We start from the raw sequence: 57,221 nt of genomic DNA, 5'->3' as shown, positions 1-57,221 counted from the left end.
CTGGGACGCAGCAGCCGGCCGGCGCGTACCTGCTCGGCCACCTCGGTGTCGGAGAGCGCCGCGTTCAGCGTCGCCTCGACCTCACCGAGCGGCAGCTTCCCGACCGGCGGGGCGCCCGGTTCGGCGGCGGCCAGCTTGCGTACCTCGGCGACCAGGGCGCCCACCACGGCCCGGCGCTGCGCGGAGAGCTCGCGGAGCCGGCCGCCGCGCAGCTCGCGCTGGGCGGAGCGGAGCGACTCGGCGAGCTGGGCCAGGTCGGCGACCAGCTCCGGGCGGCGGATGGCGAGCAGGTTGACCAGCCAGGCCGCCACGGTGGGCCGGCGCAGCTTGCCGATCTCCCGGGCGGCCTTCGGATCGCCGGCGCGGCGCGCCTCGGCAACCGCGGCGTCCCGGGCCGTGACGAAGCGGTCCGGCGGCGTCGCGTAGAGCCGCTGGACCAGGTCGGGGGGTGGTCCGGCCATGTCCGCTCAGGCGTCGATCCGGGTGCCCGGTTCCAGTCGCCGGTACTCGGTCTTCGACAGCGCGGAGTACTGCCGGTCGAGCACAGCGAAGCCGTTGTCGTTGAGCAGCGCGTCGTGCAGCGCGAACGCCCGCCGCGGCGCGACCGCCCGGATGAAGTCGACCACCTCGGAGAACTTCGACCAGGGCGCGTGGATCGGGGCGAAGAGGGTGTCCACCTGAACGTCGTCGGGGACGACGAGCGCGTCGCCCGGGTGGTAGACGACGTCGTTGAACAGGTAGCCGACGTTCGGGACCACGGGGATGTCCGGGTGGATGACGGCGTGCTGGCCGCCGTACGTGCGGACCGCCACCCCGGCCGGGGTGAACGACTCGCCCGGGGTGACCACGGTCAGCGCCTCGGCCGCGTCGCCGAGCACGCCGGCGAGCGAGGCCGGGCCGTACACCGGGACGGGCCGGCGGTCCAGCGCCCGGGTCAGCACCTCGACGTTGACGTGGTCCGGGTGCTCGTGGGTGATCAGCACCGCGTCCACCCCGTCCAGCGCCTCGGGTCCGCTGAAGACTCCGGGGTCCACGACCAGCACTCCCCCGTCGTGCTCCAGCCGGACGCAGGAGTGGGCGTACTTGGTGACCTGCATCGTGACTCCTCGATTATCGAATCGTGACGTCCTCAGCGCAGTCTGCCGGAACCGGCGCGGTGTCGCGTCGCGTCCGACGTATCGGTCCCGCAGCGGGGACCGCCGAAGGATCGGAGCGGGGACATGAGGATACGGGACAGCCGCCGCCGGGGCCGGGCACTCGCCGCGGCCGGGCTGCTGGTGCTGTTGGGCGCCGGGGCCTGCAGCGCGGGTGACGGCGGGAGCGACAACGCGGGTACGGCCGGACAGCCGCAGGCGGCGGCGGGCGGGGAGGCCGCCCGGGACCAGGCCGCACCGGAGCAGGCGAAGTCCGGCGCGGGCGGCGCGGACCTGAGGGTCGACCAGCGGGCGATCATCTACACCGGAACGCTCCAGGTGCGGGTGGACGACGTGGAGCGGGCGGCCCGCGAGGCGAGCACGGTGGTGACCGGGGCCGGCGGCTTCGTCGGCGGCGACCAGCGCCACAGCGACTCGGCGGACGCCCGGGCCGAGCTGATCCTGCGGGTGCCCGCGGATCGATTCACGAAGGTGCTGGAGGCACTGGTCGACCTCGGTGAGCAGGAGCGGCGCGAGGTGCGGACCGAGGACGTCACCGAGGAGACCGTGGACCTGGACGCCCGGATCGCCACCCAGCGCGCCCGGGTGGACAGCGCCCGGCGGCTGCTGGCCCGGGCCACCTCGATCAGCGACCTGGTCACGCTGGAGAACGAGGTGGGCCGCCGGGAGGCGGATCTCGCCTCGCTGGAGGCGAAGAAGCGCCGGCTCGCCGACCTCACCGCGCTCTCCACGATCACGGTGACCTTCGTCGGCCCGGAGGCCGTGGCCGCCGAGGAGGAGACGGATCTCGGCTTCCTGGCCGGTCTGCGCGGCGGCTGGTCGGCGTTCGTGGGCGCGGTGCGGGTGGCGCTCACGGTGCTGGGCGCGGTGCTGCCGTTCGCGGTGGCGATCGGGGTGCCGGTGGCGCTGCTGGTGGCCCTGGCCCGCCGGCGCGCACGCCGTACGCCGCCGGCCGGCCCGGCGCTGCCGGAACCGGCCGGTCCGGTGCCTAGCGGACCGCCGCCAGTGCCCGCAGCGCGGTCTGGACCATGAGGCGTACGCCGACCGGGATGGCGCGCTCGTCCACGTCGAACGAGGCCCGGTGCAGGTCCACGTTGGGCCCGTTGCGGCCGACGCCGAGGCGGGCGAGCGCGCCGGGCACGTGCTCCAGGTACCAGGAGAAGTCCTCGCCACCCATGCTCTGCGGGGTCTCCGCGATGCCCTCCGGCCCGAGCGCGGCCGCGGTGGCGGCGGTGAGCACGCCGATGGCCCGGGCGTCGTTGGTGACCGGCGGCCGGCCGCGCAGGTATTCCAGGTCGACGGTGGCGCCGGTGGGGGCGAGCACGTCCCGCACCACCTGAGCCACGATCTTCGGGGCCTGGTCCCAGGTCTCCCGGTCCATCACCCGCAGGGTGCCGGCGGCGCAGGCCTCGGAGGGGATGACGTTGTAGCGGGTGCCGGCCGAGGCGTGGCCGAACACCAGCAGCAGCCCGCTGTTGGCCGGCACCCGGCGGCTGACCAGGGTCGGCACCTCGGTGACCAGCCGGCCGAGGGCGTCGACCAGGTCGACCGTCAGGTGCGGGCGGGCGGTGTGTCCGCCGGGGCCGGTGAGCCGGACGGTGACGTTGTCGGCGGCGGCGGTGATCGGGCCGACCCGCAGGCCGACCTTGCCGACCGGCAGGTTCGGGTCGCAGTGCAGGGCGAAGATCTGCACGACGTCGTCCAGGCCGCCGGCCTCGATGACCTCCAGCGAGCCGCAGGGCAGGATCTCCTCGGCGGGCTGGAAGATGAGCCGCACCCGGCCGTCGAGCTGGCCGAGGTCGGCGAGCTGGGCGAGCAGCATGCCGACGCCGAGCATCACGGTGGTGTGCACGTCGTGGCCGCAGGCGTGGCAGACGCCGTCCACCGTGGACCGGTACGGCACGTCCTTCGGGTCGCTGAGCGGCAGCGCGTCGATGTCGGCGCGGAGCGCGATCACCGGGCCGTCCGGGCGCCCGTCGATGTCGCAGATGACGCCGTTGCCCTTGGGCAGCAGGCGCGGCTTCAGCCCGGCGAGGGAGAGTTCGCGGTGGACCAGTGCGGCCGTCTCGAACTCCTCGCCCGACAGCTCGGGGTGGGAGTGGATGTGACGGCGGGTCGCGATGAGGCCGGGTACCCGAAGGGCGAGCAGATGGTCGAGCTCGAGGGGCAGGGGCTGGGACCCGGTCGGCGCCTCCGGCCAGGACGACGCCAGCGGGCCGCCCGGGGGCAGCGTCAACGCACTCGTCACGTCGAATTCTCGATCACTAGAGATGGATGGATCATCGGGGAGAACAGCAGACAGCCTAGACCTCCGGCGGTGACGCTGCGCAACATCTTTCGCGTAGCGGTCGGACCGCGCAGCGTCACGAATGCCCTGGTGAGAGGGCTCGAATATCTGCGGGACAGCAGGTAGATCGCGGTCGAACGCCGTCATCTGCCCCACACCTCCTACAACGCGTAACCGATTCAACGGTCACCAAATCCCGGGCCGTCGTTCCGAATTGTCGCATTAGTCGCGGCAATTAACTGCCGCTCGGACAATTGCGCGACAACGGTCGGCTGTCGGACGACTCCCCACGGTGACATGCGGGCCCGAAGTGCGACCGCACAGGCTGTCCGTCCCGTTCACCCGAGCGGGTTACCCGCATTCCGGAACCGCACACGCGCGCCGGCCCCGGCCACGCTGCCGACCGACCCGGGGAGCGGCGCCCGGGCGGCGTCGCCCGGGGAGGATCCGCGCCGAGCCGTCACCGCCCCCGCCACCTGCGGGGAGACCATCGACTGTACGCCGCCGCGAGGCGTACGCCCAGGTCAGCGCGGGGGCCGGGAACGCGACGGCGGCCCGGGCCGGACACCGCGAGGTGCCGGCGGGGCCGCCGTCGGGTCGACTCAGAACCGGTCGCTCGGCCGGTGGATCCCCCACATGTCGCGCAGCGTCCCGCACACCTCGCCGACCGTGGCCCGGGCCCGCAGCGCCTCCTTCATCGGGTAGAGCACGTTGGCGTTGCCCTCGGCCGCGGCCCGCAGTTCGGCCAGGGCGCGCTCGACCGCACCGGAGTCCCGCTGGGCGCGCAGCTTGGCCAGCCGCTCCGCCTGGCCGACCTCGATCGACGGGTCCACCCGCAGCGGCTCGTACGGCTCCTCCTCGTCGATCTGGAACCGGTTGAGCCCGACCACCACCCGCTCACCCGAGTCGATCTCCTGGGCGATCCGGTACGCGGACTGCTCGATCTCCCGCTTCTGGAAGCCGGCCTCGATGGCGTCCACCGCCGAACCGTGGTCGAAGACCCGCTGCATCAGCTCGTCGGCGGCCGTCTCCAGCTCGGCGGTCATCGCCTCCACCACGTACGAGCCGGCGAACGGGTCGACGGTGGCGGTCAGGTCCGTCTCGTACGCCAGCACCTGCTGGGTACGCAGGGCCAACCGGGCCGCCTTCTCTGTGGGCAGCGCGATCGCCTCGTCGAAGCTGTTGGTGTGCAGCGACTGGGTGCCGCCGAGCACCGCGCCGAGGCCCTGCACCGCCACCCGGACCAGGTTGACCTCCGGCTGCTGGGCGGTGAGCTGCACGCCCGCGGTCTGGGTGTGGAACCGCAGCATCATCGACTTCGGGTCCTTCGCCCCGAACTCGTCGCGCATCAGCCGGGCCCAGATGCGCCGGGCCGCCCGGAACTTGGCGACCTCTTCCAGCAGCGTGGTGCGGGCCACGAAGAAGAACGACAGCCGGGGCGCGAAGTCGTCCACGGCCAGCCCGGCGGCGAGCGCCGCCCGGACGTACTCCACGCCGTTGGCCAGGGTGAACGCGATCTCCTGCGCGGGGGACGCGCCGGCCTCGGCCATGTGGTAGCCGGAGATGGAGATGGTGTTCCACTTCGGCACCTCGGCCCGGCAGTAGGCGAAGGTGTCGGCGACCAGGCGCAGCGAGGGCTTCGGCGGGAAGATGTACGTCCCCCGGGCGATGTACTCCTTGAGGATGTCGTTCTGGATGGTGCCGTTGAGCGCCGACCCCGGCACCCCGGACTCCTCCGCCACGAGCTGGTAGAGCAGGAGCAGCACCGAGCCGGGCGCGTTGATGGTCATCGAGGTGGAGACCTTGTCCAGCGGGATGCCGTCGAAGAGCGTCCGGATGTCCTCGATGGAGTCGATGGCGACCCCGACCTTGCCCACCTCGCCGTGCGCGATCGGGTCGTCGGAGTCGTACCCCATCTGGGTGGGCAGGTCGAAGGCGACGGAGAGGCCCATGGTGCCGGCGCGCAGCAGCTGGTGGTAGCGCGCGTTGCTCTCCGTGGCGGTGCCGAAGCCGGCGTACTGCCGCATGGTCCACGGGCGGGAGGTGTACATCGTGGGGTAGACCCCGCGGGTGTACGGGTATTCGCCCGGGCCGGCCAGCCGGGAGTCCAGGTGCTCCGGAAGGTCGGCCGCCGTGTAGACGCCCTTGATCGGGAAACCCGACTCGCTTGACCGCGCTTCGCTCATTACCGGATGGTAGGACGCGGTCGCCGTTCGTTGGGTGAGGGATACGGCACACCGCGCGGGCGGCCATCGACTGGAGGTGAGTACCTGGACACATACCGTCGAGTAGTTAAACGCCCGCCGCGTCGGGTTTCGCATCGGGCGTCGGAACCAGCAAGATAGGGGGGTTGTGTCCCAGCCCCCTCGATATCCCCCGGTGGCTTTTCTGTGACTCAGATCCCGACGTGGAGCGGCGGACCGGCCAGTCCCCCCACTGGACGCGCAGCACCCGGCACCACCATCGGTGACCGCTACTCGCTGCGCTCGCCGGTGGGCAACGGCGGCATGGGCACGGTCTGGCGTGCGACAGACACCCTGCTGCGCCGCGACGTGGCGGTGAAGGAGGTTGTCCTCCCGCCGGGGCTCGCCCCCAGCGACCGCGACGCGATGTACGAACGGACCCTCCGCGAGGCGCGCGCCGCCGCGGCGATCCAGCACCCCGCCGTGGTCCAGGTCTACGACGTGGTCACCGAGGGTGGCCGCCCGTGGATCGTGATGGAGCTGCTGGACGCCCGCAGCCTGGCCGACATGGTGATCGAGGACGGGCCGGTCGCGCCCCGCGCCGTCGCCAAGATCGGCATCGCCCTGCTCGGCGCGCTGGAGGTGGCGCACGCGATCGGCGTGCTGCACCGCGACGTGAAGCCGGCCAACGTGCTCATCTGCTCCGACGGCCGGTGCGTGCTGACCGACTTCGGCGTGGCCCGGATGCCCACCGACGTGCAGCTCACCACCCCCGGCATGGTGCTCGGCTCGCCGCACTTCATCTCCCCCGAGCGGGCCATGGGCCAGGAGTTCGGCCCGCCCAGCGACCTCTTCTCGCTCGGCGTGACGCTCTACACCGCGGTGGAGGGGCGTCCCCCGTTCGACAAGGGCGACCCGATCGAGACCATGCACGCGGTGGTCGAGGACCCGCCGGCCACCCCGCAGCGCAGCGGCCCGCTGACCCGGGTGCTGATGGGCCTGCTGGAGAAGGACCCGGCCCGCCGGCTGGACGTGCACACCGCCCGGGGCATGCTCCGCGAGCTGCTCGCCGGCCCGCTGACCAGCACCGCCACCGCGGTCAACTCGGTCACCGACCCGTACGCCGTGGTGCCCGTGCAGCGGCCGTCGACGCCGCCGCCCGCCATCGAGCCGAAGCCGAGCGGGCAGATCGGCGGCCCGGCGATGATCGCCCCCGGCGAGTCGCTGACCGACCGGCTCGCCGCCCTGCGCCGCGGCGAGCGTCCCGGCTCCTCGGCGGCTGCGGGCGGCGCCGCGCTCGACGAGACCAGCGCCGACGCGCTGGCCGGCCCGCTGCACACCCCCACCGGGGCGATGTCCGGACCGGGCGGGCCGCCGGAGGCCACGCAGCGCATCTCGCCGGACGCCACCCAGCGGCTCGGTCACACCGCCGGGCCGGACGCCACCCAGCGGGTGCCCGCCGGCCACCCCGACGCCACCCAGCCCGTCTACGGGCGAGGCGCCGAGGCCACCCAACCGGTCTACGGCGGCAACCAGTGGTCGGTGCCGGGCACCGGCCAGCCCTGGACGACCACCCCGGCCGCCCCGCCGGCCGGCGACGGCGCGCTCGGCCGGGCCAAGGGTGTCGGCGGCCAACTCGTCGACCGGGTGAAGGGCTGGCCGCGCAAGGTCCAGCTCGCCGCCGCCGGTGGCGTGGCCGTGCTGCTCCTGGTCGGCGTGATCGCGCTGACCAGCGGCGGCGACGACGCGCCCCCGCCGATCGTGGGCACGCTGCCCTCGTCGTCCGCCGAGGCTCCGCCGGTGGAGATGCAGGAGCAGTCCGTCAAGGGCGTCACCCTCCAGGTGCCGAAGGGCTGGGATCGCAAGACCGGCGGGGTCTTCGTCGACTTCGTCGACCCGCAGACCGAGGGCCGCAAGGTGCGCGTCCTCGCCGAGGAGTGGAACGGGACCTCGATCAGCTGGGCCGAGTTCGCCTCCCGCAACCTGCGCGACAAGAGCAAGTCCTGCGCCAAGCCCTATGAGCAGCTGGCGATGACCGAGCCGACGCTGGCCGGCAAGCCGGCCGCGGAGTTCGAATACACCTGCGGCGACAGCGATGCCAAGCGGCACGGTATGTGGCGCGGCGTGGTGCAGGACGGCAAGGTCTACTCGTTCTACCTGACCGCGAACGAGGCCGACTTCGCCGCGAGCAAGCCGATCTTCGAGGCGATGGCCCGCTCGTTCCAGCTCACCGGGGCCAACTGAAGTCGAGGCCGACGGGCAGTGGTGATCCGCCGCCGTGCTTTCATGAGGCAATGGCGGCGGAAACCACTGACCTTGACGACCTTCGCGCCCGGGCCGAGCGCTGGCTCGACGACGACCCCGACCCGGCCGACCGGGACGAGCTGCGCGCCGTCCTCGCCGCGCTGCCGGGCACCGCGCCGGAGCTGGCCGACCGGTTCGCCGGCCCGCTGGCCTTCGGCACCGCCGGGCTGCGCGGCCCGCTGCGGGCCGGCCCGAACGGGATGAACCTCGCGGTGGTGACCCAGGCCGCCGCCGGGCTGGTCGGCTGGCTCGCCGCTCAGGGCGGCGAGGGCCCGCTGGTGATCGGGTACGACGCCCGGCGCGGCTCGCTGGCCTTCGCCGAGCGCACCGCCCAGGTGGCCACCGGCGCGGGTCGCCAGGCGCTGCTGCTGCCCCGCCCGCTGCCCACTCCGGTGCTGGCCTTCGCGGTGCGCCACCTGGGCGCCGTGGCCGGGGTGATGGTCACGGCCAGCCACAACCCGCCGCAGGACAACGGCTACAAGGTCTACCTGGGTGCGCAGCTCGGCGGGGTGCTGGGCGCGGGCGCGCAGATCGTGCCGCCGGCCGACGCCGGCATCGAGGCGGCCATCCGGGCGGTCGGCCCGCTGGCCGAGGTGCCGCTCGGCCTGCCCGGCCAGGTGCTCGGCGACGACCTGATCACCGGGTACGTCGAGCGGGCCGCCGCGGTGGTCGACCCGGCCGGGCCGCGGGACCTGAAGGTGGCGTACACGCCGCTGCACGGGGTGGGCGCCGCGGTGCTGACCGCCGCGTTCGCCCGGGCCGGTTTCGCGACGCCCGGCGTGGTGCCCGAGCAGGCCGAGCCGGACCCGGCCTTCCCGACGGTCAGCTTTCCCAACCCGGAGGAGCCGGGCGTGGTCGACAAGCTGGTCGCGCTGGCCGGCAGCACCGGCGCGGACATCGCCATCGCCAACGACCCGGACGCGGACCGGTGCGCGGTGGCCGTGCCGGCGGACGGGGGCTGGCGGATGCTGCGCGGCGACGAGGTGGGCGCGCTGCTCGCCGACCACCTCATGCGGCGCGGGGTGACCGGCCTCTACGCCACCACGATCGTCTCCTCGACCCTGCTCCGGGCCATGGCCGCGGCCCGGGGGCTGCCCTACGACGAGACGCTGACCGGGTTCAAGTGGATCGTGCGGGCCGGTGGTGGCCGGGAGCCGCTGGTCTTCGGCTACGAGGAGGCGCTCGGCTACTGCGTCGCGCCGGAGCACGTCCGGGACAAGGACGGCATCACGGCCGCGCTGACCGTCGCCGAACTGGCCGCCGGCCTCAAGGCGGAGGGCCGGACGCTGAGCGACCGGCTGGACGAGCTGGCCGCCGAGTTCGGCGTGCACCACACCGACCAGCTCTCGGTCCGGGTGGAGGACCTACGGGTGATCGCGGATGCCATGGCCCAGATCCGGGCGGCCACCCCGACCGCCCTGCTCGGGCACCCGGTCACCGGGACGCTCGACCTGCTCCCCGAGGCGGACGTGGTGATCCTGCGGACCGACGCCGCCCGGGTGGTGATCCGCCCCTCCGGCACCGAGCCGAAGCTCAAGGCGTACCTGGAGGTGGTGGAGCCGGTGACGGACGGCGACGTCCCCGCGGCCCGCCGCCGCGCCCAGGCCGCAGTGACGGAACTCCGCAACGAGATCGCCAAAGCCCTCGGCCTCTGACCCGCGCCCGTCCCCGCGTTGATCATGAAGTTAGCGGCAGAGAAGCGGTTTCCGCCGCCGCTAACTTCATGATCACCGGGGCGTGGGCGGGTGGGACGGGGGACGGTCAGGGGCGTTTGCCCAGGGCGGCGTCCACCGCCTGGGCCAGGGCGGCGATGACCAGGCTCACCGAGGGGCGGACGACGCTGTCGTCGAGGCTCACCGTGCCGGAAAAGCCGGCGCCGCTGGCGATCTCCGCCAGGCGCTTGCCGGCGTCGTCGGCGGCGGTGCCGGTCAGGCGGAGCGCCGGCTCCATCCGCAGCACCGCGACCAGGGTGGCGAGCGCGGCGGTCCGCTCGTCGGGGATCTGCCCGACGGTCAGCGCGTCGGCCAGCCGCTGCCGGATGTCGGCCTCCACCGAGGCGTCCGCGACGGGGTAGCGGTGCACGTGGATGAAGCCCAGCTCGGTCTCGTCGACGTCCCGCACCACGCCCCGGCCGCAGAGGTCGCCGAGGATCCGGTCGCGCAGGCCGTGCCGCAGCCGCTGCACCCACGAGGACGGGGTGTGCGGGGTGTCGGCGGCGATCCGGCCGAGGACCTCGTCGGCGATGGGCTCGCCGGTCGGCGCCGGGTCGAGCACGGCCAGGTTCCCGTCGGCGTACGCGATCCGGCCGGCCAGGGCCAGCTCGACCAGCACGGCGGCGGCCATCCCCAGGTCCAGGCTGATCCGCGGCATGGTCGCCTTGCCGGTTTCGTCGTCATAGGCGAGCAGCAGCAGCTCTTCGGCGAGCGCAACACCAGTCATGGCCCGAGACGCTAGCGGCTGGACGCACCCCGCGCACGGACTCGCCGTGTCCGTAGCCCGGCGGCCCGCCGGCGCTGCCGACGGGCCGGTCCGGGGATCAGAAGCGGGGCATGCCGCCGAACTGGCGGTCCCCGGCGTCGCCGAGGCCCGGGACGATGAACATCCGGTCGTTGAGGCCCTCGTCGATCGCGGCGGTGACCAGGCGCAACGGCAGCCCGGAGCGCTCCAGTCGCTCGATGCCGACCGGCGCGGCGAGGACGCAGAGCACCGTGATGTCGGTGCAGCCGCGGTCGGCGAGCAGCCGGCAGCCGTGCTCCAGCGAGCCGCCGGTGGCCAGCATCGGGTCGAGCACCAGCACCGGCAGGCCGCTCAGGTCGCGGGGCAGCGACTCCATGTACGGCCGCGGCTCGTACGTCTCCTCGTCGCGGGCCAAGCCGACGAAGCCCATCGACGACTCGGGCAGCAGGCCGAGCGCGGCGTCGGCCATGCCGAGACCGGCCCGCAGCACCGGAACCAGCAGCGGCGGGTTCGCCAGCCGGGTGCCCTCGGTGGCGGTGACCGGGGTCTGCACCGGGTACCTCTCGACGGGGAACGAGCGCGCGGCCTCGTACACCAGCATGGTGGTGAGTTCGTGCAGCGCGGCCCGGAACGACGCGGAGTCGGTCCGGGCGTCCCGCATGGCGGTCAGCCGCGCCTGGGCGAGCGGGTGGTCAATGACGTGTACGTCCACGATCGCTCAACCTACCGGTCCGGGGGCGGGCGCATCGCGGGTGCGGGCGGACCAGCGACGCCGCTCACGTGTGGGCCGCCGGACGGGCCGGCGTGACCAAGATCACGGCACTCGCGAGTGCGTAGTATTCGGGGCATGACGGCGACAGCGACGTCGGCCCGGTCGGAGCTCTCCGAGCTGGGACGATCCGAGACCGCTCTGCGGACCTTCCTGCACGGCCTGCCCGGCGTGGACCAGGTCGGCGCGGAGCAGCGGGCGGCACAGCTCGGCACCCGCTCCATCAAGACCACCGCCAAGGCGCAGGCCATCGACCTGGCGATCCGGATGGTCGACCTGACCACCCTCGAAGGGGCCGACACCCCCGGCAAGGTGCGGGCGCTCGCCGCCAAGGCGCTGCGTCCCGACCCGGCCGACCCGTCCTGCCCGCACGTCGGCGCCGTCTGCGTCTATCCGGCGATGGTCCCGTACGTGGCCGAGGTGCTGCGCGGCTCGGGCGTGCACCTGGCCAGCGTGGCGACCGCCTTCCCGTCCGGCCAGGCCCCCCTGGAGGTCAAGCTCGCCGACACCCGGGCGGCCGTCGAGGCCGGCGCGGACGAGATCGACATGGTGATCAACCGGGGCGCTTTCCTGGCCGGCCGCTACAAGGAGGTCTACGACGAGATCGTGGCCACCAAGGAGGCCTGCGGCGACGCTCACCTCAAGGTGATCCTGGAGACCGGCGAGCTGGCGACCTACGACAACGTGCGCCGCGCCTCCTGGCTGGCCATGCTGGCCGGCGGCGACTTCATCAAGACCTCCACCGGCAAGGTCCCGGTCGCGGCCACCCTGCCGGTGACTTTGGTGATGCTGGAGGCGGTCCGCGACTTCCGCGCCGCCACCGGGCGGCAGGTCGGCGTGAAGCCGGCCGGCGGCATCAAGACCACCAAGGACGCGATCAAGTACCTGGTCATGGTCAACGAGACCGTCGGCCCCGACTGGCTGGACCCGGACTGGTTCCGGTTCGGCGCGTCCAGCCTGCTCAACGACCTGCTGATGCAGCGCACCAAGCTGACGACCGGCGTCTACGCCGGCCCCGACTACTTCACCCTGGACTGAGCGCGATGTTCGAATACGCACCCGCCCCCGAGTCGCGCTCGGTGGTGGACATCAAGCCCTCGTACGGGCTCTTCGTCGACGGCAAGTTCGTCGACCCGACCGACGGCGGCAGCTTCAAGTCGATCAACCCGGCCTCCGAGGAGGTGCTGGCCGAGATCGCCGAGGCCGGCAGCCAGGACGTGGACCGCGCCGTCCGCGCCGCCCGCGAGGCGTACCAGAAGGTCTGGGGTCCGATGCCGGGCCGGGACCGGGCCAAGTACCTGTTCCGGATCGCCCGGATCATCCAGGAGCGCTCCCGCGAGCTGGCCGTGCTGGAGTCGCTGGACAACGGCAAGCCGATCAAGGAGTCCCGGGACGTCGACCTGCCCCTGGTCGCCGCGCACTTCTTCTACTACGCCGGCTGGGCCGACAAGCTGGAGCACGCCGGCTTCGGCGCGAATCCGCGCCCCCTCGGCGTGGCCGCGCAGGTCATCCCGTGGAACTTCCCGCTGCTCATGCTGGCCTGGAAGATCGCCCCGGCGCTCGCGGCCGGCAACACCGTGGTGCTCAAGCCGGCCGAGACCACCCCGATGACCGCGCTGCTCTTCGCCGAGATCTGCCAGCAGGCCGACCTGCCGGCCGGCGTGGTCAACATCGTCACCGGGGCCGGCGAGACCGGCCGGGCGCTGGTCGAGCACCCGGGCGTGGACAAGGTCGCCTTCACCGGCTCCACCGAGGTCGGCAAGGCCATCGCCCGCGCGGTCGCCGGCACCCGCAAGAAGCTCACCCTGGAGCTGGGCGGCAAGGCCGCCAACATCGTCTTCGACGACGCCCCGGTCGACCAGGCCGTCGAGGGCATCGTCAACGGCATCTTCTTCAACCAGGGGCACGTCTGCTGCGCCGGCTCCCGGCTGCTGGTCCAGGAGTCGGTCGCCGACCGGGTGCTGGAGTCGCTGAAGCGGCGGATGGCCCAGCTCCGGGTGGGCGACCCGCTGGACAAGAACACCGACATCGGCGCGATCAACTCGGCCGCCCAGCTGGCCCGGATCCGGGAGCTGTCGGAGGCCGGCGCCGCCGAGGGCGCCGAGCGCTGGTCGCCGCCGTGCGAGCTGCCTGACCGCGGCTTCTGGTTCGCGCCGACCATCTTCACCGGGGTCACCCAGGCGCACCGGATCGCCCGCGAGGAGATCTTCGGCCCGGTGCTGTCCGTGCTGACCTTCCGCACCCCGGCCGAGGCCGTGGAGAAGGCCAACAACACGCCGTACGGGCTGTCGGCCGGGATCTGGACCGACAAGGGCTCCCGGATCCTGTGGACGGCCGACCGGCTGCGCGCCGGCGTGGTCTGGGCCAACACGTTCAACAAGTTCGACCCCACCTCGCCGTTCGGCGGCTACAAGGAGTCGGGCTACGGCCGCGAGGGCGGCCGGCACGGGCTGGAGGCGTACCTCAATGTCTGAGCGGGTCGCGGTACGCAAGACGTACAAGCTCTTCATCGGCGGGAAGTTCCCGCGCAGCGAGTCGGGACGGTCGTATCTCGTGCAGGACTCCAACGTGTCGCTGGCCTCCCGCAAGGACGCGCGGGACGCGGTGGTCGCCGCCCGGGCCGCCGTGAAGGGCTGGGCCGGGGCGACCGCGTACAACCGCGGTCAGATCCTCTACCGGGTCGCCGAGATGCTGGAGGGCCGGCGCGACCAGTTCGTCGCCCTCGGCGCGCCCGCCGACGAGGTCGACGCGGCCATCGACCGCTGGGTCTGGTACGCCGGCTGGTCCGACAAGCTCCCCCAGGTCTACGGCGGCGCGAACCCGGTGGCCGGGCCGTACTTCAACCTGTCCGCGCCGGAGCCGACCGGTGTGGTGGCCGTGGTGGCCCCGGAGTCCCCGGCGCTGCTCGGCCTGGTCAGCGTGATCGCCCCGGCGATCGTCACCGGCAACACCGTGGTGGTGGCCGCCTCCCCGTCGGCGCCGCTGGCCGCGGTGACCCTGGCCGAGGTGCTGGCCACCTCCGACCTGCCGGGCGGGGTGGTGAACATCCTCACCGGCCGGCTGTCGGAGACCGTGCCGACGCTGGCCGCGCACATGGACGTCAACGCCATCGACCTGACCGGGGTCGCCGACGCCGAACTGGCCGCCGAGCTGGAGGTCAAGGCCGCGGAGAACCTCAAGCGGGTGCTCCGGCCGGCTCCGGCCGACCACGACTGGTTCGCCGACCCGGGCATCGCCCGGATGACCACGCTTCTGGAGACCAAGACCGTCTGGCACCCCAAGGGCGTGTGAGTCCGTTCTACTACGCGAGGTAGGATTAGCGGGTGACTCGGCTCGGTGATCTGGAACGTGCGGTGATGGACGTGCTGTGGGACTCGGTCCCCGCCACGTCGGACGGCGTGACCGTACGCGAGGTCGCCGACGCCCTCGACGGGCGTGAGCTGGCCTACACGACGGTGATGACCGTGCTGGACCGGCTCACCGGCAAGGGCATGGTGCAGCGCGAGCGGGAGGGGCGGGCCTGGCGTTACCGGCCCGCCGCCACCCGCGAGGCGCACATCGCCCAGCTCATGCTCGACGCCCTCGACCTCGGCGGCAGCCGGGACGCCGCGCTGGTGCGCTTCGCCCGCTCGGTGACCGGCACCGAGGCCGAGGTGCTGCGCGCGGCGCTCAGCGCCGAGGCGGCCCTGGCCGGCTCCGGGCCGGCCGAGTCCGGGCTGACCGACCGGGTCGAGGACCCGCGGGCCGGCGGCCCGGCGCTCGACGAGGCGACGGACCGGTAGGGCGGCCGCCGTGGCGTACGCCGTGCACTTCGCCGCGACCACCCTGGCCTGCTGGCTGACCGCGCAGGTCCTGGCCGCCGCGCGGTGGACCTGGCAGGCCCCGCGGGTGGCGATCGTCTGCTGGCAGGCGGTCGGGCTGGCACTCGGCCTCTCCGCCATGGGTCTGCCCATGGCCCTCGGCCTGGCCGCGTACGAGCTGCCGACGGGGAGCGCGCTGCTCACCCTCGCCGACGACCTGGCCCACGGCACCCTGCCGGCCGGGCTCGGCGCGTTACACCTCGGTCTGGTCGGGGTCGGCTTCGGCATCGGCGCGGTGCTGCTCACCACGACCGTGCGCAGCATCCACGGCACGGTACGCGCCCAGCGCCGGCACCGGGAGCTGCTCAGCCTGGTCGCCCGGCGCGACCCGACGGTGCCCGGCGCGCTGGTGCTCGACCACCCGAGCGCGGCCGCGTACTGCCTGCCCGGGGTGAAGCCCCGGGTGGTGGTCAGCGCCGGCACGCTCAGCCTGCTCGACCGGGCCGAACTGGCGGCGGTGCTCACCCATGAGCGGGCGCACGCCCAGGAGCGGCACGACCTCGTGCTGCTGCCGTTCACCGCGCTCTGCCGGGCGCTGCCGTGGTTCCGCTGGGTGCGGGACGCCCACGAGCGGGTGGCCCTGCTGGTCGAGATGCGCGCCGACGACAAGGCCCGCGAGCTGCACGCGGAGGAGCCGCTGGCCGGCGCGCTGCGCCGGTTCGCCGCCGCCGGGCACCGGGTCACCCCGGCCGGCACCCTCGGCCTCGGCGACCGCGACCTCGACGTACGGGTGCAGCGGCTCCTGGTGGCCGACCGGCCGCCCCGGGTGCTCGGCGCCACCGCGCTGTCCGTCGCGGCCCTGCTGGTCGCCCTGCCGATCTCCCTCTTCCTGAGCTGACCGGTGCGCAGCCCGCCCGGAGCCGCCACCGATCCGCATAGGTAGCGATGCTACGTGTAGGCTCGCTATGACAAGTGAGTCAACTCGTGGGAGAACGGCCATGGATCCCCTGCTCCTCGCCCGCCTGCAGTTCGCCACGACCACCTCGATCCACTTCCTGTTCGTGGTGGTCACCCTCGGCCTGGTCACCCTGCTGGTCGGCCTGCAGACCGCCGGCTTCGTCACCGGCAAGCCGGTGTACGAGCGACTCACCCGCTTCTGGGGCCAGCTCTACGTGATCAACTACGTGCTCGGCATCGCCACCGGGATCGTGATGGAGTTCCAGTTCGGGCTGAACTGGAGCGGCCTGTCGCGCTACGTGGGCAACGTATTCGGCGCCCCGCTGGCCATCGAGACGCTGGTCGCCTTCTTCCTGGAGTCCACGTTCCTCGGTATGTGGATCTTCGGCTGGCACCGGCTGCGGCGCGGCGTCCACCTGGCGTTGCTCTGGGGCGTCGCGCTCACCGCGTACGCCTCGGCCTTCTGGATCATGGTGGCCAACGCCTGGCTCCAGCACCCGGTCGGCTACGAGGTCCGCGACGGCGTCGCCCACCTCACCGACTTCGGCGCGCTGCTCACCAACCCCACCCTCGGCTTCGCCTTCGGCCACGTGGTCTCGGCCGGCCTGGTCACCGGCGGGATGCTGATGGCCGCGGTCAGCGCCTGGCACCTGATCCGGCGTACCCCGGACTTCCTGCTCTTCCGCAAGTCACTGCGGCTCGGCCTGATCACCGCGGCGCTCGCGGTGACCACGCTCCAGGGCTTCGGCTTCGCGCAGTTCGGCCCGGTCGGTGAACTCCAGCCGACCAAGTTCGGCGGCGGGGCCGACCGCGACGCGCTGGTCGCCGAGTGGACGGCGAGGTTCGGCCCGGGCGACTACACGCCGCCGGTGCTGTCCAACGTCGGCCTGGGCTTCATGATCCTGATCGGCTTCACCCTGGGCTGCGCCTGGTTGCTGCTGCCGCTGCTCTGGCGGGACTGGATCATCCGGTTGAAGTTCCCGCTCTGGCTGGTGCTGCTCGCCGTGCCGCTGCCCTTCGTCGCCGTGATCCTCGGCTGGATCGCCCGCGAGGTCGGACGCCAGCCCTGGGTCGCGTACGGGCTGCTGCCGACCGGGCAGGCCGTCTCGCCGGTGAGCGCCGGGCTGATGCTCACCTCGCTGATCGGCTTCACCCTGCTGCTCGGCACCCTCGCCGTCACCAACTGGGTGCTGCTGGCCCGGCACGCCGCCCGGGGCGCCCATGATCCCGCGCTCGGCCGGCCACCCGCGCCGGACACCGACCACCACCCCCACCCCGTGTTCGCCTGAGGGAGGCCCGCCGTGGAACTCGCCTGGTACGCCCTGCTCGGCCTCTTCTTCGCCACCTACCTCGTGCTCGGCGGCTACGACTACGGCGTCGGGCTGCTGCTGGCCCGGGGCGCCACGCCGGAGGCCCGGCGCGCCGCGCTGAACGCGGTCGGGCCGTTCTTCCTCGGCAACGAGGTCTGGCTGGTGGCCGCGGTCGGCATCCTGTTCGGCGCCTTCCCCACCCTGGAGGGCGAGCTGCTCTCCGGCTGCTATCCGGCCGTGCTCGCCGCGCTCGCCGGAGTGGTGCTGGTGACGGCCGGGGTGCAGCTGCGCAGCCGGCCGCGGGGCCGGGCGGCCCGGGCCGGCTGGGACCGGGTGGTGGTGGCCGGCAGCGTGCTGGCGGCGCTCGGCTGGGGCGCGCTGCTCGGCGGGCTGCTCCAGGGCGTACCGCCGGGCGGCGACGGGCACGTGGCCGGCGTCGGCCACCTGCTCACCCCGTTCGTGGCCGCCGCCGCGCTGGCGCTGCTCGCGCTGGTCGCCGTGCAGGGTGCGACCTTCCTCACGCTGCGGCTGCCGGCCTCCGACGTGCCGTCGGCCGCCCGGCTGGCCCGCAGCCTGGTGCCGGCGGCGCTCACCGCGGTCGCCACCGCCGCCGTCCTGGGCCTGCTCTCCGACCGGGTACGCGCCGCCGTGGGACGCCCGGCGATCGCCGTACTCCTGCCGTTGGCGCTGGTGGCGGCGCTGCTGGTGGCCCGCGCGGCGCTGCGGCGGGGCCGGGCCGGGGTGGCCTTCGCGGCGACCAGCGCGGCACTGGCCCTGCCGGCGCCGCTGATCGGCGCCGCGCTCTGGCCCCGGGTACTGGTCTCCACCGCGGACCCGGCGACCGCACTGACCGTCGCGGACGCCGCCGCGAGCGGGCCGACCCTGGCGCTGCTGGGCTGGCTGGCGCTGCCGCTCGTGCCGGCCCTACTAGGCTTTCAGGCGATGTGCTGGTGGGTGTTCCGAGGACGGACCGACGGCAGGGCACCGGTGTACTGGTGAACCGCCGTCCGTTCGACCCGCGGCTGCTGCGCCGGGTCCCCGCGGCCCGGCGCGACCTCGCCGTGCTCGCGGTGCTGGGCGGGCTGACCGCGCTGCTGGTGGTCGCGCAGGCCACCGCGCTGGCCACCCTGCTGGCCACCGCGATCGACGGGCGGCTGCACCGGCCGGCACTGGCCGGTCTCGTGGCGGCGGTCGCCGCCCGGGCGCTGGTGAGCTGGGCGCAGGGCACGGTGGCGGCCCGCGCGGCCGCGACGGTCAAGGCGGCGCTCCGGGCCGACCTGCTGCGCGCGGTCGGCCGGCACGGTCCCACCTGGGTCGCGGGCCGGCGCGCCGGGCAGCTCGCCACCCTCGCCGGGCGCGGCCTGGACGCGCTCGACCCCTACTTCACCGGCTACCTGCCGCAGCTCGTGCTGAGCGTGACCGTTCCACTGGCCGTGCTGGCCCGCATCGTGCTCGCCGACTGGAGCTCGGCGCTGATCATCGCGCTGACCATCCCGCTCATCCCGGTCTTCGGGGCGCTGCTCGGCTGGCAGGCGCAGGCCGCCACCGAGCGGCAGTGGCGGCGCCTGTCGCTGCTCGGCGGGCACTTCCTCGACATGGTCGCCGGGCTGCCCACGCTGCGCGCCTTCGGCCGGGCCCGGGCCCAGGTGGACGTGGTACGCCGGATGGCCGACGGTCACCGCCAGGCCACCATGAAGACGCTGCGGATCGCCTTCCTGTCGGCGCTGGTCCTCGAACTGGTCGCCACCCTCTCGGTGGCGCTGGTCGCCGTGCCGGTCGGCATCCGGCTGCTCGGCGGCGGCATCACCCTCTCCACCGCGCTGCTGGTGCTGCTGCTCACCCCGGAGGCGTACCTGCCGCTGCGGGCGGCGGGCAGCCGGTTCCACGCCAGCATGGAGGGACTGACCGCGCTCGACGAGGCGCTCACCCTCTCCGCGCCGCCCGAGGCGGCCGTCCCCGGCGGCACCCGGCCCGCGCCGGGCGGCCGGGGCGAGATCCGTTTCGAGGGCGTGACCGTCGCGTACGAGCGGACCACCGCGCTGCGGGACGTCACGCTCACCATCCGCCCCGGCGAGCGGGTCGCCGTCATCGGGCCCAGCGGGGCGGGCAAGACCACCCTCCTCAACCTGCTGCTCGGCTTCGTCACCCCGACCGCCGGCCGGGTCACCGTCGACGGGGTCGACCTCGCGCACGTCGACCTCGACGCCTGGCGGCGCGAGCTGGCCTGGGTGCCGCAGCGGGCCCACCTCTTCGCCGGCTCACTGGCCGACAACATCCGCCTCGGCGCCCCTGCCACACCGGACGCCGCGCTGGCCGGCGCGGTCACCGACGCCGCGCTGGACGAGGTGGTCGCCGCCCTGCCCGACGGGCTCGGCACCACCCTCGGCGAGCGCGGGCACGGCCTGTCCAGCGGGCAGCGGCAGCGGGTCGCGCTGGCCCGGGCGTTCCTCCGGGACGCCCCCATGGTGCTCCTCGACGAACCGACCGCCCGGCTGGACAGCGCCAGCGAGGCGATCGTGCTGGCGGCCACCCGGCGGCTGGTCGCCGGGCGTACCGCGCTGCTGGTCGCGCACCGGCCCGCGCTGCTGGAGGACGCCGACCGGATCCTCCGCGTCGAGGACGGCCGGGTCACCGAGCTGAGCGCGGTACCGGCCGGGAAGGTGACGCCATGACCGACGGACCGGTCGTACCCGAGCGTCCCGACCCGCCGGACGACACCGGCCGACGCGACCGGGTGCCCGGCGCGGCCGCGGACGGCGTGCTGCCGGAGCGACCGGACCAGCCGGTCCGGGCCGTACCGGGCGGCGTCGCCCGGGACGGGGTCACCCCGGCCGGTCGCGACCCGGGCGTGCCGACCGCCGCCGAGACGAGCCCTCCCGAACTGCTGCCGGGCGGCCCGACGCCGACCGTCGCCGCCGCGGCGGCCTCCGGTGTCCCGAGCGGCGCGAGCGCCGAGCGCGCGGTGCTGCGGCTGGCCCGGCCCTACCTGGGCCGCCTGCTGGGCGCCGGCTTGCTCGCCGCGGCCACCGAGTTCGCCGGGCTGGCCCTGATGGCAACCGCCACCTGGTTGCTGATGAGCGCCGCCGGCCGGCCGCCGCTGGACCGGCTGACCGTGGCGATCGTCGCGGTGCGCGCGCTCGCGGTCAGCCGGGGCGTGCTCCGCTACACCGAACGGCTGGCCGGGCACGACGCGGTGCTTCGCATGATCACCGACGTCCGGGCCCGGGTCTTCGCCACCCTGACCGTCCGGCGAGAGACCGCCACCCAGCGCAGCGGTGACGCGCTGAGCCGGCTGGTGTCGGACGTGGAAGCGGTGCAGGACCTGCTGCTGCGGGTGCTGGTGCCGGGGGCGGCGGCGGCCCTGGTGAGCCTGCTCGCCGTCGGCAGCGCCGCGCTGATCTCGCCGCCGGCCGCGGGCGTGCTCGCCGTCGGGCTGCTCGTGGCCGGGGTGGCGCTGCCCGCGCTGGCCGCCGGGCTGACCCGGCGGGCCGCCGACGAGGTGGCCCCGCTGCGGGGCGCACTCGCGGTGGACGCGGTCGACCTGACCCACGGCGCCGCCGACCTGGCCGCCTTCGGAGCGACCGGCACGGCGCTCGCCGCGGCCGAGACCCGGGCCGGCCGCCTGGCCCGGCTGGAACGCCGGCTCGCCGCAACCGGCTTCGCGGTGGACGCGGCCGGGGTGCTGGTGGGCGGGCTCACCGCCGCCGCCGTGGTGGTCGTGGCGCTGCGCGCGGGCGTCGGCGGGGTGCTGGTCGGCGTCCTGGCGGTGGGCACGCTGGCCGCCGTCGAGGTCTCCCTCGCGCTGGTCGGGGCGGCCCGGCAGCGCACCCAGCTCCGCGCCGGCCTGGCCCGGGTGGCCGACCTGCTCACCGAGGCCGGGGAGCCGGCGCCCACCACCCCCGCCGCAGCGGCGGCGGGCGGGCACGACGTCCGGTTCGAGGGCGTGACCGTCCGCTACCGGGAGGGGGCGGCGGCCGCCCTGTCCGGGATCGACCTGGACCTGCCGGCCGGCCGCCGGGTGGCCGTGGTCGGGCCGAGCGGCGCCGGCAAGAGCACCCTGGCCGCCGTGCTCACCGGGGCGGTACGCCCCGACGCCGGCCAGGTCACCGTGGACGGCGTGGCCGTGTCGGCCCACCCGGCCGAGGAGCTGCCCCGGATGGTCGGCGGCCTGCTCGCCGAGGCATACGTCTTCCACGCCACGGTCCGCGAGAACCTGCTGCTCGGGCGGCCCCGCGCGGACGAGGCGGAGCTGACCGCCGCCACCCGGGCGGCCGGCCTGCTGGACTGGGTACGCGCCCAGCCGGAGGGCTGGGACACCGTGGTCGGCGAGCAGGGCGGGCAGCTCTCCGGCGGGCAGCGGCAGCGCCTCGCGCTGGCCCGGGCGCTGCTGGCCGCCCCGCCCGTGCTGGTCCTCGACGAGCCGACCGAGGGGCTCGACCCGGCGGCCGCGGACGCGGTGCTCGCCTCGGCGCTGGCCGCCACCCCGGCCGGGCACTCGGTGCTGCTGATCAGCCACCGGCTCAGCGGCCTCGCCGGGCTGGACGAGGTCGTGGTGCTCGACGCGGGCCGGGTGGTGCAGCGCGGCCGGCACGAGGAGCTGGTGGCCCGGCCGGGCTGGTACCGGGAACAGTGGCTGCTCCAGGAGGTGGCCGAGCGCGGCTACCTGGCACTGGCCCCCTGAGCGGCTTTCCGGGGTTTTCCCCGACGCGGACGGCGGCCCGCGGTGGCAGGGTGGTCCCATGCGGGGGTACGAGGAGATCCGCGTCGACGAGCGGCTGCGCGAGTTGGCCGGGCAGCTGCACGGGCCGGCCCGGCTCAAGGCCGACCTGCTGACCGAGGCGCGGCACGCGCTGGAGGACGCCGTCGAGGCGTACCGGGAGGTGGGCCTGCCGGTGGCGGAGGCCGAGCGGCGGGCGGTGGCCGAGTTCGGAACGCCGGCCCAGCTCGTGCCCGGCTACCAGGCCGAGCTGGCCGCGGGCGCGCTGCGCGGGCTGGCGCTGCGGGCGCTGGCGGTGGCCGCGGTGCTGATGGCCGCCGGCGACCTGACCTGGCGGGGGTCGAGCTGGAGCGCCGGGCCCCGACCACCGGCGGGTTACCTGCTCCTCTCCGCCTCGGTCAACGGCATCTGGGGCGTGATCGCCGGGCTGGCGGTGGCCGGGCTGCTGCTCGGCCTGCTGGCCGCCCGGTACGGCTCACCCCGGCTGCCACGGCTGGCCCGTGCGGTGGGGTTCGGGCTGACCGGTGGGCTGGCGGTCGGCGCGGCGGCCGGCGGGGCTCTGTTCGGCTGGTCGGTCCACCTCTGGGACGCGGCGCTGACCTGGCCTCCGATGATCATTGGTGCGGTGCTGGTGAGCGCCGGCTGGTTCGCCCTGGCCCGGGCCGCCCGATACTGGTTGATCACCACGCGGGGGCCGCGCGTCGCCGGCTGACCGCAGCTCAGGCGGGGGCGGCGGGCGGCTCGTCGGTGCCGAGGAAGCGGCCCACCGTGGCGCTGAACTCGCGCCACCCCGCGCGCTCCCCGGCGAGCGCCCGGCCGCCGGCCTCGGTGAGCTGGTAGGTGCGCCGTTCCCGGCCATTGACGGTGCTCCAGGCGCTGGCCACGTAGCCGGCCCGTTCCAGACGGCGCAGTGCCGGATAGATGGTGCCGGTGGGCAGGTCGAGCGTGCCGCCACTGCGGGCCCGGAGCGCCTCGATGATCGCGTAGCCGTGCAGGGCGCCCTGCTCCAGCACCGCGAGCAGCAACGCGTCCAGGTGTCCGTGCAGCGCCTGGGCCTTCATGTGTAGCGAGACTACTTGTCTGCGGGCCGGGACGCCACCGGGGTGCGGCTCCCCGCCGCGACGGGACGCCCACTAGGGTATGTGCGCAGAGTCACTCGGCGGTCGAGCGCCGCCGGGTGGGCAACCCGAAAGCACACGGAGGTCAGCGTGGCCCGCCAGTCGCCCCAACGGCCCGACGCCGACGAGCCCGAGCTCGACGACACCACCGCGTCGGCCGCAGAAGACGAGGCCGAGGTCGACCGCCCGGCGGCGGACCGCGCGCTCTGGGACGAGCTGCGGATCGACCCGGTGGAGATCGCCCTGCCCGCCGGCACCGGCTTCACCCTGCGGGCGTACCGGCCGGCGCGGGAGCTGACCCCGACCGACGTCGCCGAGCGCGACCAGGACGACCCCTTCCTGGCCCGTCGCCAGGTCGTCGAGACCGAGGACGACGAGGAGGTGGTGATCCTCGACGAGGAGTTCGCCGCCCTCTCCGCCGAGGAGGACGACGAGGAGCGGGCCGGGCGCCGCAAGCACGGCAAGGCCGAGGCGGCCGCCGACGAGGACACCGCCGACGAGGCCGAGGAAGCCGACGAGGCCGAGGACGAGGACGAGGCGGACGCCGCGGGTGACGAGGAGGTGCCCGCCTTCCTCACCCACCGCGGCAAGCTGCTGCTGTTCAAGACCCCGGAGTCGCTGGTCAGTTTCATCCGTTCCGGTGCGCCCAACGACCTGTCTCAACTGGACAGCTGGAATGAACTGTCCGAACGGGTGGAACCGGCCGACATCGCCCCGCTGGACGAGGACACCTACGAGCTCGACCTGGTGGTGGAAAATCTCCGCGGCGGCCACGACGCGTGGGACCCCACGCTGTTGATCGAAGCCGGCGAGATCGCCCGTGACCTGGCGTACGCGCTGCGGCTACCGGCCGTGCTCGACATGCTCTCCGCCGGCTCCAGCCTGGACGATCTGGACGAGGCGCTACGCGCTTCTGTCAATGGCGGAATCGGTGGATTCATGGGCCGGCGCCGACTGAAGAAAATCGGGGCACAAACCGCAAGTTTGGGTTGGCGCACCATTGTCGGCAAGATCTCTGCTGTTGTGGACTGGCGCGACTGACCCGGAGCGGGGAGCATCAGTCTCTGGCAGAGCAAGACCTGAGTCCCGGGAGGAGGACGACGCCGTGGCGCTCGTGCGCGTGTACTGCGGTCTGGCCTCGGCGGATTCGGCCGACCGGTCGGCTTCGGCCGGATCGGCGCTGACGTCCGCTGTGGTCGACGACGCAGGCCGTCTGCTGCATGTCTGCGAGATCGGCGACGACCCGGCGGGCTACGCCCAGCTGGTCGCGCTGCTCGTGGAGCGGTCGGGCGGGCCGAGCGGTGCGGCCATCGCTGCCGACAGCGACGACCACACGGTCACCTCGCTGCTCAGCGCGGCGGGTCGGCCGCTGGCGATCGCGGACGACGACTCGGTCGACGACTTCGCCGAGCGCTTCGCCGACGACGACTCCCTTGAGGAGATGCAGTCCCCGCCGGCCGAGCGCCGGGCGGTCGGGCTGGCCCGGGCGCTCCAGGCCGGCGCGCTCTCCGCAGTGACCCTCCCGGCGCCGCGCGACCTCGCCAACTACAAGCAGGTCCTCGCGGCGCACGCCGCACTGGCCAGCGGCCGGCACTCCGCCGCGGTGGCGCTGCGCGAGGTGCTCCGCGAGCTCTACCCGGCCGCGCTGCGCGCGTACCCCGACCCGGCCGAGCCGGTCTCCCTGGCCGTCCTCGACGCGCTGCCCGAGCCGGGCATGCTCGTCGGCACGGTGGCCCGGGGCCGCGAGGTATCGGTCGCGGCGGACGCCGTCGCCGCGCATCTGGCCGCCGAGGGCGTGGCCGACGCCGACACCATCGACGACGCGGTGACCGCGCTGCGGGTCGCCATCTCCGAGACGCCCCGGCGGGCCACCGTCAACCGGGCGCTCACCGCCGCCGTCGCCGAGACCGTACGACAGGCGGTCGCCTCCGTCCGGGCCTGCGACGCCGGCTGCGACGCGCTGGTCGGCGCGCTCAACGCCCGGGTCACCACGCCCGCCCCGGCGCCCGGCCGCCGGGCCGCCGCCCGCCGCGGCGAGCAGGTCGAGGAGCTGGCCGCCACCGGGCTGCGCCCGGTGCGCCCCACCGAGCCCGAGCCGATCTCCGAACAGCCCGCCCGACGCGGCCGCCCCGAGCCGGTCTCCGCCGGCTTGGAAGAGGCCGCCCGACGCAGCCACCCCGAGCCGGTCTCCGCGGGGTTGGAGGAGCCGGCCCGACGCGGCCGCCCCGAGCCCGCCTCCGGGTTGGTGGGGCGGCGCAGCCGTCCCGAGCCGGTCTCCGGTCCGGCCGGCCCGGCCGCGCCCCGGCCGCTCGGCCCGCCGCCGGTGGCCCCGCCGCCGGTCACGCCGCCGCCCGTCGCCCCGGCCCCGGTCACTCCGGCCGCCATGGGCCGGCCGGCCTCGGCGCCGCCCGCCCGCCCCGAGCCGACCGGCGCGCCGCGACCGTCGCGGGTGGACGGGCCGACCAACCGGCCGATCTCCGCGCCGCCCCCGCCGCCGCCCGGCATCACCCCGATCGCCCCGGCGCAGCGCGGGGCCGTGCCCCCGGCCGAGGCCGGAGAGCCGTTCCGCCCGACGCTGACCACCGCCGCGATCAACAAGGCGCGGGCCGAGCGGCAACGCACGATCATCCCGCCGCGGCCCAAGACCAACCAGACCAACCAGGAGCCGCCGACCGGCGGGTTCAGCGCCACCGACCTGACCATCCCGGTGCCGACGCCCCGCCCCGGCCAGGAGTCCGCTCCCCCGGGCTCCCGGGCCAACTGGCCGCTGGTCAACAACGGCGACGACCAGGACGACCGGGCCAAGGAGGCGCCGACCTACCCGTACGGGCGGGGCGTGGACGCGCCGAGCGACCCGGGCCGGGTCACCCCGCCCTGGCTCGCCGACGACCTGCCGCAGGAGCCGCCGATGCTGCGGCTGGTGGAGCCACCGCCGCTGGCCGACCGGGCCCTGCGTGACGAGCTGAACCCGCCGACCGACCCGGGGCTGGACACGCCGTCGCTCCGGCTGGTCGAGCGGGCGGAGGCCAACCGGCTGAACGGCCCGGCGCCCCGCGCCGAGCTGCCGTCCCGCGCCGAGCTGCCGTCCCGCGCCGAGCTGCCGCCGCGCGCCGAGCTGCCGCCCCCGCTGGAGCGGCGGCCCGCGCCGAAGGAGCACCGGCCGCCGCCGGTCTCCGACGAGGGCGACGGCGACCTGCTGATCTTCGCGCAGGCGAAGTCGGCCTGGTTCGTCGGGCACGGCGACGAGGCCGACCTGGAGTGGTCGACCACCGCCGACACCGGCTGGCAGGCGGCCGAGCAGGCGGCCCGTCCGGCGGTCGGCTCGGAAACCAAGGCCGGACTGCCCAAGCGGGTCCCGCAGGCCAACCTGGTGCCGGGCTCGCCGCTGCGCGAGGAGCGTCCACTGCGGATCGTCCGGAACGCGGCCAGCCTCGCCGAGAACACCACCGGCTACTTCCGGGGTTGGCGTCGCGGTCAGGAGATCGGTGGCTTCGCCGTCGGCGGTCGCCCGGGTCGGGAGGCGGCCGGCGGCTGGGACTTCAGCCGGGACACCGGCGACCGCGACGACGACCGGGAGTACGAGTACCGGTCCGCCGGCTACCGGTCCTGATCAAAGTCGCGTCCCGCCCCACCTGCGTGTTCCTGCCCACCCGGATGACTTGACGCCGGGTGGGCTTGCCGCGCGCACCTTCAGCTACAAGCTCACCCGGCCGTCGCCCACGTGGCCGGCCGGCTGACGGGAGTGGTCGGGTCGCGGCGGGTACGGCGGGTCGCCCCGCTGGCCGCCGACGGGCTGCACGGCGACTCCGGGATGCGGGCGGTGCGCAGTGCACTGCGTAGCATCGCCGGGCCGTCGTCCGCGGCACCGCCCCGGACTCCGGCACGGCGGCATGGAACCCGACTCGCTCGCCGCCTACGTGGTCGCCCGGGGGCGCCCGGCGGTTGTCCGCCTGATCGTCCGAGCCCGACCCTCCCGCCGGGACGGTCACCGGCCGGCTGCGCAGCGTACCGAACCGCAGACAGCGAGAAGCGCCCGGTGGCCGATGGCCGCCGGGCGCTTCGTCACCTGGTCAGGCGGGGGTGACAGCCCGCGAGCGCCGCATGGTGAGCACGTACTCGACCAGCGAGATCAGCACGTGCTTCGTCGACTCCCGGTTCCGGGCGTCACAGGCCACCACCGGCACGTCCGAGGAGATCGCCAGCGCGTCCCGGACATCCTGCGGGTCGTGGTACTGCATCCCGTCGAAGCAGTTGATGGCCACCAGGTACGGCAGCCGCCGGTGCTCGAAGAAGTCGATGGCCGCGAAGCAGTCGGCCAGTCGACGGGTGTCGACCAGCACGACGGCGCCGATCGCGCCCCGGACCAGTTCATCCCACATGAACCAGAACCGAGTCTGACCCGGCGTACCGAACAGGTACAGGATCAGATCGCGGTCGATCGAGATACGACCGAAGTCCATGGCCACCGTGGTCGTCGTCTTGCCCGGCACCTGCCGGGTGTCGTCGACGCCCACGCCGGCGGAAGTCATGATCGCCTCGGTGGTCAGCGGCGTGATCTCCGAGACCGAGCCGACCAGCGTCGTCTTGCCGACGCCGAATCCACCGGCGATAACGATCTTCGCCGACGTCACGCGCCCGCTCGGGGCCGGCGGCCGGTGCGACATGTCAGAGCCTGCGAAGTCCACTCAGCACCCTCTCCAGCAGTTCAGTGCCCACCGCGTCGTCGGAGTCGTCCAAAATGGTCGGCTCGTGGACCGCGACCAGGCCGTCCGTCGCCATGTCGGCGATGAGCACCCGGGCCACGCCGAGCGGAAGCTGCAGCCGCGCCGCGATCTCGGCGAGCGACTGCACGCGTCCGTCACACAGCGCGGCGATGTACTGGTGCTCACGGCCCTGGCCACCGTTGCCTGTGGCAACTGACCGGCCGCGCACCGTCGTCTCGACGAGCGCCTCCAGGGCGATATCGAGCCGGGGACGGGTACGACCGCGGGTCACGGCGTATGGACGGACCAACGCTCCGGTCGGTTCGTCACGATCGACCATGTCGCCGCTCACCTCCTTCGTACCCGGCACCGGCTCGCCCCGGTGGCATTCGTCCTTGTCGTAGTTGTTGCCGCTCCTGACCCACCGGTCAGCGCGTCGTTCAGCCCATCATCCCGACAGCCGTACGCGGCTGCGGGGTCAGAGCGTCGCCCACCCGGTCGACGAGCAGGGCCATCTCGTAACCGACCTGCCCGACGTCGCAGCTGCGCGCGGCGAGCACGGCGAAGGACGAGCCGTCCGAGATGGACATCAGGAACAGGAAGCCGTTGTCCATCTCGACGACGGTCTGCAGCACCGCCCCGCCCTCGAAGCAGCGAGCCGCGCCCTGGGTCAGGCTGACCAGGCCGGACGCGATCGCCGCGAGCTGGTCCGCGCGGTCCCGCGGAAGGTCACGGGACGAAGCGAGGAGCAGGCCGTCGGCCGAGACCGCGACCGCGTGCGCCACACCGGGCACCCGGTCGGCGAAGTTGGCGAGCAGCCATCCGAGATCCTGCGTAGTTGTCATCCTTGTTGCTCCTTCTGCCCGCTCCCGGCCACTGGGCCTGAGTCAGACTGCGAGGACTGCTGCCCGCCCGGAGTCCCCTCCGGGCCGGTGGAGTTGCTGTCAGCCGGGTTCGTACGCCCCCGCTGCACGCCCCGATGGTAGGCCGAAAGCAGACCCCGTACGCCCTCCGGCGTGCGGCGCTGCACCGACGTGGACGGCTTCTCGATGCCACCGGGCACGAGCTGCGCCATCGGCTTCCGCTTCGGCAGGCCCTTCTGAGTGGTCTCCGCGACCGGGACCTCGGTGGCCGCGGAGGCGGCCTTCCATCCGTCGTCGGCCGCGGTCTGCCAACCGGGCTGCGGCGGGGCGGCGGGCTGCCGGGTGGGCAGCGCACCGGCGTTACCGGGACGGGCGCCCCCGTTCGCCGAGCCGTTGTCGTGCGGCGCTCCGCCGGCCGTCGCAGTGTGTGCCATCGGCGTGTTACCTGTCGTCCCGGGTGGTGTCTGCTGGACGGCCCGACCGGCGGCGTCGACCTTGGCGAACTGCTGGGTCGCGGCGCCGTTGGTCGCCGCGGCCTGCGCTGCGGCCGCCTCCTCGTTGGGCCCCGGCCGGCGGGTACGGAACCAGGCCGACTCGAGCTCCCGGAAGATCGGCAGCTCCATCGTCTCGTCCGCGTACCGCTGGCGGTTGCCCGGCTGCTGCGGGGTGGCCGGCCGCTGCGCGGGGGCCGGCGTCGGCCGGTTGACGGCCGGGGGCGCCTCCTGGCGGGTGACCCGGGGCAGCTCGGTGGTCATGTCCAGGCCGGCGGCGAGCCGCTCCGGCACGGCCGGAGCCGCTGCCTGGTCGGGCGTGGCGACCGGCGGCCAGACCGGTGGGGCGCCGACGTGCGACGCGGGCGTCGGCGGGGCGGGCCGCGGCGGCACCTGGTTCACCGGGGGCACCGAGACCGGGTGACCCGCGGCCGGCGCGGCCGACACCGGCTGACCGGAGACCGGCCCACCCGACACGGGGTAGCCGGAGGCCGGCGAGCCGGAGACGGGGTAGCCGGAGGCCGGGGAGCCCGAGACGGGGTAACCGGAGGCCGGGGAGCCCGAGACGGGGTAACCGGAGGCCGGGTGGCCGGAGACCGGGACACCGGAGACCGGCGGCAGCGGCGGCGCCGACACCGGCGGGACCGGCGGGGCGGAGACCGGCGGCGGGTTGTACGGCCGCGCCTCCGGGCTGCTCGGCAGCTGCCGCGGGATGGCCGGCTGCTGGCCGGTGGAGGCGGGGTCGCCCTCGGCCGGGTTGCGCCGCTGCGGCAGCGGGTCGATCGGCTGGCCGTTCGAGCTCCGCGGCGTGAAGCCGTCGCCGCCGGCGAGCGGGCCGGCGCCGGTCAGGTCGGACCAGGCCGGCATCGCGCGGCCCGAGCCCGCGTTGGCCGGGGTGCCGGAGCCGTTGCGCGACGCCGGGTCGAAGGAGCGCCCGCCCAGGGTGACCTGGTTGCCGGAGGCACCGGGGTGCGGGCCCGGGGGCGGGGTGTGCGGGCCGTTGCCCAGCGCGGCCAGGGCGCCGAACGCCGGGGTGGGACCGCCCTGCTGCGGGCCGGCGGCCGGCAGCGCCGGCGCGGGCTGGCCGCGGCCGGAGAGCGCGCGCGGCACCAGGACCGAGGGGGGCAGCGTGACGTCGGCGACCGTGCCCCGGTCGGCACCGGGCCGCAGCTCGACCTTGACGCCGTGCCGGGAGGCCAGCCGGGCGACCACGACCAGGCCCATCATCCGGGAGACCGCCACATCCACCTGCGGCGGCGTGGCCAGCCGCTCGTTCAGCTCACGGAGCTGCTCGTAGCTGATGCCGATGCCCCGGTCCTCGACGTAGAGGGAGGCGCGGTCGCCCACCCGCCGGGCCTCCACCATGACGTGCGAGTCCGGCGGAGAGAAGGCGGTGGCGTTGTCGAACAGCTCGGCGACCAGGTGCACCAGGTCGTTGACCGCGTGCGCGGCGACCTCGATGTCCCGGTCGATCACGCCGAACTCGATCCGGGTGTAGTGCTCGACCTCGGACTGGGCGGCGCGGAGCACGTCGATCAGGGCGGCCGGCTCGCGCTGCACGCGGGTGGAGTCCGCGCCGGCGAGGACCAGCAGGTTCTCGTCGTTGCGGCGCATCCGGGTGGCCAGGTGGTCGAGCTGGAACAGCTCGGCAAGCCGGTCCGGGTCCTCCTCGCCGCGCTCCAGCCGGTCGAGGTGGCCGATCAGGCGGTCGACCAGGATCTGCGACCGGCGAGCCAGGTTGACGAACATGGTCGCGACGGAGGCCCGCAGGGCGGCCTGCTCGGCCGCGGTCCGGACGGCCTCCAGGTGGACGGCGTTGAACGCCTCGGTCACCTGACCGAACTCGTCCTTGCTGCGCACCGGCAGCGGCTCGGCGATCTGGTTGGCCAGCTGCACCGGGGAGAGCTGCCCGGTGACCTGCGGGTCGCGCAGCCGGGCCACCGCCTGCGGCAGGCCGTACTGGGCCACCGACAGGGCGCCCTGCCGCAGGTCGCGCAGCGAGCGGGCCATCGAGCGGGCGACCAGGTAGGCGAAGAGGATCGCCAGCAGCAGCATGCTCAGCAGCAGGCCCGCCTGCAGGAAGACCTGGCGCTGCACGTCCGAACGGAGTTGGTCGGCCTGCTTGACCACGTCGCCGTCGAGCCGCGACTCGACGGTACGGACCAACTTGGCGTTGCCGACCATCGCGGTGTCCCACTGGTCCGCACCGAAGGAGACGCCCGTCAGTGTCCCGGACTCGTTGCCGGCGATCTGGCCCTGGTAGGAGGACACCTCGCGCAGGTCGCCCCCGGCGACCGTCTGCTGGTAGAGCTCCTTCTCGGACCCGTTGGCGACGGCGGTGAAGGACTCGATCGCCTGCTGCTCGGCGGTGACGGTTTTGATGTAGTCCGTGCGCAGGGACTGGTCGAGCCGGCCGCGGTCCAGCGCGAGGTGCACGACCACCCGGCGCTCGGAGAGGAACTCCTTGCTGCGGGCGACGGCGGCGGCGGCGCGCATCCGGTCGCTCAGGTCGCTGTCGCCGGCGAGCTGGGTGCTCGAGTCACGGACCGCGAGCAGCTCGCTGATCAGGCCGTCGTACCCCTTGACCGCGAAGCTGGTCGACATCTTGCCGTTGAAGACCTGACTGCGGGAGCCGGACAGGTCTTCAAGGTCCTGGTCGATCCCGTCGAGGGTCTTCTCCAGCGCGGGGGGCAGCTCCTCCAGCACGACGCGCTGCTGCGAGTACTTCCCCTGCGCCTTGTCGACCTCCTGGCCCGCATGGGTGTAGACGTCGTTGTACCGGGCCTTGACCTTCGGGTCTTCGGCACTCAGCAGCAGCACGGCGGCGGTCCGCTCGTCCTGCAGCTTGTCGACCAGATCACCTGAGTAGCCGATCAGCGTGGCCAGGTTGCCGGCCCGGTTGGCATTGTTGAGCGTCTCCAGCTGGTCGACCAGACCGCTGGTGCCGACCACGACCGTGGCGATGGTCGGCACGATCATGATCAGGCCGAGCTTGGACCAGATCGGCATGTCGCGGAGCCGGCTGGCCGGCCGGCTCAGACGCGACAGGAAGGAGCCCGCCGTCGATGGCCGTTTGCTCACGTCACCGCCCTCGCATTACCGCGTCCGGCGTGGCCCGTGGGCAACGCCGAGCGACCGACCCGGCGGGTCGGACCTCCGAGATTCCATCACGCCGCCCCGCAAGAAGAAAGCCCAGGTTGTTCCTCGCCGGAGGTGTGATGAGATGTTGATGCAATTTGATAGCAATCCGTCTGGCCGGAGTTACTCAAAGTAATGGAACACCCGCACCGCGTCGTCCTGCTCGCCGGGCCCTCCGGCTCCGGAAAGTCGTATATTGCCCAACGAACCGGACTTCCCGTCCTCTGCCTCGATGACTTCTACAAGGACGGCGATGACCCTACGTTGCCGCGTCGGAACGGCGCGGTGGACTGGGAGTCCCCGCTGTCCTGGGATGCGGAAACAGCGGTGGAAACAATCGCCCGACTGGCCCGGGAGGGCAAGGCCGAAGTGCCGGTTTATGCGATCGGCGCGGACCGGCGGGTGGCCACCCGGCCATTCGACGTCGACGGATCGCCACTTTTCGTCGCCGAAGGGATCTTCGCCGCCGAGATCGTCGCGGAGTGCCGCCGCCGGGGGCTGCTCGCCGGGGCGTACGCGCTGCGCCGCCCGCGCGGCGCGACCTTCGTCCGACGGCTCGCCCGCGACCTGGCCCAGCAGCGCAAGGCGCCCCGGGTGCTGATCCGGCGCGGGGTGGCGCTGCTGCGGGCCGAGCCGGCGGTGCTGCGCCGGCAGACCGGGCTGGGCGCCGAGGCGGCCCGGGCCGGGCAGGTGCTGCGCCGGGTGGCCGCCCTGCTGGCCGGCCACCCGCGGCAGCTGTGATCAGCCGATCAGCTTGGCGTACGCCGGCTTGATCACCTCGTCGATAATCTTCAGCCGCTCGTCGAACGGGATGAAGGCGCTCTTCATGGCGTTGATGGTGAACCACTGGAGTTCCTTCCAGCCGTAGCCGAAGGCGTCCACCAGCAGGGCCATCTCCCGGGACATCGAGGTGCCGCTCATCAGCCGGTTGTCGGTGTTCACCGTCACCCGGAAGCGCAGGTCGCGCAGCAGCCCGATCGGGTGGTCGGCGATCGACGCGGCCGCCCCGGTCTGCACGTTCGAGGAGGGGCACAGCTCCAGCGGGATCCGCTTGTCCCGGACGTACGCGGCCAGCCGGCCCAGCATCGGCGGGTTCCCGGGCGTGATGTCGTCGACGATCCGGACGCCGTGCCCCAGCCGGTCCGCGCCGCACCACTGGATCGCCTGCCAGATCGACGGCAGCCCGAACGCCTCGCCGGCGTGGATGGTGAAGTGGAAGTTCTCCCGCTGGAGGTACTCGAAGGCGTCCAGGTGCCGGGTGGGCGGGAAGCCCGCCTCCGCTCCGGCGATGTCGAAGCCGACCGCCCCGGTGTCCCGGTGCCGGACGGCCAGCTCGGCGATCTCCTGCGAGCGGGCCGCGTGCCGCATCGCGGTGAGCAGCGTGCCGACCCGGATCGGGGTGCCCGCCTCGGCCGCCAGGGCGCTGCCCTCCCGGAAGCCGGTGACCACCGCGTCGACCACCTCGTCCAGGGTCAGGTTCTGCTCCAGGTGCTGCTCGGGAGCGAACCGGACCTCGGCGTAGACCACCCCGTCGGCGGCCAGGTCGAGCGCGCACTCGCGGGCCACCCGACGCAGCGCGGGCCCGGTCTGCATGACCGCCACGGTGTGCGCGAACGTCTCCAGGTAGCGCTCCAGCGAACCGGAGTTCGCCGCCTCGGCGAACCAGCGGCCCAGCGCCTCGGGGTCGGTGGTGGGCAGCTCGTGGCCGGCCTCGGCGGCCAGCTCGACGATCGTCGCGGGCCGCAGACCGCCGTCGAGGTGGTCGTGCAGCAGCGCCTTCGGGACCTTGACGATGTCCTCGTACGAGATTGCCATGCACCGACCCTAGTCACCGAGGGCCGGGGCACGGCACCGGACCGGGCCGGCTCACGGCCGCCAGCCGTACACCCGCTCGACCGTGAGGCGGAGCACCAGCCGGCCGTCGGCCACCATGGCCGCCCGGTAGTCCGCCCAGTCCGGGTGCTCGCCCCGGATCCGCCGGTAGACCTCGACGAGTTCCTCGACCGTGGCGTCGTCGGCCGCCGCGGCCGGCGGGGTGACGGTCACCGGCCCCTCGGCCACCGCGTACGCCCCGCCGTCAGGTGTGCTGACGTGGAAGCTGGCCCGCGGGTCGCGCAGCAGGTTGCGCACCTTCGCCCGGTCGCCGGTGGTGGAGCAGCGGATCAGCCCCGGCTCGGCCAGGTAGTCGACGTTGGAGAGCTGCGGCCGGCCGTCGCGGCGCAGGGTGACCAGCACCCCGCGCCCCCGCTCGCCGAAGAGCTCCCAGAGCCGGGCGGTCACGCCGCCACCGCCCGCAGCGGGGCGAGCGCCACGGCCAGCCGGGCGAGCTGGTCGAGCATCAGGTCCGCCGCCTCGTCCCGCCCGGGGTCGGGCCGCAGTTCGCCGGCGTCGTCGAGCGCCTGCCGCAGGAAGATCGTCACCGCCTCGTTGACCGGCACCATGTTCAACGTGGTCACCACCTGCTTGATCATCTGCACCGCCCGCAGGCCGCCGGACGTCATGCCGTAGCTGACGAAGCCCACCGGCTTGTGCCGCCACTCGTCGTAGAGGTAGTCGATCGCGTTCTTCAGCGGCGCGCTGAAGCCGTAGTTGTATTCCGGCATCACCAGCACGAAGGCGTCCGCCGCCGCGGTGGTCGCGCTCCAGGACTGGGTGTGCTCGTGCAGGTAGATCCCCTCTGAGGGGTGGTGCGGCTCGTCGTGGAAGGGCAACGCGACCTCGGCGAGGTCGACCAGGCGTACCTCGTCGAAGGCGCCGTGGCGGACGGCGGCCGTGGTGAACCAGTCACCGATCCGGCGGCCCACCCGGCCGGGTCGGGTGCTGGCAGACGATCACGTTCAGGCGGGGCATGGCGGGGTCACTCCTGTCGGGGCGGGCCGGCCAGGGACCGGCACGGCGAGTCGGGGGATGAGGAACTGGGCGAGCGGCCCGATGGCCAACGCGTACAGCAGAGTGCCGGGACCGACCGTGCCCCCGAGCAGCCAGCCGACGGCGAGCACCGCCAGCTCGATCAGGGTGCGGACGCGGCCGACGGGCAGACCGCGCGCGGCGAGGCCGGTCATCAGGCCGTCCCGGGGCCCGGGCCCGAGGCGGGCGCCGAGGTAGAGGCCGGTGGCAACCCCGTTGAGCAGCACGCCGAGGAGCAGCAGGCCGATCCGGGCGGGAAGCGCGGACAGCGGCGGCAGTACCGCCAGCACCGCGTCGAGCGCCAGGCCGACCAGCGCGACGTTGGCCACCGTCCCGACGCCCGGCCGCTGGCGCAGCGGGAACCAGAGCAGCAGGACCAGCAGCGCCACGCCGTTGACGACCCACCCGAGCGGCAGACCGGTTCGGGCGGCGAGGCCCTGGTGCAGCACGTCCCAGGAGGACAGGCCGAGATCCGCACGGACCATCAGCGCCACGCTGGCGCCGAAGAGGGCCAGGCCGGCGAGGAGCCGCACGAGCCGCGTCGGCAATGTGGTTGACATGTCATCGACCGTAGAGCGGGTTTGGTGACATGTCAACAAGTCGGTTAGGCTCGGCACATGGACGCCCCACGCTGGCTGGACGCGCGCGAGAACAGGGCCTGGCGCGGCTACCGCCGGATGCGCCGCCTGCTCGACCTGGAGCTGGCCCGGGAGCTGATGCAGGACGCGGGCCTCTCCGAGCCGGACTACGACGTCCTCTCCGACCTCTCCGAGACGCCCGACCAGCGGCTGCGGCTCAGCGAGCTGGCCGACCGGATGCTCTGGTCGCGCAGCCGGCTGTCCCACCATCTGGCTCGGATGCAGCAGCGCGGCCTGATCAGCCGGGAAGAATGTCCCTCGGACGGCCGCGGCTCGGTCGTCGTACTGACCCCGGCCGGCCGGGCTGCCATCGAGGCCGCCGCCCCGGGCCACGTCGCCGCGGTCCGGCGACACCTCATCGACCTGTTGACCCCGGAGGAGATCGACGCGCTCGGCGCGCTGACCCAGCGGGTGGTCGACCGCCTGTCCGGCCGCCGGACCACACCGGAGGGCTGACGTGGACCACCGCATCCTCGACCGGCTACGCTGCCCGGTCTGCGCCGAGCCGCTGGCCGAGACCACCGCCGGCACCGCCCGGGCGCTGCGCTGCCCGCGCCGGCACAGCTTCGACGTCGCCCGCCAGGGTTACGTCAACCTGCTCGCCGGCCGCGCCCCGCACACCGGGGACACCGCCGAGATGGTCGCCGCCCGCGCCGACTTCCTGGCCGCCGGCCACTACGAACCCGTCGCCGCCGCGCTCACCGCGACCGCCCGCCAGATCGTGTCCGGCTCCTGTCGCGACGCGTACCCCCTGGTGGTGGACGCCGGCGCCGGGACCGGCTGGTACCTCGCGGCGGTGCTGGCGGCGCTGCCGGACGCCGTCGGCCTGGCCCTGGACGTGGCCAAGCCGGCGCTGCGCCGCGCGGCCCGCGCCCACCCGCGCGCCGCCGCGGCGCTCGCCGACACCTGGCAGCGGCTGCCGCTGGCCGACCGGTCCGCGGCCGTGCTGCTCAACGTCTTCGCGCCGCGCAACGGCCCCGAGTTCCACCGGGTGCTCCACCCGGCCGGCGCGCTGCTGGTGGTCACCCCGGCCGCCGACCACCTCACCGAACTGGTCGAGGCGCTCGACCTGCTGCGGGTCGACCCGGCCAAGGCGGACCGGGTCGCCGGCAGCCTGAGCGGGCAGTTCACCGAGGAGTCGGCGGTCGAGCACCGGGTCCGGCTGGAACTCAGCCGGACCGAGGTGGCCACCCTGGTCGGGATGGGCCCGAGCGCCTGGCACGCCGACCCGGCCCGCCTCGCCGAGCGGATCGCCGCGCTGCCCGAGCCGGTGCCGGTGACCCTCGCCGTGCGGCTCGGCGTGCACCGGCCCCGCTGACCGGCGGTCAGGTGGAGAGGTCGACCTCTTCCCAGCCCGGCGGGTCGTCGTGGTACGGCCCGCGCAGCACCACCGCCCACTCCAGCGCCCACCGGCGCTGCCCGATGGCGTTCGCGTCCACCAGCCCGGGCGGCGCCAGCCCGGCCTCCTCCGACTCCAGGTACGCCCAGTCCAGGCAGTAGTGCAGGTCGAGCAGGGCGGCCGCGTCGGCCGGATGCTGCGGGGCGGCCAGGATCCGGGCCCGCCACTGGCCGAAGGTCTCCCCGGTCACCAGGTTCGGCATCCGCTCGACCAGCCGCTCGTCCACCGGCACCGTCGGGTCCAGCTCCTTGGCCAGCCCGAGCACCCAGGCCAGCGAGAAGAGGGCGTCGTGGTGCAGCACGAACGACCGGTGGTCGCCCTTGCCGCCCATCACGAACTGCCACTCCGGCGGGGTCACCATCTCGACCAGGTGCGACTCCAGAAGCCAGCTCATCGCGGCCCGCGCCGGCATCCCGAAGCAGCGGGCAAGGATCACGTGCAGCACCGCGATCCGGGCCTCGATGTCCGGGGTGGGACGCAGCTCGATCTCGTCCCCCGGCTCCCAGACCAGCGGAAACTGCGGGGGCGGCAGCGGGAGACCCAGCCGGGACAGCTCGTCGAGGCTCGCCTCACGAACGGCGCGGGGGTCAGGGGCGGGTACGCGCACGGCTCAGGTCCCTGTCTGCTCGCAACGGCTCATCGCCGGTCGGTCCCCCCTTGGCCTGCGAGAATAGCGGCTCGGTCGGCACGGCACCATGACCGGGAAAGCTCAGCCGATCCGCTCGATCACCAGCGGCTTCGCGGCGGGGGCGGCCGGCGCGATCCGCACCGCCCGCTCCGCCTCGGCCAGCGCGGCCGGGATCCGCTCGGCGTGCTCGGCGCGCAGCTCGTACAGGGGCTCGCCGACGCGTACCGGGTCGCCGGGGCGCTTGTGCAGCACCACGCCGGCCGGGATGCTCACCGGGTCCTCCTTGCGCGCCCGGCCGGCGCCCAGCCGCCAGGCGGCCACGCCCATGGCGTACGCGTCGATCTCGGCGACGTAGCCGTCCTCGGTCGCGGTGACCACCTCGACCTCGCCGGCCGTCGGCATCGGGGCGTCCGGGTCGCCGCCCTGCGCCCGGATCATCGCGCGCCAGGCGTCCATGGCGCGGCCGTCCCGCAGCGCCGCCTCGGGGTCGGCGTCCGGCAGGCCGGCCACGGTCAGCATCTCCCGGGCCAGCGCCAGGGTCAGCTCCACCACGTCGGCCGGGCCGCCGCCGGCCAGCACCTCGACCGACTCGGTCACCTCGACCGCGTTGCCGATGGCGAGGCCGAGCGGAGTGGACATGTCGGTGAGCAGGGCGACCGTGCGCACCCCGTGCGCGCCGCCCAGCTCGACCATGGTCCGGGCCAGTTCGCGGGCGTCGTCGACGTTCTTCATGAAGGCGCCCGAGCCGACCTTCACGTCGAGCACCAGCGCCCCGGTCCCCTCGGCGATCTTCTTGCTCATGATCGAGCTGGCGATCAGCGGGATGGCCTCGACGGTGCCGGTCACGTCGCGCAGCGCGTACAGCTTGCGGTCGGCCGGGGCCAGCCCGTCGCCGGCCGCGCAGATCACCGCGCCGACGTCGCGAAGCTGGGCGATGAACTCGTCGTTGCCGAGCGCGGCCCGCCAGCCGGGGATCGACTCCAGCTTGTCCAGGGTGCCGCCGGTGTGGCCGAGGCCCCGGCCGCTGAGCTGCGGCACGGCCGCGCCGCAGGCCGCGACCAGCGGCGTCAGCGGCAGGGTGATCTTGTCGCCGACGCCGCCGGTGGAGTGCTTGTCCACGGTCGGCCGGGCCACCGGCGAGAGGTCCAGCCGCTCGCCGCTGGCGATCATCGCGGCGGTCCACCGGGCGATCTCCGGGGCGGTCATGCCGCGCAGCAGGATCGCCATGGCCAGCGCCGACATCTGCTCGTCGGCCACCAACCCCCTGGTGTACGCGTCGACCACCCAGTCGATCTGGCCGTCGCTCAGCACGCCCCCGTCCCGCTTGGCCCGGATGACGTCAACCGCCGTGAATGCACTCATTGAATGATCTTTCCTCGTCGTTGGGGAACCGAGCCACGAACCGCGATCCCCAAGCTCACGCACCGGACCAGCGGATCGGGATCTCCAGGGGCGGGTCACCCTCACCGGCCCAGAAGATGGTGCCCGACGCGTCCACCACGACGACGCGCGGCGTCCGGGCCAGCCCCCAGGTGATCGCCTCGGCCGGGTCGTCCCAGGTCGGGCCCTCCTCCAGCACGCCGGTCTCGGCGTCCTCGGTGTCCCCGGCCGACCGCTCCCAGTACGCCGTCCAGACCTGCTGCCCGGCGGAGAGGTCGGGGTGCACGAAGACGGTGCCCCGGCCCCGCCAGGCGGCCAGCCGCTCCGGCACCACCGGCAGCGGGGTCTCGCCGACCACGGCCTCGAGGTCCTCCACGCCGAACGCGTGCGGCAGCAACTCGGCCATCCGCAGCGGCCGGCCCTTCGTCTCGACCAGGCACTCCGGGCCGCCGTTCTCCCAGAGCAGCTGCCGGCAGCGCCCGCAGGGCATGAGCGGCTCGCCGGTGGCGTCGACGCAGGAGAGCGCGACGATCCGGCCGCCGCCGGTGGCGTGCAGGGAGGAGACCACCCCGCACTCGGCGCAGAGGACCACGCCGTAGGCGGCGTTCTCCACGTTGCAGCCGACCACCACCCGCCCGTCGTCGACCAGGGCGGCCGCCCCGACCGGGAACTTCGAGTAGGGCGCGTACGCGTGCCGCATGACCTCGGTGGCGGCGGCCCGCAGCCGCTCCCAGTCGATCTCCATCACGCCTCCCATTCTGCCCAATTCACGCTGATCGGTCGCGGTGCGGCCGGAGACGGGCGTGCCCGGCGGGTTTCCCCCCGCCGGGCACGCTGCGTCGCGGGCGGTCAGCCCTTGATGTACGGCTTGCCGTCGGCGGCCGGCGCCCGGACCCTGCCGACGAGCCCGGCCACCGCCAGGATCGTCGCCAGGTAGGGCAGCATCGCCAGGAACTGGCTCGGGATGCTGCTGCCGATCGCCCCCAGGTAGGTGGCGAGCTGGTCGGCGAAGCCGAAGAAGAGCGCCGCGAGCAGCGCACCGGTCGGGCTCCACCGGCCGAAGATCAGCGCGGCCAGGGCGATGAAGCCCTTACCGCCGATCATGTTCTTGGTGAACGAGTAGAGCGCCAGGGTGTATGAGGCGCCGCCCACGCCGGCCACCAGGCCGGCCATGATCACGTTGCGGTAGCGCAGCCGCAGCACCTTCACACCGAGCGTGTCGGCGGCCGTCGGGTGCTCACCCACCGACCGGGTCCGCAGGCCCCACCGGGTACGGAACAGCGCGAGGTGGATGACCAGCACCAGCAGCAGGCCGAGGTAGAGGAAGATGTTGCCCCGGAACAGCGCCGGGCCGATCAGCGGGATGTCCTTGAGCAGCGGGATCTCCCAGTTGCCGAACCGGGGCGCGCTGTTGTACTTCGTCGCGTCGGTCTGCATCAGCCGCTCGTAGAGGAAGCCGGTGACCCCGAGCGCCAACAGGTTGAGCACGGTGCCCATGACCACCTGGTCGACCAGGTAGCGGATCGCGAAGACGGCGAGCAGCAGCGAGATGATCGCGCCGCCGACCGCCGCGGCCAGCAGGCCCACCCAGACGTTCTGGTAGATGCTGCCGAAGAGCGCCCCGCTGAACGCCCCCATCAGCAGCTGGCCCTCGATCGCCACGTTGACCACGCCGGTCCGCTCGCAGAGCACGCCGGACAGCGCGCCGAAGATCAGCGGCAGGGCCAGGATGAACGTGCCCCGGACGATGTTGACCAGCGGCATGAAGTTGCGCCCCTCGGGGGCGGCGGAGACCTGCCAGCACAGGAAGCTCAGCACGAAGGCGACCAGCCCGACACCGAGCAGCACGGTGAGCCAGCGCTTCGGCACGCCGGCGAGCAGGGCGCCCCCGGCCGCCGCGGCGACGACGCCGAAGAGGATCGCACCGACGGTTCCGGTGATCTCCAGGGCGGCGCCGCCCTCGGTCTCGCTGAGGGTGAACCGGGCCTGTTGGCCGGTCGCGAGTGCGCCGAACAGCACGGCGGAGAGCACGCCCAGCGCCAGCAGGACGACACCGACCTTGCGGGTACGCGTCCAGAAGCCCTCGTCGACGGTGACGGCGACGTCGGGGACAGCCATGGTCGACATTGCCTTACCAGCCCTTCGCCAGGCTCGTCTGCAACCGGGCCGCGCGAGCGGCCCGCAGCTGGAAGATCGCCTTAACCAGGGCCGGCGCGGCCACGAAGATGACGATCAGCGCCTGGAGCACGGTGACCAGCTCCAGCGAGATCCCGGAGTACGACTGCATCCGGTTGCCGCCGGCCTGCAGCGCGCCGAAGAGCAGCGCGGCGAGCAGCACGCCCCATGGCTTCAGCCGCCCGAGCAGCGCGACCAGGATGCCGTCGAAGCCGATCTGCGCGATCACCAGCGGGGTGAGCGCGTTCGCGGTCGAGCCGAGCACCATGTTCGACCCGCCGAGGCCGGCCAGCAGACCCGCGATCGCCATGACCAGCACGTACGTCTTGGTGACGCTGATGCCGGCGGTCCGGGCGGCGTCCGGGTTCTCGCCGACCGCACGCAGCTCGAAGCCGAGCGTCGAGCGGTTCAGCAGCCAGGCGATGAACCAGGTGATCAGCACCGCGACCAGGATGCCGGCGTGCACCCGCAGGTTGTCGCCGAGCAGCCGGGGCAGCTGGGCGGAGGACTCGACCGGCTTGCTGATCGCGTCCGACCGGTTCGGGTTCTGCACCCCGTTCTGGACGATGATCCAGGACAGGAAGTAGACCGCGACGTAGTTGAGCATGATCGTGGTGATCACCTCGTGGGCGCCGGTGCGCGCCTTGAGGATGCCCGGGATGAAGCCCCAGAGCGCGCCGCCGGCCGCACCGGCGATCAGCGCGACCAGCAGGTGCACCCCGGGCGGCAGCGGCAGCGCGAAGCCGACGACGGCGGCGAGGATGACGCCGATGGTCGCCTGACCCTGGGCGCCGATGTTGAACAGGCCGCCCCGGAAGGCGAGCGCCACCGACAGGCCGGTGAAGACCAGCGGCGCGGTGTACGTCAGCGTCTCCGAGATCGGGCCGAGCGCGGCGGTGAAGCCGGACGCGTCCGGGTCGAAGATCGCACCCTTGAACAGGTTCGCGTACGCCTCGCTGACCACGGTCCAGCTGGCGTTGAGCGCGTCCGCCGGGCGGGCGGTGATGTAGCCGTAGGTGGCCAGCACCTCCGGGTCGGAGACGATGATCAGCACCGCGCCGACCAGCATGGCCAGCAGCACCGCGAGCACGGTCACGGTGACCGTGTTGGCCGCCCAGAGGTTGTCCAGGAAGAGCCGGCCCAGCGAGGGGCGGGGCTCTTGGGCCGCGGGCGGCTTCGTCGCGGTGGCGGGCGCCGCCCGCTCGGTGTCGCCGGGGGGCGCGACCGGTGTCGCCCGGGCCTCGCTCCGCGCCTCCTGCGCCTCGGTCGCCGGCTCCTTGTCCGGGGAGCCCGAGACCGGGTTGGGGTTACTCATGCCTCGTCCTCGTTGCCAGCGCCGTCGGTGGTCGTGGTGGCGGTGTCCGGCGTGATGCCGGCCATCAGCAGGCCGATCTCCTCGCGCGGGGTGTCCGGGCCGACCACGCCGATGATCCGGCCGCGGTACATCACCGCGATCCGGTCGGCCAGGCCGATCACCTCGTCCAGCTCGCTGGAGACGACCATGACGGCGGTGCCGATGTCCCGCTCGCGGATGACCCGGCTGTGGATGAACTCGATCGAGCCGACGTCCACGCCCCGGGTGGGCTGGGCGGCGATGAAGAGCTTCAGCGGCCGGGACAGCTCCCGGGCCACGATCACCTTCTGCTGGTTGCCGCCGGACAGGGTGCCGACCGCCGCGTCGGCCGAGGAGGTGCGGACGTCGAACTGCTCGATCCGCTCCTTCGCCGACTTCGCGATGGCGTCCGGCTTGAGCGAGAGGCCCTTGCCGAAGGGCGGCCGGTCGTAGATGTCCAGCACCAGGTTCTCCGCGACGGAGAACTCCTTGACCAGGCCGTCGACGCTGCGGTCCTCCGGGACGTACCCGACGCCGGCGCGGAGCACCTTCTTGGTGGTCCAGCCGTGCACGGCCTGGCCGTCCAGGGTGATCGAGCCGGCGAGCACCGGGCGCAGGCCCATGATCGCCTCGATCAGCTCGGTCTGCCCGTTGCCCTGCACACCCGCGATGCCGAGCACCTCACCGGCGTGCACGGTCAGGTCGATGCCGTCGACCGCGCGGACCTGCCGGTCGTCGTCGACGACCAGGCCGGCCACCTCGAGGATCGGCTTGCCCGGCTGGGCCGGCTTCTTGTCCACGGTCAGCCGGACGCTGCGGCCCACCATCAGCGCGGCCAGCTCGTCCCGGCTGGCGCTCGGCTCGGCGGTGCCGACCGTCTTCCCGCGCCGGATCACCGTGATCCGGTCGGCGACCGCCTTGACCTCGCCCAGCTTGTGGGTGATGAAGACGATCGACTTGCCGGCCTCCTTGAGCGACCGCATGACCGTGAGCAGTTCCTCGGTCTCCTGCGGGGTCAGCACGGCGGTCGGCTCGTCGAGGATGAGCAGGTCGACGTCGCGGGTGAGCGCCTTGACGATCTCCACCCGCTGCTGGATGCCGACCGGCAGGTCCTCGATCACCGCGTCCGGGTCGACCCGGAGGTTGTACCGCTCGGAGACCTCGGCGACCTCGCGCCGGGCCCGCCGGCGGTCGAGGAAGCCGGTGAAGCCCCCCTTGACCTGCTCCGCGCCGAGCATCACGTTCTCGGCCACGGTGAAGACCGGCACCAGCATGAAGTGCTGGTGCACCATGCCGATCCCGGCGGCGATCGCGTCGGACGGGCCCCTCAGCTTCAGCGGCTTGCCGTCGACCAGGATCTCGCCCTCGTCGGGCTGGTAGAGCCCGTAGAGCACGTTCATCAGGGTCGACTTGCCGGCGCCGTTCTCGCCGAGCAGGGCGTGGATCTCTCCAGGCTCCACCGTCAGGTCGATGTGGTCGTTGGCGACCAGATCACCGAACCGCTTGGTGATGCCGCGCAGTTCGAGTCTCAGCGCAACCTCCTGGAGTGCGAGCGATGGTGCAGCGTAGCGACTGCCGCGCCGCCACCGCGCCGGGTGGGGGTCAGTGGGGGATCAAGGTGACCGGCCGCCCCGACGTCGCGCGGGGTCTTCCCCACGCAGGTCGAGGCGGCCGGATCGTCAAACCTGGTGCCCGCCGGCCCCCGCGGCCGATGATCTCACCGCGGCGGTCGGCGGAGCGGTCACTTGGTCGGCTGGGCCTTCGAGGTGACGGTGATGGTGCCGGCGGCGATGTCCGCCTTGATCTTGTCGACCTCGGCCTTCAGGTCCGCCGGGACCTTGCTGTCGAAGTCGTGGTACGGCGCGATCGAGACGCCGTTGTTGGCCAGGGTGCCGACGAAGCCCGGCTTGGCCTGGAGCTTCTCGCCGTTGGCGGCCTTCAGCACGGCGTCCTTGACGGCGTCCGGGATGTTCTTGACGACCGTGGTGACCAGCGCCGGGCAGTTCGGGGTGCTCTCGCAGCCGTCGACGTCCACCCAGACGACCGAGTACTTGCCGTTGGAGGCCTGCGCGGCGGCGGTGGTGCCGAGGCCCGCGCCACCGGCGACCGGCATGATGATGTCGGCGCCCTGGGCGACCAGCGCGTCGGAGACCTTCTTGCCCTCGTCCTGCTTGACGAAGTCGTTGGTGAAGGAGCCCTTCTGGGCGGCCTTGTCCCAGCCGATGACCTGGACGTTCTTGCTCTTGGCCTTGTTGTAGTACGCCACGCCGTCGGCGAAGCCGTCCATGAAGATGGTGACCGGCGGGATCGGCAGACCGCCGTAGGTGCCGACCTTGCCGGTCTTGCTCAGCCCGGCGGCCAGGTAACCGGCCTGGAAGGCGGCCTGCGCGGTGTCGAACTGCATCGGGTAGATGTTGTCGACACCCGGGTTCGCGTCCACGATGGCGAACTGCTGGTTCTTGTTCGCCTCGGCGGCCTTCTTGGTGGCGTCCGACATCAGGCCACCGACGGCCAGGATGAAGTCGCACTTCTGGTTGACGAACCCGGTCAGGTTGACCTCGTAGTCCGCCTCGGCCTTCGACTGGACGTTCTTGATGTCGATGTTGTCGTTCTCCTTCTTCGCCTCCTGCAGGCCCTTCCAGGCCGAGGTGTTGAAGGACTTGTCATCGATGCCACCGACGTCGGTCACCATGCAGGCGGTGAACTTCTTGCCGCCGTTGCCGCCGGCGTTGTTGTCGTCCTTGGGAGCCTCACCACATGCGGCGGCGCCCAGCACGAGGCCACCCGCCACGATGGCGGAGGCGATCCGCATCCCACGCACAGAGCGCAAGACGTCTCCTTCCCATTGCACACCGCGTCGTGCGCGGTGGCAGCCCTTGCGCCGGCCTGCGGTGTGCCGCCGGCGTCCCACGTTACGGACGGGAGCGTACGCCCGCGCCCACCCACCGGCCGACAATCGTGCACGACTGTTGAGCGGTCGTTACCCCTACGTAACCCACGCGTGGGGCACATCACCTCTCGTGCCGGCGGCCCTCCGGAGAGGTGTCGCGAACGTCCGTTTCCGCTGGTCTCCCGCTGCGCCGCGGGGGCTACCGCCAGAAGACCGCCACCGCCGCGTTGACCAGCGTCAACCCGATGATCGCAAGGAAATGCCCGCGGTTCACGGACTCCCGCTTACGGGAGAAGAAGACCATGACAAAGATCAGCAGTGCGAGCACCAACTTGGTAACAAGCTTGGCCGGTGCCGGCTCGTCGCCGTCGCGCAACGGGGCGGAGAGACCGATTCCGGTCAGCAGCCCGATCACCGAGCCCCAGAGCATGGCCGCGTTGATCCGCAGCCGGCCGCTGACGTACTGGGCGATCGCACCGCCGAGCAGCATCGCGAACCCGATCAGATGGACGTAGAGAAGGATCAGTCGAAGAGCTTCCACACCGATCATCCTCCCCCATCAACGACGTCCTGTAGTAGCCGGCCGGGCGAGGTGCCGTCATACCGTGACCTCGGCCGGCCGCGCGTCCGGCGCCGGGCTGCCCACGCCGGTCCCGACGGTCCGACGGCCGACAAGCACCAGGGCGAGGCCGACCAGCGCGTAGCCGGCCAGCACGGTCAGCGGCCGGCCGGCGCCCGCGCCGTCGAAGAACGCGGCCGAGCGCAGCAGCGTGCCGCCCGCGCCGACCGGCAGGAACTGCCCGAGCGTGCCCCAGGGCTGCGGCAGCAGCTCGGGCGCCGCGCCGACCGCGGAGAGCGGGTTGCCGACCAGGAAGACCAGCAGCGCGCCGAGCCCGAGCCCGGGACCGCCGAGCAGCGCACCGAGGCCCGCCACGGTGCCCGCCGCGGCGAGCGCGAACAGCCCCATCGCGGCCGCCTCGAGCCACACGTCGCCGTCGAGGACGCCGAGCCAGCCGTGCAGGACCGCGGCCCCGACCAGGCCGGCCAGGACGGCGTAGCCGAGCAGGCCGGCCAGCCGCGCGCCGCGCCGGGCGACCAGGACGGTGAGCAGTGCCCCGGCCAGCATGCTGGTCAGCGCCAACGGCAGGAACCCGGCGGCGAAGCCGGCCCCGCGCGGGTCGTCCGGGTCGGCCGGCACGACCTGCACCACCGACACCGGCCGGCCGGCGGAGAGCTGCGCGGCGGCCTCGGTGAGCAGCGCGGCCACGGTCGGGCTCGCGGCCGGGGCGGTGTGCAGGGCGACGCCGTCCGGGCCGACCACGAAGGCGGCGTAGACCTCGCGGTCGCGCAGCGCCCGGTCGGCCGCAGCCCCGTCCGGCAGCGTGGTGACGGCGAAGCCGCCGGGCCGGGCGGCGGCGAGCCGGGCGGCCAGTTCGGCGGTTGCGGGCGGCGGCCCGGCGACGGCGACCGGCAGGTCGCGCGGCGCCAGGTGGGCGGCCGGCGCCGCGAAGAGGGGTACGAGCAGCGCCTGCACCACCACCGCCAGGCTGGCGAGCAGCGCGGCGAGCAGCCAGGGCGAGCGGATCCGGGAGAGCTGAGCGGGCATCTCCGCCTCCTTAAAACGAACGTTCGTTCTCTTGAACTGAGCGTGCGGTACCGCACGGTCCGCCGTCAAGAACGAACGTTCGCTTTACACTGTGGGTCGTGCCACGCGTATCGGACGAACACCTCGCGGCCCGCCGCCAGCAGATCCTCGACGCGGCCCGGCGCTGCTTCCGGCGCGACGGCTTCCACAACACCTCGATGCAGGACGTGATCAGGGAGGCCGGCCTCTCGGTCGGCGCGGTCTACCGCTACTTCCCGAGCAAGAACGACCTGATCACCGCGATCGCCCAGTCGGTGGTCGGCGGTGCCGAGGGGATCTTCGCCGAACTGGCGGCGGCCGACCCGCCGCTGCCGCTGGTCGACGCGCTGGACCGCGCCCTCACCTACGTCGACACGCAGACCGGCCCGGACGGCGTGCTGCCACTGGCCATCCAGGTGTGGGGCGAGGCGCAGCGGGATCCGGCGCTCGCCGAGTTCATCGGCCGGACGTACACCGGTTTCCGCAACCACTTCACCACGCTGGCCCAGCGCGCCCACGCGGCCGGCGAACTACCCGCGGACGCCGACCCGGAGGCGGTCGGCGCGGCCCTGTTCGCCCTGGTCCCCGGCTACGTCCTGCAACGCGTCCTGACCGGCACCCCCGACCGCGCCACCTACCTGGCCGGCGTCCGCGCCCTGCTCCCCCGCCCCTGACTCCCCCGCGATCTTGCAGTTGACGCCCCTACAGGAGGGGCAAAAGCCGCAGAACGCGGGCCCAAACTGCAAGATCGCGGAGACGGTGGGGTCAGGTGAGGCGCCAGACCTGGAAGGTGGGGCCGTCTGCGGGGAGAGTCACCGTGCCGGTGGTGTCGGGGCGTAGGGCGGGGGCGCCGCCGTACACGTTGTCGCCGGTCGGCAGGCCGGTCAGGCGGACCAGGGTGCCGGGCGCGCGGCGGGCCAGCACCAGCACCGCGCCGGTCGGCGCCTCGCGGAGGAAGACCAGCGTGTCCGCGTCGGCGTGCACCCAGCGCAGGCCGCCGTGCCGCAGCGCCGGCTCGGTGCGCCGCAGCGCCAGCAGCGACCGGTACGCGTCGAAGGTGCGCGCGTCCCAGCTCTCCGGCCGGTGCCACGGCATCGGGGTGCGCGAGCCCTCCCCGTTCTCGCCGGTCAGGCCCAGCTCGTCGCCGGCGAAGATCACCGGCGTGCCCGGCATGGTGGCGAGCAGGCCGGCGGCCACCTCCTGCCGGGCCGCGCCGCCGACCACGGTCCGGATCCGAGCCGAGTCGTGCGAGCCGAGCAACTGCCACGAGTGCGTGTACGACCGCCACGAGATCAGCGACCGGTAGGTGTTCATGGTGGCCAGCACGGCGCCCGCGTCCCGCCGCCGCACCCCGCCGGGCGTCCCGAGGAAGTTCGGCACCGGGTCGTCACCGAGACGCAGCCAGGACCAGACCGGGTCGGTGAAGCCGACGTAGTTCATGGTGCCGTGCCAGCCGTCCCGGTCCAGGTCACCGGTGTGGTCGTGGCCGTGCTCGGCGAGCAGCAGCCCGTCGGCCCGGGTGTCGGCGACCACCTCCCGCAGCAGCCGGGCCACCTCGTGGGTGTACGCGTCCGCGCCCCGCCGGCCGGTCATGTTCGCCACGTCCACCCGCCAGCCGTCCAGCGCGTACGGCGAGCGCAGCCAGCGGCGCAGCAGCGAGTCCTCGGCGGTGGCGAAGCGCCGGCGCAGCTCGGTGCTGCCCCAGTTGAGCTTCGGCAGCGACTTGACCCCGTTCCAGGATTCGTAGTCCCCTCCGGCCAGGTCGAAGTAGTACAGCTCCCGCTCGGGCGCGTGCACGTCCGAGACGGCGGCCGTGAACCACTGGTGGGCGTCGCCGGTGTGGTTGCTGGTGATGTCGCCGAGCAGCCGCCAGCCCCGGGCGTGCACCGCGTCGGCCAGCCGAGCCAGGGCCGCGTTCCCGCCGAGCAGCGGGTCGACCGTGTCGAAGCTCGCCGCGTCGTACCGGTGGTTGGAGCGCGCCGGGAAGATCGGCGTCAGGTAGACGGTGTTCACCCCGAGCCGGTCCAGGTGGTCCAGGCGCTCGGTGATCCCGTCGAGGTCGCCGCCGTAGAACTGCCGCGGCGTCTCCGGGCCGCGCCCGATCACCGGGGTGTCCCAGTCGCACGGGATCGCCCAGTCCGGCGCCGTCCGGTCGGCCGCGGCGGCCGAGCGGGCGAACCGGTCCGGGAAGACCTGGTAGATCACCGCGTCCCGGGCCCAGGCCGGCGGGGGCGCGTAGCTGACCAGTTTGAAGTCGCCGTTGTCCGGCACGTCGTGGTCGACCAGGCCGGCCGCGTTCAGCCAGCGGGCGCCCGCCGCGCCGTCGAGCAGGAAGCGGTAGTTGCTGACCGGGTTGCGGACCTCGACGTCGGCCCGCCACCACACGTCACCGCCCTCGGTGCGGTCGACCACCGCCTCGGCGAAGCGCGGCTCGCCGTCGCCGGTGGTCCGGACGTGCACCTGGCGGACGCCGGCGCCGGTCGGCACCCGGACGAAGACCGGGACGACCTGCCCGAGCGCGGGCTCCTGCTCGGGCACGTAGGTGGCGGATCCGTCGTGGTGCGGCTGGAGAGACATGGGCATGCCTTTCGCGTCGTTCGAGACAGGGAGTGGGGCGGGCACCCGCCGCGGTCGGTCACCCGACCGCGACGGTCCGCCCGGAAACCGCTCCGGTGTACGTCGACACGACGCCCTTGCCGCAGCGTGAGCCGAGGAGGCTCAGCCTTTGACTGCTCCGGCGGTCAGGCCGGAGACGATGTAGCGCTGGAGCAACTGGAACACCAGCACCGTCGGGACGGCGGTGAGCAGGGTGCCCGCCGCGAACATCCCGAAGTTGTTGTTGCGCTCGCCCGCCACCAGGCCGAACATGCCGACCGCGAGGGTCTTCGACTCGGTGTTGGTGAGGAACACGTTGGCGATCATGAACTCGTTGATCGTGCCGATGAACGACAGCAGCGCGGTCACCGCCAGGATCGGCGCCACCAGCGGCAGCATGATCCGGAAGAAGACCTGGGCGTGCGAGGCGCCGTCCATGGTCGCCGACTCGTCCAGCTCCCGCGGCAGGGTGTCGAAGAAGCCCTTCATCAGCCAGGTGTTCACGCCCAGCGCGCCACCCATGTAGAGCAGGAACAGGCCCCACGGGGTGTTGAAGCCGATCACCGGCCACAGGTCGGTGACCGTGGTGAAGATCAGGAAGATCGCCACGATGGCCAGGAACTGCGGGAACATCTGGATCAGCAGCAGCGCGAGCAGGCCGACCCGGCGCCCGGCGAAACGCATCCGGGAGAACGCGTACGCCGCGAGCGCGGACAGGAAGATCGACAGGAAGCTGGCCGCACCGGCGATCAGCAGCGAGTTGAGGAACCAGTGGCCGAAGGCGGTCTTCCGGAACAGGTTGCTGAAGTTCTCGGCCGACGCCCCGGTCGGCAGCAGCTCGGTCGAGGAGAGTGTGCCGAGCGGGTTGAGCGCCGCGGAGAGCACGAACAGGATCGGGAAGAGGCTGAAGACCACGGCCAGCACCCCGACGAGGTGCCGCCAGCCCACCCGGGCGAACCAGCGGTTCCTGGACCGGCCCCTCGCGTTGCGGTTGGCGACGGCGGCGTTCGCGTGGGTCGTCACGAGTACACCTCCTCCTGCTTGCGGGTCCGCCGGAAGCTGATCGCCGACACCGTGGCCACGATCGCGAAGATGAAGACCGAGACCGCGGCGGCCATGCCGAACTCGGCGCCCTGGGCGCCGAAGGCCAGCCGGTAGGTGTAGGTGATGAGCAGGTCGGTGGCGCCGTTGGTCGGGTTGTCCGCCGGGAACGGCCCGCCCTCGGTGGTCAGCCAGATCGCGTTGATGTTGTTGAAGTTGTACGCGAACGACGCGATCAGCAGCGGCGAGAGCGCGACCAGCAGCAGCGGCAGGGTGACCGACCGGAACGACTGCCACGGGCTGGCCCCGTCGACCGAGCTGGCCTCGGTCAGCTCCCGCGGGATCGCCTGGAGCGCGCCGGTGGCCACCAGGAACATGTACGGGTAGCCCAGCCAGAGCTGCACCAGCAGCACCGCGAGCCGGGCCGTCCACGCACCGCCGAACCAGTCGACCCCCAGCCCGAACAGGTTGTTGACCAGGCCGAAGTCGGTGTTGAACATGTCCCGCCAGACCAGCAGCATCGCGAACGACGGCATGGCGTACGGCAGGATCAGCAGCACCCGGTAGAAGTTGGTGCCGCGCATCCGGGGCGAGTGCAGGGCGAGCGCGATGGCCATGCCGAGCAGGAAGGTGAGCCCGGTCGAGCCGATCGCGAAGGCGAAGTTCCACAGCAGCGTGCCGAAGAACGGCCCGGAGATGTTCGGGTCGGTGAGCACCCGGCTGAAGTTCTTCAGCCCGACGTTGACCTTCCAGCCCTGGGTGAGCCGATCGCCGTCGGCGGCCACGAAGGAACCGGTCGCCGGGTCGGCGGTCCAGGTCTTGCCGGTCTCGCTGTCCTTGACGCAGTCGCAACCCGCGTCGTACGCCCGGACGGCCGTGCCCTCGTAGGCGCGGGACAGGCCGTTGGAGCGGACGGCGCCGCCGGCGGTCGGCACCACCAGGTCGGTGATGTCCTTGCTGCGGCCACTGGCCTGACCGAAGTTGAGCACGGTGAAGCCGGCAGCGTCGGTGATCTTGCCGGTCGGACTGACCGTGACGTCGCCGGCGTCGAGCTTGCGCAGGCCCTCCGCGTCACCCGCGAAGACCTCCCTGGTCTTCGGGTCGCTGAGCAGGAAGACCAGCGCGCCGGTTGCCGGGTCGCCCTTGGTGGCGATGGAGAGGGAGTACTCGGTGGAGCCGGGGACCTGCTGCACCGAGGAGGTCTGGATGGCGACGATCGCGTCGTCCTTGCTGCCGCGGTGGCCGTCGCCGAAGTTCGTGAACGCGGTGCTCGCGGTGTAGAGCACCGGGAAGACCTGGAAGGCGATCAGGAAGAGCGTGCCGGGGACCAGGTACTTGGCCGGGATGTGCCGGCGGGTCAGGTAGAGGTAGAACAGGCCGGCGGTCGCGGCGGCGAGGATCCCCAGCCCGACCCAGTGCTCGGCCTCGACGAGCGGGAACGCCGCCCAGATCGCGATCCCGGCCACCAGGCCGAGCAGGACCACCTTGACGACGAGGCCGGTCGCGGTGATCGGCGCGTGGTTCCGCGCGGTACGGGATGTGCGCGGGAGCCCGCGGCCAACGGGCTCCCGGCCCGGGGCCTGCTCAGCAGACCCCGGGCCGGACAGCGACGTGCTCATTACTTGATCTGACCCGCGATGGTCTTGCCCGCGGCGGTGATCGTCTTGGCCGGGTCGGCGCCACCGATGATGGCGGCCTCCGCCTTGCCGAACGGGTCCCAGATCGCGGCCATGGCCGGGATCGCCGGGAGCACCTGGCCGTTCTTGCCGGCCTCCTGGAACTTGGCCAGGTCGGCGTCCTCACCCTTGACCTGGTCGAAGGCGGCGGTCAGCGCCGGCGGGCGCGGCTCGGCCTTGTACAGCGCGACGGCCAGCTCCGGCTTCGTCACGTAGTTGGTGACGAACTCCTGCGCCAGGGCCTTGTTCTTGCCCTTGGCGGCGACGTAGAACGCCTGGACGCCCACGAACGGCTGGGCCTCCTTGCCACCGGCGAAGCCGGGGACCGGGGAGATGTCGTACTTGATGTTCGCCTTCTTGGCGTCGGCGATGGCCCACGGGCCGGAGACCAGGAAGGCGCACTTCTTGCCGGTGAAGGTGGCGATGGAGTTCTCGCCGGTGATGGAGCGCTTCAGCGCGCCGTCGCCCTTCTCACCGAGCTTCGCGATCTTCTGGAAGGCGGCGATCGACTCCGGCTTGCCCACGCCCAGGTCCTTCGGGTCGTAGTCGCCGTTGGCGGTGGTGCCGAACAGGTAGCCGCCGCCCGAGGTGTACAGCGGGTACACGTGGTACGCGTCGCCGTTCTGGCCGGACTGGAGGCAGAGGATCTCGCTGGCCTTCTTCTCAGCCTTGAGCTTCTTGCCGGCGGCGACCAGGTCCTCGATCGTCTTCGGCGCCTCGGGGGCAAGCTCGGTGTTGCGGATCAGCGCGATGTTCTCGGTGGCGTAGGGGACGCCGTAGAGCTGGCCGTTGAAGGTGACGGCCTTGATCGCGGTCTCGTTGAAGGCGCTCTTCTGCTCGGCGGCGAGCTGCACCGGGTCGATGGCGCCGTTCTGGACCATGTTGCCGATCCAGTCGTGCGCGCCGACCACGACATCCGGGCCGCTGCCCTGCTGCGAGGCGGTGACGAAGTTGGTCTGCAGGTCCTTGGAGACGGCCTGGACCTCGACGGTCACGCCGTTCTCCTTGCCGAACTCCTCGGCGAACGGCTTCAGGGCCGCGGTCCGCTTGTCGTCGGCCCAGATGACCAGCTTGCCGCCGGTGGCCTTGGCGGACTCCTTGGCGGCCGGCTTGTCGCCGTCACTGCCGCCGCAGCCGGACCCGGCGAGCGCCAGGCCGAGGACAGCGACCACACCCGCGGTACGGATGCGCATCGGTACTCCTGTCGTCATGGCGGCCCGCCGGGGGAAGGGCGGCCCGCCAGTGGAAAGCTCGAAAATTTCTTGCTGACCGGCGCGGGGTGCTGCGCCGCTGCTCTCGCATGTTGCGGGGACGTTAGCAAGAGGTTGCAGATAATGGAAGGGCTTGCAGGAGCGTACGCAAGAAGTTGCCGGTGAGCTAAAGTGCCGCCATGCGCGCTCGACTGTCCGACATCGCCCAACAGGCCGAAGTCAGCGAGGCCACGGTGTCGCGGGTGCTCAACGACCGCCCCGGAGTGGCCCCGGAGACCCGGCAGGCCGTCCTCACCGCCCTCGACGTGCTCGGCTACGAGCGCCCCGCCCGGCTGCGCAAGCGCAGCGCCGGGCTGGTCGGCCTCGTCGTGCCCGAGCTGGACAACCCGATCTTCCCGGCCTTCGCCCAGGTCATCGAGTCGACGCTGGCGCAGAGCGGGTTCACCCCGGTGCTCTGCACCCAGACGCCCGGCGGGGTCACCGAGGACGAGTACGTCGAGATGCTGCTCGACCGGCAGGTCTCCGGGATCGTCTTCGTCTCCGGGCTGCACGCCGACACCGCCGCCAACCACGACCGGTACCGCGCGCTGATCGCCCGCCCGCTGCCGATCGTCATGATCAACGGGTACGCGCCCGGCATCGCTGCGCCCTTCGTCTCCTGTGACGACGGCGAGGCGACCGAGCTGGCCGTCGCCCACCTGGTCGCCCTCGGCCACCGGCGGATCGGCCTGATCACCGGCCCGGACCGGTTCGTGCCGGTGCAGCGCCGGGTGACCGGCTTCCGCGCCGCGATGGCCCGGCTGGTCGGCACCACCGAGGCGGAGGTCGGCGAGCTGGCCGAGCTCTCCCTGTTCGGCGTCGAGGGCGGCGAGGCCGCCGCCGGCCGGCTCATCGAGCGGGGCGTCACCGGCCTGGTCTGCGGCTCCGACCTGATGGCGCTCGGCGCTATCCGGGCCGCCCGGCAGCGCGGCCTCGCCGTCCCCGACGACGTCTCGGTGGTCGGCTACGACGACTCTCCGCTGATGGCCTTCACCGACCCGCCGCTGACCACCATGCGCCAGCCGGTCGCCGCCATGGCGGTGGCCGCCGTCCGGGCCCTGGTCGACGAGATCAACGGGCACGCGGCCCCGAACTCCGAGTACGTGTTCCGCCCGGAGCTGGTGGTGCGTGGCTCGACCGCGGTGGCCCGCGCGGCCGACACCGGCGGCGGCGCGAAGCGCCAGCGCTCCACCCTCGCCGTCCCCGCCTGACACCGCGACGATCCGGCGACTGGCCCCGCCCGCCGTCATTTCTTGCGCAAGGAATGCTTGACTCTTGCAGCGCAAGAGCGGCATTCTGCTCAGACACCCTGCGCCCACCACCAGCCCGCACCGGGCACCGCCGTCCCGCGCCACAGAACGGGGATCCTCACCGATGACCTCCGCCCCCCAGCCCACGCCGCTGACCGCCGACAACGACTGGTGGCGGTCCGCGGTCGTCTACCAGGTCTACGTCCGCAGCTTCGCCGACGCGAACGGGGACGGCGTCGGGGATCTCCAGGGCATCCGGCAACGCCTGCCCCACCTGCGCGACCTCGGGGTGGACGCGCTCTGGCTGACCCCCTTCTACACCTCGCCTCAGGTCGACGCCGGCTACGACGTTGCCGACTACCGGGACGTGGACCCGCTCTTCGGCACCCTCACCGACTTCGACGCGATGATCACCGACGCGCACGCCCTGGGCCTGCGGATCATCGTGGACCTGGTGCCCAACCACACTTCCAGCGCCCACCCGTGGTTCACCGCGGCCCTCGCCGCCGGCCCCGGCTCCCCGGAACGCGAGCGCTACCTCTTCGCCGACGGCAAGGGCGAGCGGGGCGAACTGCCGCCTAACGACTGGGAGAGCATCTTCGGCGGCCCCGCCTGGACCCGGGTCGCCGACGGGCAGTGGTACCTGCACCTGTTCGACCCGGCCCAGCCCGACCTGAACTGGCGCCACCCGGAGGTACGCGCCGAGTTCGAGGACATCCTGCGGTTCTGGCTCGACCGGGGCGTGGACGGCTTCCGGATCGACGTGGCGCACGGGATGATCAAGGCGGAGGGGCTGCCGGACGTCGGCTTCAACTCGATGACCACCGGCCAGCGCCAGTCCGAGCTGCTGGGCAAGGGCCGGCTGCCGTACTTCGACCAGGACGAGGTGCACGACATCTACCGCGCCTGGCGGCCGATCCTGGACAGCTACCCGGGCGGCCGGATGGCGGTGGCCGAGGCCTGGGCGGAGACCCCGCAGCGGCTGGCCCGCTACATCGGCCCGGACGAGCTGCACCAGGCGTTCAGCTTCGACTTCCTCGACGCCACCTGGTCGGCCGACTCGTTCCGCAAGGTGATCGACACCGCGCTCGCCGAGTCGACCATCGTCGGGGCGCCGACCACCTGGGTGCTCTCCAACCACGACCGGCAGCGGCACGTCACCCGATACGGCGACGGCAAGGTCGGCCTGCGCCGCGCCCGGGCCGCCGCCCTGCTGATGTTCTCCCTGCCCGGCTGCGCCTACGTCTACCAGGGCGAGGAGCTGGGCCTGCCCGAGGTGCTGGACCTCCCCGACGAGCTGCGCCAGGACCCGGCGTTCCTGCGCACCGGGGAGAGCCGTGACGGCTGCCGGGTGCCGATCCCGTGGAGCGGCGAGCTGGCCCCGTACGGCTTCGGCCCTGAGGGCAGCGAGCTGAGCTGGCTGCCGGCCCCGGCGACCTGGCGTGCCCTCTCGGTGGCCGCCCAGGCCGGCATGGCCGGCTCGACGCTGGAGCTCTACCGGACCGCGCTGCGGATCCGGCACGAGCACCCGGCGCTGGCCGGCACCGGCGGCATCACCTGGCTGGAGACCGAGCCCGGGGTGCTGGCGTTCCGCCGAGCCGCCGGGGACGCCGAGCTGACCTGCGTGGTCAACCTCAGCGGCGCGGAGGTGACGATCGCCGGCCACGGCCGGCCGGTCGTCGCCAGCGCCGACCTCACCGAGCGGGGCGACGGGCATGTCCTGCCGGTGGACGCGGCTGCGTGGTTCGAACGGCGCTGAGCCGGGTAACCCGCCATTGACCTGGTCGTCCGTTGTGCCCCGCGCCGACGGGCGGCTGGGCTACCGACCCCTTGTGGTGGGGGGTGAGGTGGCACCGGCCCCTCGGGGACTTCCGTTCCCGGGGGGTCGGTGTCCATCTGGGACCGTGGGGGTACCACGGGGTGATGACCGCACACGTGGCGCAGTACACCCTCGACGTCAGCGACCTCGATCGCATGGTCCGGTTCTGGTCGGCCGCCCTCGGCTACACCGTCCGCCGGGGCGACGACGGCAGCGCGAGGCTCTATCCGCCGCCCGGCCGGCCCGGCCCCACCTTCTGGTTGCAGGGCAGCGGCACCCCGAAGCAGGGCAAGAACCGGCTCCACCTGGACCTGGTCTCCGACGGCGACCCGGCGGCCGAGGTCGACCGGCTGCTGGGGCTCGGC

General features: G+C 73.3%; 50 protein-coding genes (2 of these 50 running past the window's edge). 22 read left to right on the top strand and 28 right to left on the bottom strand.

The features are described from left to right. On the bottom strand, positions 1-461 hold the 5' portion of the coding sequence (locus tag AC0OLQ_RS05050; protein WP_357335078.1) for a hypothetical protein. Its footprint begins 481 nt before the window's first position; 461 of the gene's 942 nt are visible here — the first part of the coding sequence; its start codon is at positions 459-461; its stop codon lies off the left edge, out of view. 6 nt (positions 462-467) lie between these two features. Then, complete coding sequence (locus AC0OLQ_RS05045; RefSeq protein ID WP_484530373.1) at positions 468-1,097, bottom strand: MBL fold metallo-hydrolase; 630 nt, start codon at positions 1,095-1,097, stop codon at positions 468-470. A 123-nt stretch (positions 1,098-1,220) separates the two neighbouring features. Between AC0OLQ_RS05045 and AC0OLQ_RS05040 the strand changes: the two genes are divergently transcribed. Next, on the top strand, positions 1,221-2,186 hold the full coding sequence (locus AC0OLQ_RS05040; protein WP_484530372.1) for a DUF4349 domain-containing protein: 966 nt from the start codon (positions 1,221-1,223) through the stop codon (positions 2,184-2,186). Here AC0OLQ_RS05040 and AC0OLQ_RS05035 read toward each other — a convergent pair. Both AC0OLQ_RS05035 and AC0OLQ_RS05030 read right to left on the bottom strand, forming a co-directional pair. Next, positions 2,143-3,402 (bottom strand): amidohydrolase, encoded by a 1,260-nt coding sequence (locus tag AC0OLQ_RS05035; RefSeq protein WP_357335070.1) that lies wholly within the window; start codon positions 3,400-3,402, stop codon positions 2,143-2,145. The genes AC0OLQ_RS05040 and AC0OLQ_RS05035 overlap by 44 nt on opposite strands. A 641-nt stretch (positions 3,403-4,043) precedes the next feature. Next, the gene (locus AC0OLQ_RS05030) at positions 4,044-5,627 is read right to left on the bottom strand and encodes an acyl-CoA mutase large subunit family protein (RefSeq protein WP_484530371.1); all 1,584 of its coding nucleotides are present in this window, start codon (positions 5,625-5,627) and stop codon (positions 4,044-4,046) included. A gap of 204 nt (positions 5,628-5,831) precedes the next feature. Between AC0OLQ_RS05030 and AC0OLQ_RS05025 the strand changes: the two genes are divergently transcribed. Together AC0OLQ_RS05025 and AC0OLQ_RS05020 are read left to right on the top strand one after the other, a co-directional pair. Then, the gene (locus AC0OLQ_RS05025; RefSeq protein WP_484530370.1) at positions 5,832-7,868 is read left to right on the top strand and encodes a serine/threonine-protein kinase; all 2,037 of its coding nucleotides are present in this window, start codon (positions 5,832-5,834) and stop codon (positions 7,866-7,868) included. 50 nt (positions 7,869-7,918) lie between these two features. Further along, positions 7,919-9,583 (top strand): phospho-sugar mutase, encoded by a 1,665-nt coding sequence (locus AC0OLQ_RS05020; RefSeq protein ID WP_484530369.1) that lies wholly within the window; start codon positions 7,919-7,921, stop codon positions 9,581-9,583. A gap of 106 nt (positions 9,584-9,689) precedes the next feature. Here the strand turns inward: AC0OLQ_RS05020 and AC0OLQ_RS05015 are convergent, their stop codons facing one another. Next, positions 9,690-10,367 (bottom strand): GOLPH3/VPS74 family protein, encoded by a 678-nt coding sequence (locus AC0OLQ_RS05015; RefSeq protein ID WP_484530368.1) that lies wholly within the window; start codon positions 10,365-10,367, stop codon positions 9,690-9,692. A 97-nt stretch (positions 10,368-10,464) separates the two neighbouring features. Beyond that, positions 10,465-11,097, bottom strand: a complete 633-nt coding sequence (upp, locus tag AC0OLQ_RS05010) for a uracil phosphoribosyltransferase (protein WP_484530367.1) — start codon at positions 11,095-11,097, stop codon at positions 10,465-10,467. Positions 11,098-11,232: 135 nt separating this feature from the next. On the opposite strand from upp, the gene deoC reads away from it, so the two are divergent. The 10 genes from deoC (at position 11,233) to AC0OLQ_RS04960 (ending at position 22,650) form a co-directional block, all read left to right on the top strand. Then, the gene (gene deoC / locus AC0OLQ_RS05005; RefSeq protein WP_484530366.1) at positions 11,233-12,192 is read left to right on the top strand and encodes a deoxyribose-phosphate aldolase; all 960 of its coding nucleotides are present in this window, start codon (positions 11,233-11,235) and stop codon (positions 12,190-12,192) included. A 5-nt stretch (positions 12,193-12,197) separates the two neighbouring features. After that, on the top strand, positions 12,198-13,628 hold the full coding sequence (locus AC0OLQ_RS05000) for an aldehyde dehydrogenase family protein (RefSeq protein WP_484530365.1): 1,431 nt from the start codon (positions 12,198-12,200) through the stop codon (positions 13,626-13,628). Next, complete coding sequence (locus AC0OLQ_RS04995; RefSeq protein WP_357335049.1) at positions 13,621-14,445, top strand: aldehyde dehydrogenase family protein; 825 nt, start codon at positions 13,621-13,623, stop codon at positions 14,443-14,445. The genes AC0OLQ_RS05000 and AC0OLQ_RS04995 overlap by 8 nt, the downstream gene beginning before the upstream one ends. A 32-nt stretch (positions 14,446-14,477) precedes the next feature. Next, positions 14,478-14,936 (top strand): BlaI/MecI/CopY family transcriptional regulator, encoded by a 459-nt coding sequence (locus AC0OLQ_RS04990; protein WP_484530364.1) that lies wholly within the window; start codon positions 14,478-14,480, stop codon positions 14,934-14,936. Between the two features lie 10 nt (positions 14,937-14,946). Continuing rightward, positions 14,947-15,852, top strand: coding sequence for a M56 family metallopeptidase (locus AC0OLQ_RS04985; RefSeq protein WP_357335047.1), 906 nt, complete (start codon positions 14,947-14,949; stop codon positions 15,850-15,852). Positions 15,853-15,952: 100 nt separating this feature from the next. Next, positions 15,953-17,200: a cytochrome ubiquinol oxidase subunit I gene (locus AC0OLQ_RS04980; RefSeq protein WP_357335045.1), complete on the top strand. Its 1,248-nt coding sequence runs from the start codon at positions 15,953-15,955 to the stop codon at positions 17,198-17,200. 12 nt (positions 17,201-17,212) lie between these two features. Beyond that, positions 17,213-18,220 carry a cytochrome d ubiquinol oxidase subunit II gene (locus AC0OLQ_RS04975; protein WP_484530363.1) on the top strand — a complete coding sequence of 336 codons (1,008 nt, stop codon included), beginning with the start codon at positions 17,213-17,215 and terminating at the stop codon, positions 18,218-18,220. Next, complete coding sequence (cydD, locus tag AC0OLQ_RS04970; RefSeq protein ID WP_484530362.1) at positions 18,217-19,893, top strand: thiol reductant ABC exporter subunit CydD; 1,677 nt, start codon at positions 18,217-18,219, stop codon at positions 19,891-19,893. Before AC0OLQ_RS04975 ends, cydD begins: the two co-directional genes overlap by 4 nt. Positions 19,894-20,069: 176 nt before the next feature. Next, complete coding sequence (gene cydC / locus AC0OLQ_RS04965) at positions 20,070-21,902, top strand: thiol reductant ABC exporter subunit CydC (protein ID WP_484532273.1); 1,833 nt, start codon at positions 20,070-20,072, stop codon at positions 21,900-21,902. A gap of 58 nt (positions 21,903-21,960) precedes the next feature. Beyond that, positions 21,961-22,650, top strand: coding sequence for a permease prefix domain 1-containing protein (locus AC0OLQ_RS04960; protein WP_484530361.1), 690 nt, complete (start codon positions 21,961-21,963; stop codon positions 22,648-22,650). Positions 22,651-22,657: 7 nt separating this feature from the next. Here AC0OLQ_RS04960 and AC0OLQ_RS04955 read toward each other — a convergent pair whose 3' ends face one another. Further along, complete coding sequence (locus tag AC0OLQ_RS04955) at positions 22,658-22,999, bottom strand: PadR family transcriptional regulator (protein ID WP_357335034.1); 342 nt, start codon at positions 22,997-22,999, stop codon at positions 22,658-22,660. Positions 23,000-23,146: 147 nt separating this feature from the next. Between AC0OLQ_RS04955 and AC0OLQ_RS04950 the strand changes: the two genes are divergently transcribed. Together AC0OLQ_RS04950 and AC0OLQ_RS04945 are read left to right on the top strand one after the other, a co-directional pair. Then, complete coding sequence (locus tag AC0OLQ_RS04950; protein WP_484530360.1) at positions 23,147-24,097, top strand: DNA primase; 951 nt, start codon at positions 23,147-23,149, stop codon at positions 24,095-24,097. A 64-nt stretch (positions 24,098-24,161) separates the two neighbouring features. Next, positions 24,162-26,666: a DNA polymerase III subunit gamma/tau domain-containing protein gene (locus tag AC0OLQ_RS04945; protein ID WP_484530359.1), complete on the top strand. Its 2,505-nt coding sequence runs from the start codon at positions 24,162-24,164 to the stop codon at positions 26,664-26,666. Positions 26,667-27,126: 460 nt separating this feature from the next. On the opposite strand, the gene AC0OLQ_RS04940 is transcribed toward AC0OLQ_RS04945, so the two are convergent. The 4 genes from AC0OLQ_RS04940 to AC0OLQ_RS04925 all read right to left on the bottom strand — a co-directional run bounded on the left by AC0OLQ_RS04940 (position 27,127) and on the right by AC0OLQ_RS04925 (position 32,194). Then, complete coding sequence (locus tag AC0OLQ_RS04940) at positions 27,127-27,720, bottom strand: GTP-binding protein (RefSeq protein ID WP_357335027.1); 594 nt, start codon at positions 27,718-27,720, stop codon at positions 27,127-27,129. A gap of 1 nt (position 27,721) precedes the next feature. Next, positions 27,722-28,099 (bottom strand): DUF742 domain-containing protein, encoded by a 378-nt coding sequence (locus tag AC0OLQ_RS04935; RefSeq protein WP_357335373.1) that lies wholly within the window; start codon positions 28,097-28,099, stop codon positions 27,722-27,724. Between the two features lie 100 nt (positions 28,100-28,199). Continuing rightward, positions 28,200-28,604 carry a roadblock/LC7 domain-containing protein gene (locus AC0OLQ_RS04930; RefSeq protein WP_013283992.1) on the bottom strand — a complete coding sequence of 135 codons (405 nt, stop codon included), beginning with the start codon at positions 28,602-28,604 and terminating at the stop codon, positions 28,200-28,202. Then, positions 28,601-32,194, bottom strand: a complete 3,594-nt coding sequence (locus AC0OLQ_RS04925; protein WP_484530358.1) for a sensor histidine kinase — start codon at positions 32,192-32,194, stop codon at positions 28,601-28,603. The genes AC0OLQ_RS04930 and AC0OLQ_RS04925 overlap by 4 nt, the downstream gene beginning before the upstream one ends. Before the next feature lie 384 nt (positions 32,195-32,578). On the opposite strand from AC0OLQ_RS04925, the gene AC0OLQ_RS04920 reads away from it, so the two are divergent. Continuing rightward, a complete protein-coding gene (locus AC0OLQ_RS04920; protein WP_484530357.1) occupies positions 32,579-32,992 on the top strand; it encodes a hypothetical protein in 414 nt (137 codons plus the stop codon). On the opposite strand, the gene AC0OLQ_RS04915 is transcribed toward AC0OLQ_RS04920, so the two are convergent. Genes AC0OLQ_RS04915 through yczE form a run of 4 tightly spaced genes read right to left on the bottom strand, consistent with a single transcriptional unit; the run spans position 32,993 to position 35,718 of the window. Beyond that, positions 32,993-34,066 carry an adenosine deaminase gene (locus AC0OLQ_RS04915; protein ID WP_357335020.1) on the bottom strand — a complete coding sequence of 358 codons (1,074 nt, stop codon included), beginning with the start codon at positions 34,064-34,066 and terminating at the stop codon, positions 32,993-32,995. A gap of 51 nt (positions 34,067-34,117) precedes the next feature. Further along, on the bottom strand, positions 34,118-34,531 hold the full coding sequence (locus AC0OLQ_RS04910) for a PPOX class F420-dependent oxidoreductase (protein ID WP_484530356.1): 414 nt from the start codon (positions 34,529-34,531) through the stop codon (positions 34,118-34,120). After that, the gene (locus AC0OLQ_RS04905) at positions 34,528-35,055 is read right to left on the bottom strand and encodes an NADPH-dependent FMN reductase (RefSeq protein ID WP_484530355.1); all 528 of its coding nucleotides are present in this window, start codon (positions 35,053-35,055) and stop codon (positions 34,528-34,530) included. The genes AC0OLQ_RS04910 and AC0OLQ_RS04905 overlap by 4 nt, the downstream gene beginning before the upstream one ends. 33 nt (positions 35,056-35,088) lie before the next feature. Further along, the gene (yczE, locus tag AC0OLQ_RS04900) at positions 35,089-35,718 is read right to left on the bottom strand and encodes a membrane protein YczE (protein ID WP_484530354.1); all 630 of its coding nucleotides are present in this window, start codon (positions 35,716-35,718) and stop codon (positions 35,089-35,091) included. Between the two features lie 57 nt (positions 35,719-35,775). On the opposite strand from yczE, the gene AC0OLQ_RS04895 reads away from it, so the two are divergent. Further along, the gene (locus AC0OLQ_RS04895) at positions 35,776-36,252 is read left to right on the top strand and encodes a MarR family winged helix-turn-helix transcriptional regulator (protein ID WP_484530353.1); all 477 of its coding nucleotides are present in this window, start codon (positions 35,776-35,778) and stop codon (positions 36,250-36,252) included. 1 nt (position 36,253) lies between these two features. Continuing rightward, entirely contained in the window at positions 36,254-37,114 is an 861-nt protein-coding gene (locus AC0OLQ_RS04890; RefSeq protein WP_484530352.1) for a putative RNA methyltransferase, read from the top strand. Positions 37,115-37,121: 7 nt separating this feature from the next. Here the strand turns inward: AC0OLQ_RS04890 and AC0OLQ_RS04885 are convergent, their stop codons facing one another. The 9 genes from AC0OLQ_RS04885 to AC0OLQ_RS04845 form a co-directional block, all read right to left on the bottom strand. Beyond that, on the bottom strand, positions 37,122-37,802 hold the full coding sequence (locus AC0OLQ_RS04885; protein WP_484530351.1) for a DUF4272 domain-containing protein: 681 nt from the start codon (positions 37,800-37,802) through the stop codon (positions 37,122-37,124). 102 nt (positions 37,803-37,904) lie between these two features. Further along, positions 37,905-39,185 carry a thymidine phosphorylase gene (locus AC0OLQ_RS04880; protein ID WP_484530350.1) on the bottom strand — a complete coding sequence of 427 codons (1,281 nt, stop codon included), beginning with the start codon at positions 39,183-39,185 and terminating at the stop codon, positions 37,905-37,907. A gap of 55 nt (positions 39,186-39,240) precedes the next feature. Further along, a complete protein-coding gene (locus AC0OLQ_RS04875; protein ID WP_357334998.1) occupies positions 39,241-39,960 on the bottom strand; it encodes a cytidine deaminase in 720 nt (239 codons plus the stop codon). A gap of 92 nt (positions 39,961-40,052) precedes the next feature. Further along, the gene (locus AC0OLQ_RS04870) at positions 40,053-41,330 is read right to left on the bottom strand and encodes an ABC transporter permease (protein WP_357334995.1); all 1,278 of its coding nucleotides are present in this window, start codon (positions 41,328-41,330) and stop codon (positions 40,053-40,055) included. A 4-nt stretch (positions 41,331-41,334) separates the two neighbouring features. Continuing rightward, positions 41,335-42,693 (bottom strand): ABC transporter permease, encoded by a 1,359-nt coding sequence (locus tag AC0OLQ_RS04865; protein WP_484530349.1) that lies wholly within the window; start codon positions 42,691-42,693, stop codon positions 41,335-41,337. Next, positions 42,690-44,183, bottom strand: a complete 1,494-nt coding sequence (locus AC0OLQ_RS04860) for an ABC transporter ATP-binding protein (protein WP_484532272.1) — start codon at positions 44,181-44,183, stop codon at positions 42,690-42,692. Before AC0OLQ_RS04860 ends, AC0OLQ_RS04865 begins: the two co-directional genes overlap by 4 nt. A 269-nt stretch (positions 44,184-44,452) precedes the next feature. Next, on the bottom strand, positions 44,453-45,523 hold the full coding sequence (locus tag AC0OLQ_RS04855; protein WP_357335369.1) for a BMP family lipoprotein: 1,071 nt from the start codon (positions 45,521-45,523) through the stop codon (positions 44,453-44,455). Positions 45,524-45,800: 277 nt separating this feature from the next. Next, complete coding sequence (locus AC0OLQ_RS04850) at positions 45,801-46,142, bottom strand: hypothetical protein (RefSeq protein WP_091261434.1); 342 nt, start codon at positions 46,140-46,142, stop codon at positions 45,801-45,803. A 57-nt stretch (positions 46,143-46,199) separates the two neighbouring features. Continuing rightward, positions 46,200-47,207, bottom strand: coding sequence for a YhgE/Pip domain-containing protein (locus AC0OLQ_RS04845; protein WP_484530348.1), 1,008 nt, complete (start codon positions 47,205-47,207; stop codon positions 46,200-46,202). A gap of 98 nt (positions 47,208-47,305) precedes the next feature. On the opposite strand from AC0OLQ_RS04845, the gene AC0OLQ_RS04840 reads away from it, so the two are divergent. Further along, positions 47,306-47,899, top strand: coding sequence for a TetR/AcrR family transcriptional regulator (locus tag AC0OLQ_RS04840; RefSeq protein WP_484530347.1), 594 nt, complete (start codon positions 47,306-47,308; stop codon positions 47,897-47,899). A 91-nt stretch (positions 47,900-47,990) separates the two neighbouring features. Here AC0OLQ_RS04840 and AC0OLQ_RS04835 read toward each other — a convergent pair whose 3' ends face one another. From AC0OLQ_RS04835 to AC0OLQ_RS04820, 4 genes are all read right to left on the bottom strand, one after another. Continuing rightward, entirely contained in the window at positions 47,991-49,802 is a 1,812-nt protein-coding gene (locus AC0OLQ_RS04835) for a glycoside hydrolase family 13 protein (protein WP_484530346.1), read from the bottom strand. A gap of 141 nt (positions 49,803-49,943) precedes the next feature. Beyond that, the gene (locus AC0OLQ_RS04830) at positions 49,944-50,843 is read right to left on the bottom strand and encodes a sugar ABC transporter permease (RefSeq protein WP_484530345.1); all 900 of its coding nucleotides are present in this window, start codon (positions 50,841-50,843) and stop codon (positions 49,944-49,946) included. Beyond that, positions 50,840-52,480: an ABC transporter permease subunit gene (locus tag AC0OLQ_RS04825; protein WP_484530344.1), complete on the bottom strand. Its 1,641-nt coding sequence runs from the start codon at positions 52,478-52,480 to the stop codon at positions 50,840-50,842. Before AC0OLQ_RS04825 ends, AC0OLQ_RS04830 begins: the two co-directional genes overlap by 4 nt. Further along, entirely contained in the window at positions 52,480-53,730 is a 1,251-nt protein-coding gene (locus tag AC0OLQ_RS04820; protein ID WP_484530343.1) for a sugar ABC transporter substrate-binding protein, read from the bottom strand. Before AC0OLQ_RS04820 ends, AC0OLQ_RS04825 begins: the two co-directional genes overlap by 1 nt. Before the next feature lie 197 nt (positions 53,731-53,927). Here AC0OLQ_RS04820 and AC0OLQ_RS04815 point away from each other — a divergent pair, with 197 nt between their 5' ends. From AC0OLQ_RS04815 to AC0OLQ_RS04805, 3 genes are all read left to right on the top strand, one after another. Continuing rightward, on the top strand, positions 53,928-54,998 hold the full coding sequence (locus tag AC0OLQ_RS04815; RefSeq protein WP_357334969.1) for a LacI family DNA-binding transcriptional regulator: 1,071 nt from the start codon (positions 53,928-53,930) through the stop codon (positions 54,996-54,998). A 163-nt stretch (positions 54,999-55,161) separates the two neighbouring features. Continuing rightward, on the top strand, positions 55,162-56,796 hold the full coding sequence (locus AC0OLQ_RS04810) for a glycoside hydrolase family 13 protein (RefSeq protein WP_484530342.1): 1,635 nt from the start codon (positions 55,162-55,164) through the stop codon (positions 56,794-56,796). 164 nt (positions 56,797-56,960) lie between these two features. Further along, positions 56,961-57,221 carry the 5' portion of a VOC family protein gene (locus tag AC0OLQ_RS04805; protein WP_484530341.1) on the top strand. Its footprint extends 102 nt past the window's final position, so the window shows 261 of its 363 coding nt (coding positions 1-261); it begins with the start codon at positions 56,961-56,963; its stop codon lies beyond the right edge, outside the window.

The sequence above is a fragment of the Micromonospora sp. Utrum1 genome, assembly GCF_057197805.1.
The sequence above is the reverse complement of the archived record's forward strand: the minus strand, read 5'-3'. Positions and strand labels throughout refer to the sequence as shown.

What these genes read in the sequence shown, in the direction of transcription:
- AC0OLQ_RS05045 (WP_484530373.1), bottom strand. Translation starts at nt 1,097, where the DNA reads ATGCAGGTCACCAAGTACGCCCACTCCTGCGTCCGGCTGGAGCACGAC.
- AC0OLQ_RS05040 (WP_484530372.1), top strand. Translation starts at nt 1,221, where the DNA reads ATGAGGATACGGGACAGCCGCCGCCGGGGCCGGGCACTCGCCGCGGCC.
- AC0OLQ_RS05030 (WP_484530371.1), bottom strand. Translation starts at nt 5,627, where the DNA reads ATGAGCGAAGCGCGGTCAAGCGAGTCGGGTTTCCCGATCAAGGGCGTC.
- AC0OLQ_RS05020 (WP_484530369.1), top strand. Translation starts at nt 7,919, where the DNA reads ATGGCGGCGGAAACCACTGACCTTGACGACCTTCGCGCCCGGGCCGAG.
- AC0OLQ_RS05015 (WP_484530368.1), bottom strand. Translation starts at nt 10,367, where the DNA reads ATGACTGGTGTTGCGCTCGCCGAAGAGCTGCTGCTGCTCGCCTATGAC.
- deoC (WP_484530366.1), top strand. Translation starts at nt 11,233, where the DNA reads ATGACGGCGACAGCGACGTCGGCCCGGTCGGAGCTCTCCGAGCTGGGA.
- AC0OLQ_RS05000 (WP_484530365.1), top strand. Translation starts at nt 12,198, where the DNA reads ATGTTCGAATACGCACCCGCCCCCGAGTCGCGCTCGGTGGTGGACATC.
- AC0OLQ_RS04995 (WP_357335049.1), top strand. Translation starts at nt 13,621, where the DNA reads ATGTCTGAGCGGGTCGCGGTACGCAAGACGTACAAGCTCTTCATCGGC.
- AC0OLQ_RS04980 (WP_357335045.1), top strand. Translation starts at nt 15,953, where the DNA reads ATGGATCCCCTGCTCCTCGCCCGCCTGCAGTTCGCCACGACCACCTCG.
- AC0OLQ_RS04960 (WP_484530361.1), top strand. Translation starts at nt 21,961, where the DNA reads ATGCGGGGGTACGAGGAGATCCGCGTCGACGAGCGGCTGCGCGAGTTG.
- AC0OLQ_RS04955 (WP_357335034.1), bottom strand. Translation starts at nt 22,999, where the DNA reads ATGAAGGCCCAGGCGCTGCACGGACACCTGGACGCGTTGCTGCTCGCG.
- AC0OLQ_RS04940 (WP_357335027.1), bottom strand. Translation starts at nt 27,720, where the DNA reads ATGTCGCACCGGCCGCCGGCCCCGAGCGGGCGCGTGACGTCGGCGAAG.
- AC0OLQ_RS04935 (WP_357335373.1), bottom strand. Translation starts at nt 28,099, where the DNA reads ATGGTCGATCGTGACGAACCGACCGGAGCGTTGGTCCGTCCATACGCC.
- AC0OLQ_RS04930 (WP_013283992.1), bottom strand. Translation starts at nt 28,604, where the DNA reads ATGACAACTACGCAGGATCTCGGATGGCTGCTCGCCAACTTCGCCGAC.
- AC0OLQ_RS04915 (WP_357335020.1), bottom strand. Translation starts at nt 34,066, where the DNA reads ATGGCAATCTCGTACGAGGACATCGTCAAGGTCCCGAAGGCGCTGCTG.
- yczE (WP_484530354.1), bottom strand. Translation starts at nt 35,718, where the DNA reads ATGTCAACCACATTGCCGACGCGGCTCGTGCGGCTCCTCGCCGGCCTG.
- AC0OLQ_RS04895 (WP_484530353.1), top strand. Translation starts at nt 35,776, where the DNA reads ATGGACGCCCCACGCTGGCTGGACGCGCGCGAGAACAGGGCCTGGCGC.
- AC0OLQ_RS04880 (WP_484530350.1), bottom strand. Translation starts at nt 39,185, where the DNA reads ATGAGTGCATTCACGGCGGTTGACGTCATCCGGGCCAAGCGGGACGGG.
- AC0OLQ_RS04875 (WP_357334998.1), bottom strand. Translation starts at nt 39,960, where the DNA reads ATGGGAGGCGTGATGGAGATCGACTGGGAGCGGCTGCGGGCCGCCGCC.
- AC0OLQ_RS04870 (WP_357334995.1), bottom strand. Translation starts at nt 41,330, where the DNA reads ATGTCGACCATGGCTGTCCCCGACGTCGCCGTCACCGTCGACGAGGGC.
- AC0OLQ_RS04865 (WP_484530349.1), bottom strand. Translation starts at nt 42,693, where the DNA reads ATGAGTAACCCCAACCCGGTCTCGGGCTCCCCGGACAAGGAGCCGGCG.
- AC0OLQ_RS04855 (WP_357335369.1), bottom strand. Translation starts at nt 45,523, where the DNA reads ATGCGGATCGCCTCCGCCATCGTGGCGGGTGGCCTCGTGCTGGGCGCC.
- AC0OLQ_RS04845 (WP_484530348.1), bottom strand. Translation starts at nt 47,207, where the DNA reads ATGCCCGCTCAGCTCTCCCGGATCCGCTCGCCCTGGCTGCTCGCCGCG.
- AC0OLQ_RS04835 (WP_484530346.1), bottom strand. Translation starts at nt 49,802, where the DNA reads ATGTCTCTCCAGCCGCACCACGACGGATCCGCCACCTACGTGCCCGAG.
- AC0OLQ_RS04825 (WP_484530344.1), bottom strand. Translation starts at nt 52,480, where the DNA reads ATGAGCACGTCGCTGTCCGGCCCGGGGTCTGCTGAGCAGGCCCCGGGC.
- AC0OLQ_RS04820 (WP_484530343.1), bottom strand. Translation starts at nt 53,730, where the DNA reads ATGCGCATCCGTACCGCGGGTGTGGTCGCTGTCCTCGGCCTGGCGCTC.
- AC0OLQ_RS04815 (WP_357334969.1), top strand. Translation starts at nt 53,928, where the DNA reads ATGCGCGCTCGACTGTCCGACATCGCCCAACAGGCCGAAGTCAGCGAG.
- AC0OLQ_RS04810 (WP_484530342.1), top strand. Translation starts at nt 55,162, where the DNA reads ATGACCTCCGCCCCCCAGCCCACGCCGCTGACCGCCGACAACGACTGG.